This window comes from Streptomyces sp. NPDC030021 (assembly GCF_055574035.1).
Genome location: NZ_JBVIAH010000019.1, coordinates 157,629 through 200,605, shown reverse-complemented (window position 1 = coordinate 200,605; position 42,977 = coordinate 157,629). Strand labels below are relative to the sequence as shown.

The following is a 42,977-nucleotide window of genomic DNA, read 5'->3' as shown; positions in this document are numbered from 1 at the left end:
TCCGTGTTCTCGAGCGTCGCCTTCTCAAGGTCGAAGCTTTGAGGTTCCGGCCCGATGTCCTTGATGGTCATACTTCTCTCCCGGTCAACGAAGGCAGTACGCGGTACACGGTCGCGGTCTTGCGCCGGCCCACGTCAACGTTCTCAGAACCCTGGGCTGTTCCGGCCACAAGCACGCGAGCCGCCAGCGCACAAATGGCCGCGACCCGTTGCCGCATTCCGCTGTGCATCCGGTCGTGCAGTCGACCGGGTTCATGCAGTCGATGACAGTTTTTCCGGCCAGGCGCCGACGCGACACCTCCATGATCGAGTACCCCGTACGCGCACTCCAGCACAGCCCGCCGGAGATCGGTTACGGACAATGGCGGAATCCTCGGACCAGGACGACTCCTGCCGACCCAACGCCAAACCTCAGACTCAGGTCACTGGTGGGGCTCGGTTGGATTCCGCTGCAGTCGACGCGCTCGGGGCGGGCCGCGCCGAGCGTGCTGACCGCACGTCGCTCACTGCACGGACGGTTGCCGCGATACGGCAGGGGCAGAGTCCTCGGTCAGGAATCACCTCAGGTCAAGCCAACCTGACCAAGCCCTACCAGGTGCAGCACCGGGTACGCCGGCGGTCCATGCAGCAGGGTGCGCCGGTAGAGCCGGATCTCGCCGACGGTGCGGGCTTCCACCGCCGAACGCGACAGCTTCCACACCGACCGAGCCACCCTCCTCCTCAGCTGGGGTCGTTGGCAGCGTCCGAAGACCGCCCCAGAGAGGGACGTACGGGCGCGACGAGTAGGCCACGCCCGCCGGAAAGACACGACAGATTCGCACAGACGTGCGTCTAATTCCTGAGGTCACATCACTCACATAGGCCATTTTTTCTGATTTACGGCCTATTGCTGTGAAATATGCGTGACTACTTCCGCGTGACGGCGTATCACTACCTCGGGCAGGGAGTCGCTCTCGCCCCCCGCTCAGGTGGAGCCTTCGCGCGGGCGCCGGCAGGGGGCTCGCGACCCTGAGCCGCCATCGTCGCGGGCGCTCGGGATCCTCCTGCGGGAGGACTGAGAGCCGAAGCAACAAGAAAGGTCCTGCTATGGCATTGGATGTCATCCGGTCGGTTCCACCCGATAAAAGACCTCAACGCAATACGCTCAAACGGGTAACCTTCGCCATGCTCCCCGCAGCGCTGCTGGCGGCGTCCGTCACCCTGCCTGCGAGCCTCGCGCACGCCGCCGAAGCCCCCGTGGGGCTGGGTACCGCCACCAACTACGCGGTTCTGGCCGGTTCGACGGTCACCAACACGAACACCCCCACCGTCATCAACGGCGACCTGGGGCTCGCTCCGGGCACATCGGTGACCAACTTTCCGCCCGGCATCGTCAACGGAGTGCAGCGCATTGCCCCCAACCCCGCTGCTTTCCAGGCGAAGACCGACCTCGTCACCGCCTACAACGACGCGGCAGGCCGAGGCCCCGGGACCGTGCTCGCTTCGGCCGAGATCGGCGGACTCACACTGGCGCCCGGCGTCTACACGGCCCCGACGACCGTGGGAATCACCGGGACGGTCACTCTCGACGGCCAGAACGACCCCGCCTCCGTCTTCATCTTCCGGATCCCCTCGACCCTGATCACGGCTCCGGCGAGTGTCGTGGCCTTCATCAACGGAGCAAACGCCTGCAACGTGTTCTGGCAGGTGGGCAGCTCCGCCACCATCGACACGACCTCCCAGTTCAAGGGCAACATCCTGGCCCTGGAATCCATCACGGTGAACACCGGCGCCGTGATCGAAGGCCGCGCCCTGGCACGCAATGGCGCCGTCACGCTGGACAACAACACCATCACGAGGGCGGCCTGCGCCGTCGGCCCGCCCGGACCTCCCGGACCGACCGGGCCTCCCGGACCGACGGGTGAGCCCGGCCCGACCGGCGCCCCCGGCCCGACGGGTGAGCCCGGCCCCACCGGCTCCCCCGGCCCCACTGGCGCCCCCGGTGCTCCTGGCCCGACCGGCAGCCCCGGCGCCCCCGGCCCGACCGGCGCTCCTGGCCCCACCGGCTCCCCCGGCCCCACTGGCGCCCCCGGTGCTCCTGGCCCGAGCGGCAGCCCCGGCGCCCCCGGCCCGACCGGCGCTCCTGGCCCGAGCGGCGCCCCCGGCCCGAGCGGCAGCCCCGGCGCCCCCGGCCCGACCGGCGCCCCCGGTGCTCCCGGCCCGACGGGCGCCGCAGGACCTGCCGGACCCGCAGGACCCGCAGGACCCGCCGGACCTGCCGGACCCGCCGGACCCGCAGGGCCCAAGGGGCCTCGCGGCGACAAGGGTGAAAAGGGCGACTCGGGCGATCACGACCACGGACACGGCGGCGACGACGACGACCACGGTCACGACGACGAGGGCGAGCACGGTCGCGACGACGACCACGGCAAGCCCGGCCACGGCCACGACGGCCACGACGGCCACGGCAAGCCCCCGTGGGCCGACCTCCTGCCGGGCGGCCTCGACGATGCTCTGGGCCAGTTCGCTCCCGGCCACACGGCCAAGAGCGTCAACTTCGCCCACGTGAGCGCCGCCACCGGCCAGCAGCCGAAGCAGGCGTCGCCGGACCTCGCCACGACCGGCTCTAGCAGCGAGGCCGGCATCGGCATCACGGCCGCCACCGCAGCCGCGCTGGCATTCGTCGGAGGCTCGGCCTTCCTCGCCATGAAGCGGACCCGGCGAGGTACAGCAACCCGACAGGACTAGCCCATCGCAGGCGTGACCGTCTCCCGTCCCGTCACCGACAGCGACGTACGCATCGACGGAAGTGGTTGAAGCTCGATCAAGCACAGAGGGACCCGCCTGGTCCGCCGTTCGGCGGCTGAGCCCCTGGACGCGCCGTCCAGGGGCTCAGTGGGGCTTGCGAGTGATCAGCCCCGAGAACGCGGTCACACCCTCGGCAGGGACAGCGTGCGGGCGTCTGGCCGGAACTCCGTGCCTGCGTACACCCATACATGTCGCTGTAGCGCCGCACGTCGGATCGTTTCTCCAGATAGAGGTCGCCGGTGAACCTCTCCAGACGCGCCACAGAACCGATTCGTCCAGGACAGCCCACAGGCGGAGCGGGTTGCCCGGGGGCGCAGCCGGTCCTGGCGGCGGAGGCCCCGCTTCGGCCTTGCCCTTGTCACCATCGTCGTCACGGTCCTGTCAGTCGAGGCGCGCCAGACCACGCCGGCCTGCAGGCCCGTATCACCGTGGAAAGTCCCTTATCCCGGGGATGCGCCCCAGGCGTAGCATGATGTTTGGGTCAATGCACTCTCACGTGCGGCGGCCCGGAAGGGCGGCCCCGGCGTGTGAATGTGCCGGGGCCGTTGTGTCGGCACGGTCCCACCGCAGGGAGCGACACATGATCCATCAGCCGGTATCCGCGAGTGGCGCGACAGCGACGTTCTCGATGTGAAGGGCGTCAGGATCGGCGGACCCGTGCCGCGTGCATGCCCTTCGGAACGGTGAACAGCAGTCGACACCGGTACGGGAAGACCTTCGCGGCGTACCCTTCGGCAACCAGTTTTCGCAGGTCAGAGACCACACGAGCGTCCTGCGCGCCATAGGGATGACCGGCTGACCAGCGGTTCGAGGCACGCACACGCACCTCGGTGACCAGCCTGGCCGTCACCGCAGTCAGCCACGCGAGGCCGAGTCCGGCTCCCGTGGTGAAGGCGAGAACGGAGAGCCTGACTCACGTGCAGCCGGTGTCCCGTACGTCCGCGATGCCCCGCGCCCGCGCGTGCTCACGCTCCCCGACATAACCCTGCGGTTATCGAGCCATTCCAGATCCGGCGTTGATCACGTCCGCCGCCCGAGGGAGCCTTGAGGCCACCGGAGAACGACGCGTCGAACGACGCCTGGTCACAGGAGATTTCACCATGCGGGCACGTATGAACAACCCGGCTTTCGTGCTACCGGCCGGCATCAAGGGCAAAGGCAGCACCTGCAAGGCGACCAACGAGCATGCACGCGCACGTGGAGATCCTGCGGAAGGCCGGGGGTGACCGGCGGGACACGGGCGCGGGAAAGGAACGCGGACACGATGGACGGCCGGCGCGACATGATCGCGATGTACGCGATGCACGACGCGCTTCGGCGCGACCTCCAGCACGTCACCCGCATCACCTCGCGCGCCGATCGCGACCGGGCGAGGCCCTGCGTACCGCCGCGGGCTGGGACCTCCTCAAGACGGCTCTGCGCGTCCACCCCGGCGCCGAGGACGACGCCCTGTGGCCGGCCCCGCGCGACAACCTCACCGGGAGGCCCGACGACCTCGCCCCCTCGGAGGCGATGGAGGCCGAGCACGCGGCCCTCGATCCGCCGGTCGAAGCGCTCGACATGGCCCTGGCTGACCTGGGAACGACGCCGTACTTGGTCGGCGACCTCGCGGACTCCCTCGTCACCGGCCTGACCGGGCACCTCGCCCACGAAGAGGAGGCCGCGCTTCCGCTCGGCCAAGAGGCCGTCACGCCGGAGCGGTGAGCCCACTCCGGCACGGTCCACGCCCAGCGGATCGGCCCCGACGCGCCCCGGCTCCTGCCCTGGCTCCCGGACGGCGCCGGCGAAACGACGATCACGAAGATGCTGGCCCCCCTGCCCGGGCCGGCACGCCATGCCTACGAGCACCAGCGGCGGCCGGCCTGCACGGCGCTCGACCCGTGGGCCGGAGCCCCCGCGGCCTGACCCGGCCCTGGGGAACATCGGTACGGCCCAGGCGGCGGCGTTGCCGAGGGAGTCCCCTGCCATGAGTGCCGCGCAGGGACGGGTCTTGAAGATCAAACACCGTATGCAAGGAGATTCATCATGGGACAGAGCAACCGCGGCTTCTCCGAAGCAGGGCTGCGCCGAATGCGCGACGTGCTGGCACGGCACGTCGAGTCCGGGAAGATTCCCGGACTCGTCGCCCTGGTCGGCCGGGGCGAGGAGACGCACGTCGAAGCGCTCGGGACGATGCGGCACGATGGTGGCGAGCCGATGCGCCGGGACACGATCTTCCGGATGGCCTCGACATCCAAGCCGGTCGCAATGGCAGCGGCGATGGTCCTGCTCGACGAGTGCAGGCTGCGCCTGGACGACCTGGTGGAGCAGTGGCTGCCCGAACTCGCCGACCGGCAGGTGCTGAAGCGGATCGACGGCCCGCTGGACGACACCGCGCCGGCGCGGCGGCCGATCACCGTACGGGACCTGCTGACCTCCACGTTCGGGCTCGGCATGGATCTGACGTCGCTGGGCACTCCGATCATGGATGCGGTCTTCGAGCTGGAGCTCACAGGCCATGGCACGACGCCCGAGCCGGACGAGTGGATGCGCCGCCTCGGCACGCTCCCGCTGATGCACCAGCCCGGACAGCACTGGCAGTACCACATCAGCCACGACGTACTCGGCGTGCTTGTCGCCAGGGTCTCGGGCCAGCCGTTCGAGACGTTTCTGCGCGAACGCGTCCTCGATCCACTGGGGATGCAGGACACCGGTTTCCACGTCCCCGCCGACAAGATCGACCGGCTGCCGCCCAGCTACGCCCCCGACCCGCAGACCGGCGAGTTCACCGTGTGGGACGAGGCGGCAGGCGGACGGGTCAGCGAGCCTCCGGTGTTCCAGTCCGGCGGCGGTGGGCTGGTCTCCACCGTCGACGACTACCACGCCTATTTCCGGATGCTGCTGAATCACGGGATGCACGGGACCGAGCGGATCCTGTCCCGGGCCGCCGTCGAGCTGATGACCACCAACTGCCTCACGCCCGAACAGCAAGCCACCCGACACGCCCTGGCCACCAACAACGTCCATGTGTCGTTCGGCCAAGGGCAGCAGGGCGGCTGGGGTTTCGGGATGGCGGTGCGCACCTACCGCGGCGACTACGCGCCCATCGGCCAGTTCGGCTGGGACGGCGGAACCGGCACCACGGCCTACGCCGACCCGGACAACCAGCTCACCGGAATCCTGTTCACCCAGGTCGGGCTGTCAGTCCCGCATCCGGCGCAGCTCATCCACGACTTCTGGACCACGCTCTACCAGGCGATCGACGACTGACACCGAGCCCGCGCCCCGGTATGCCCCCGGGCGCCAACAGGACCGCAGTCACCGTCCGTCCGTTCGATCGAAGGAGTACACCACCATGTCCCTCACCCTTACCGCCCAGGACAAGCTCACCCTGCGGACCGCCGCGTACGGCGCCATTTCGCTGCTGGCCGCCGCTGACGCCACCGGCTCACCCCACAAGGTCGCCACCGAGGGCTCCATCGCCCTGTCCTCCGCGACCGGCCTGGTCGGCCACGTCCTCGCCGAGAAGTCGAAGGTCGAGAACCTGGACGGCAAGTCCGTAGCCGCGATTGCCGACCAGGTGCTGCCGGCCCTGACCGCAGCGATGGGCCTGCTCAAGAAGGCGGATCCGGCGGAGGCCGACAACTTCCGCAGCACCGTCCTGGTCGCCGTCGAAACGGCCACCCAGGCCCGCAAGGGCGAGCCCACGCCCACCCTGACCGACATCACCCGCAAGATCACCGGAGCCCTCGACGCCGCGTGACGGGATGGAGGCCCGGGACCATCCGGAACCTGGCGCGAGGAACCGGGCCCTCCGCCAGTACGCCGCCGGACCACGCCCGCGAAGCCTCTCTCGCCTGGTTCTCCTGAGCCACGGCCTGCCGACGCGCCGCTCCGAACGTGAAGCCCCCTGTGATCGCGCCCGCCGCCAGCGTGGCCCCTGCGGTGACTGGTGCGACAGCAGGAACATGGTCCATGTCACCCGTCTGCCCTTTGACGGCCCGAGCGGGATGGGCTGCACAACTGCCGGTCCGTTGAAGCAGGTTCTTCAGGGTGAGCGGTCATCGCTCCTTGCCCCGCCACTGTCGCGGGGCGCCGGGAAGTGCGGGTGGCCGATCGAGGGCGGAAAACGCTGTTCCGACCTGACGATGAAGGGCACATCCCGGTGCTGGCGGCACCAGGGCACGTGGACCGAACGCGGACGCCAGGAGGAAGGCGAGAAGGCCGGCGGGCGGAGGAGGAAGTGACTGGTTTGGTGACGGCGTGGCATCCGGCACGCACTGAGCGCCCTCCCGGGGCCGTGGTGGAGCCACACCCGGGAGGGCGTCATCCGTGTGCCTCGCTTCGCGGGCGACATGATGCAGACCGTCGCGGTGCGTGTCAGCGTGATCGGAGAGGAATCCGTACCCCACGCATCAAGAGGAGTCGCCGTCATGGACGGTAAGCAGAACAAGCACCAGGAGGAGCAGGGCAAGGGGCGCGAGGCGCAGGAACACCATCGCCCCGGAGACCCCGCGCGGCCCCAGCCCGGCAAGTCGTCCCGCGAGAAGGGACAGAAGGCCGGCCAGAAGGAGACCTCGCGCCGCCGCGAGGACGACCTGCTGCGCGAGGAGGACCTGCACGACGAGGGGCTCTGACCGGCGCACCACTCGCCCGCTTGAGGGTTCGGGGTCAGCCCGCCGCATCGGCGACGCCGTCGTCGGGTTCGGGTGTGGTGGCGATGAGGATCTGAGTGGCCTGCGTGATGTTGTCGGCGCGGACGGCGCGGGCCATCGCTTCGCGCGCAGCGTCGGCGTTCGTGTCCGGGGGAACCACCAACAGCGCGAAGTGGTCGTTGTGGCCGCGCGTGACGAGGATCGTGTCGTCGCCGACGGGGTCGGAATCGAGGTGCACGACCTGGCCTTCGATGACCAGACGGGCCGGGAGGCCGTTCCAGGCGGACGCGTCCACGCCCACCCGGGTGATCGGCCCGAGATGCCCCGTCAACACGCTGATCAGCGCGGGCAGCTCGGTCCCGATGTCGCGTGTGCGCGGCCACCACGCACCGTCCAGGATTCCCTCCCGGGACCGCCTGGTCTCCAGCCGCAGCAAGGCGGTACCCGGTTTCACCGCCTGGTGGATCTCATCCGGCAGGAGCAGCGGGGAAGGGCGGGGGATGTCGGAGTCAGCCATGGGGGTCGCCCGTCTGCAGGTGCGGGCATACGCCGCCGCAGGTCGGGCGGCGATAGCGACGCCCGTGCCCGGCCGCGACGCGCACCAGCCCGCCGTACATTCACGGTACTCCTGCCGCGCGCTCCGCCGCCCGCCGGAAAATACCTGGTCACGCCGGTGAGAGTCCCCCGAACAGGCGTACAGTCAAAGGACCGGGAGTACTTCGAACACCGGCTTCACGCGGGTGTCATTTCCGGCGATCGCCTAAAAACCGGGCTGCCGACGGGCAGTCCGGGGGCAGGTCCGCATCATGACCACCACCCTCGACCGGACCGCGCCCCGCGATCTCGCAGCAGAGCTCCCGGCACGTTTGTCCCTCACCCCGAAGACCACGCTCGCCGGCCGGCTGGACGGGGCCTGGTGGCCCTACTCCCGCGACCTCGAAGCCGAGCTCCCACCGCTCGCCGCCGCCCTGGAGGAACCGTGGGGGCGCGTCACCCGTGTCACGGTGAATCCCGCCCGCTGGCCGATCGTCCCGCGCACGGTTGCCGTGGCCGGGCGCATTCTGCACGTGGGCTGGTTCACCGAACAGGACCCCGACAAGCTGATCCTGCTCTCCTACACCGTCGGCCGCTGGGACCTCCTGGTGATCCCGCCCGAGACGGAGCCCGCGGCCGCGGCCCGGCTGATGGCCGCCGCCGCGATCCCGGGCAGCGCCCTCACCGCGGGCGTCCTGATGGCCAACGAGAGCGTCATCGGGCGCGGCATCCGCGACGCCCGCCGCCGGGAAGCCGCCTGGGAGGACGAGGGCGGGGCGTGCATGTCCCCCTTCGGGGAGCCGATGGGCCGAACCGCCCTGCCGCCGGCCGGGAACGGCTGGAGGTGAGCTCCGTGGAGACCGTCGTCCTCATCGCGGTGATCATCCTCATGATCGGCGTCGCAATGCGCTGGATCCACGTGCTGAACGCCCGGAACGACGCGCGGATCGAGGCCTACCGCTTCAGTGACCCCCTGCCGAGGCCGCCCGGCCTGCCGGACGACACCGGTCGTCGAGCCCACCACCCGGGTGCCGACCGGTAAGGAACGGACCTTCCTCCGACCGGGGGCAGTGGTCGGGGCGCCCCGGCGCCCCGACCCGCCGGCCTCCTCACCCAGCCTGAAGGGAACCACTCCCACGTGAAGTACATCGAGACCCAGGCCCTGCCGTCACTCGGGCACGCCGAGGTCCGGATCATCGCGCACACTCCGGAAGCCGCCCGAGCGGTCGCGGAGGCGCTCCGCCGCTGTTTCGCAGGCGCGGAACAGCGCAGCTACCCCGCCCTCGACGGCAACACCCGCCTCCACCTCACCGTGGACACGGCGACGCCCGCCGGGCCCGCCCGCTCGTGGCTGGCCGCCAGCAGGACCCCCGCCGGCACCGGCGCACACTCCGACGAGATCTGAGAAGCCCCGACCGGCCCCGGAGCCCGCTCCGTCCCCCACACGAAAGGACGCGGTCATGGCCACACTGCGCGAACGCAAGACCTACCGCGATCAGGTGCTCCAGGTCCTGTACGAAGCCGTCGAAGGCAACCGCCTCCTCGGCATCACCGGAGCACAGCTGCGGCGCGACCTCCACGTACCGGAACAGGACCTGGCCGCCGCCTGCACCTACCTGGCGGGCGAAGGGCTGATCACCGTCGACTGGGAACCCGGCAACACCCCCGCGATGGTCACCCTCACCCACGAGGGAATCCGGCGCATGGAGGCAGAGGAGGAAGGGACGGCAACGGGCGGGACGGCAACGGGCCCGGCGTGATCCGGAGGAGACGCCTAGATGCGGGCGAACGTCTCGGTCTGCCGGGCGAACTCCTGCGCCATGGCCGCGCTGACCGTGGGCCTGGTGTCGCCGATCGTGCGCAGGTAGTCCTCGGTGGTGGGGCGGGCCCGGGATCCGGTGTCGAAGGTGCGCTCGAACTGGACCTGGGAGACGGTACGCGCCACATGGGCGATGTCGGCAGGGGTGAACCCCTCACTGGCGGTCGCCAGCACCGCGCTGTCGGCCTCGGCGCCCGCTCGGGCCAGGTAGCTCTCCCACAGCGCGGTCCTCGCGCGGTCGTCGGGCGGGCCGATCGGCAGCACGTAGTCGAAACGGCCGTGCCGCAGGAACGCGGAGTCGAGCGTGGTCACGTCGTTCGTGGCGCATACGAGCAGCCGCCCGTCCTGGCCCCGGAACCGGACGATCGCCTTGAGCAGCTCGTTGACGACGCCGACCGCGGTCGCGTCGGCGCCGCTCCGGGTACCCGCGATCTCCTCGACCTCGTCGATGAAGACCAGGACGTGATCGAGCCGGGCGATCTCGTCGAAGCGCCGGTTCAGCCCGCTGGCCAGCCCGTATTCGGCTGCCAGCCGGGCGGGGAAGAGTTCGAGGAACGGCCATCCCAGGCGGCTGGCGATCGCGTGCGCGAACGTGCTCTTCCCCGTCCCGGGCGGCCCGAACAGCATCACGGCCCGCGGCAGCTCCACGCCGTGCTGGGCGGCCATTTCGGGATGGGCCAGCGGCAGGACCAGACGCCGCTCGATGAGCTCCTTCTCCCGCTGCATGCCCGCGACCTTCTGCCACAGTCCCCCGGGCGGCAGCTCCGCTCCCAGCGACGCGAGCATGCTGACCGCCTGGGGGGTCACACGCCCGCGCTTCTCGAAGAAGACCAGGCCCGGACGGGCGCCGAAGCCGCAGTTGTGCAGGGCGGTGGCACCGGTCTCACCGTCGGGCAGGACCGCGTGCACCGTTCGGACGCCACCGGTGAACAGCCGGTGCTCCAGGGCCGTGATCAGGTCGCTGCCCAGCCCTTGGTGCCGCCAGGCAGGCGCCATGCTGATGCGCAGGATCCACGCCCGGTCACCCTCCACCCTGCTCACCGCGGCGCCGACCACCTCCTCGTCCGCGGTGGCCACCACCGCCGGGTAGAGGGCCTGGAGGGCCGCCACGGCGTCCGAGAGCGGAAAGAGAGGTGATTCTCCGGCCGTGCCGCTCTCCGCGTCGACTCGGATCACCGCTTCGAGATCGTCCTGGGTGTAGTCCCTGACATGCCAACCCGTCATGGTCAGCTCCGTGTGTTCGCCCGTACTCCCATCATCGGCCGAGGTGCGCGGGACGCGCACGCCGGGCGAACGGTGCCGTACTCGCGCCGGTTGGCCACCGGCCGTGTCCGGCACCCTCCGGGCCCTTCGACGGCCTGCCGTCCCCACCGTGCCAGGGCCACGCCTGCTGTCGCGGACTCAGGACATCCCGCTTGTATCCACTCGAACGGTTGATCACTGTGTGCGCAGAGCCCGCCGGAATGGGGATCGCCGGGCAACTGCCGCTGGTCCGGGTGTTGTTCACGGCCGCGGGCAGTGGCGCAAGCGGGCCGTCCCGAAGCGCGGGGCGCACTCCGTACGGCCCGCGCCGCTCTCTCCCCCAGGTCCACCGCGGCAAGCCCATCGACCGAAGACACCCAGGACGGATCGCTTCTCCGCATCTCATCGAGGTCGAAGGGGGCGAGCACCGTGAACCCCCTCGGCGCGGCGGCGTCGAGGGCGAGACCGTAAGAGCGCCCTCCGGCGTAGTGGAGTGCGTCCTTGATGGGAAGCTCAAGATCTGCCCACAGGCGTTCGATCGCGGTCATCTGTTACCGCGAAGTGCGCGTTCCAGAGCGTCGAACGCAGCGTGCACGCGGGAGCGGTGATCGTCGGCGACATCGGCCGCGCGCTCGCCCGCGAGCAGGCGTCGGGCTGTGGCGACGTAGACGGCCCGGTACGCGGCGACGGTCAGTGCGGCCGCGAGGCGGGGGCCGGGGCCGTCGCCCCCGGGGGCGGTCTCGGCCATCGCGTCCCCCAGTGCCTGCTCCACCTCCTCCACGCCTTCACGCGCCCGCGCCCGCAGGGCGGGCGAGTCCAGCACGATGCGCCAGAAGTACGGGAAGTCGTCACTCACCGCCGCCAGCGGGTGGCGCTGGTCGAGGAGTTGGAGCAGCAGAGCGCGCAGAGCGGCCGACGGAGACTCGCCGGCCGGGCGGTTGCGTACCGCGGCCGTGAAGAGCTCGACGGCTTCGGGGATCCGGTCCAGGAAGAGGTCTTCCTTGCGGGGGAAGTGGTTGAAGACCGTCATCGTGGAGACATGGGCGGCCTTGGCGATCTCCGCCACGGTCACCTGGTCGAAGCCGCGCGCCGCGAACAGCATCGTCGCCTCGTCGGAGATCCGCTGCCGGGTCTCGCGCTTCTTGCGCTCGCGCAAGGTCAGCGCTTGGTCGCCCACGCGCTCCGCGGAGCCACGCCTCTCAGTTTCCTCGATCACGGATAACACTATAGCGACTCCAAAGTTTTAGTGACTAAAGTGAGCGCCATGAACTCGGACTTTGACGTAGTGGTGGCCGGAGGCGGCCCGGTCGGACTGATGCTGGCCTGCGAGCTCCGGCTCGGTGGCGCGAGCGTGGTGGTCGTCGAGCGCCGCACCGAAGTGGACCGGACCATCAAGGCAGGGTCGATCAACACATCGACCGCCGAGGCCTTCTACCGGCGCGGCATGCTGCCCGCGCTGGCCGAGGTCCAGCAGCGCTCCGTCGAACGGTTCCAGGCGTTCGTGCGCGAACAGCAAGGGACCCGGGGGAACGGACGGCCTCCCCGTACGCCGCCCGGGTTCGCCGGGCACTTCGCCGGGATCATGCTGAGCGGGGAGCTGCTGGACGCGACCGACCCGGACTTCGCGGACGCCGGTCCCGCTCGGGACGTCAGCCTCGTACCGCAGCAGGAGATCGAGCGGCTGCTCGCCGAGCGCGCCCGTGAACTCGGCGTCGAGGTGCGCAGCGGCACCGAGCTGACGGGGTTCGACGCGGACGACGGCGGAATCGAGGTCCGTGCGGCCCGGGTGCCCGACGGGTCGGGGGACGGGTCGGGTGACGGGTCGGGGGAGGTCATACGCGCGGACTGGCTCGTGGGCTGCGACGGCGGCCGCAGTACGGTCCGCAAGCTCGCCGGGTTCGCCTTCCCCGGTACGGATCCGCAGATCACCGGTCACCAAGCCCTCGTCGAGATGACCGGATCCCAAGCCCTGCGGCCCGGCTGGAACCACACGGACACCGGAATGTACGTGCACGGGCCGATGCCCGGCCGCATCCTCACGGTCGAGTTCGACGGCCCGCCTGCCGACCGGGAAGCGGCAGTCACCGCAGAGGACTTGCAGGCGAGTCTGCGACACGTCTCCGGGACCGAGGTCACGATCACCGGGGTGCGCACCGCCACCCGCTTCACCGACCACGCGCGCCAGGCGGCCGACTACCGCGCGGGCCGGGTGCTGCTGGCGGGCGACGCCGCGCACGTCCACTCGCCGTTCGGCGGCCAGGGCCTCAACCTGGGCATCGGGGATGCGATGAACCTCGGCTGGAAGCTCGCCGCGGTCGTACGCGGCCGGGCACCGGAAGGGCTGCTGGACTCGTACACGGCCGAACGGCACCCGGTCGGGGCATGGGTGCTCGACTGGACCCGGGCACAGATCGCGTTGATGCGGCCGGAACCACAGGCCCGCGCTCTGCGCGACGTCGTCACCGAGCTGGCCGGGTCCGTCGCGGGCACCACGTATTTCGCCAAGAAGATCTCCGGCGTCTCGCACCGGTACGACCTTCCCGGCAGCCATCCGCTGGTCGGCCGCAGCGCCCCGGACCTCGAATTCACCGACGGGACCCACCTCGCGGACCTGCTGCACGACGGGCGGGCACTGCTGCTCGACCTCGCCGACGACGCGGGGCTCAGGGCGCACGCACAGGGGTACGGCGAGCGCGTACGCGTCACCACCGCGGCCTGCTCCAGCAGGCCGGAGCCGGCCGGGCTGCTCGTACGCCCCGACGGAATCGTCGCCTGGGCGGGGGACGCGGCGGATACCGGGGACGGGCTCGCCGGCGCACTGGCGCGGTGGTTCGGCCGGGACGGGGGATGAGAACCCGGCGCGGGCCCGGCCGCACCTTCCTGTGAGAAAGGTGTTATCGCCGCGCTGCTCACGGGTCTCCTTCAGTGTCAGGCCAAGTGGGCCGTCACCTTCGAGGAGATGCGATGCGGTATCACGACGATGAGTTCACGTACGGCGCGGACGCGGGCGTGGGCGCGAACGTGGGCGCGGACGCGGGCGTGGTCGGTGCCGGTTCCGGGTCGGACCGGCGCGGCCGGGCGCGCGCTGCGCGCAGAGCGGCCGGCGGCCACCGCAGGAGCCGTCGCCGGACTCCCCTGATGGCGGCGGCCGCCGTGGTCCTGCTGGCCGGGGTCGGGAGTGCCTACGCCCTCATATCCGGCGGGGCTCCGGAACGTACCGCCGCGACCGGTTCCCCCTCGGCGCTCGCCGGCCGGCCGGACGCCGTGGACGGCCTGCCGACCGCCACCGCATCTCCGACCGCCGGCGCCGGCCCGGCGGCGACTGAGGGGACGGCGAGCCCGAGCGCCGGCGCGTCCGCCCCCGCATCGGCATCGGCATCCGCGCCCGCGCCCGCGCCGCAGGCGAAGGACGGGGAGCAGCGCTCCGGAGCGCCGGCCACGGAACGCGCTGCCAGGCCCGCCGCGCCCCCGACCCGCGGTACCTCGGGGAGCGGTCCGACGGGGCCGGACCCCAAGGTGCCCGGCCCTCGCACCTCAACGCAGGACGTCGCAACGGCCCAGTCGCTCTCCCTGCAACTGCTCAACAACGAACGAGCCGCCGTCGGCCGGCCTCCGCTGGCGCTCAAGCAGGACCTCGGCGACTTCGCCCGCAAGTGGGCCGAGCACATGAAGAACAACGGGTTCGCCCACTCCTCGTCGGCGGACCGCGCCTACCTGAAGACGGGCTCGCGCACCTGGACCGGCGAGAACATCGTCTGGTACAGCGATGCCTCGATGACCGCCCAGGAAGCCGCCGAGAAGTTCCAGTCGATGTGGCGCCACAGCTCCGGGCACTACAAGGCGCAGGTCAACCCGGACTTCACCGAGGTCGGCGTGGGCCTCTACCACGACTCCTCGGGCTGGTGGGGCGTGCACAACTTCTCCGACGGCAAGTGACGCGGGTCCTCAGTGGCCCTACCGGATCACCCCGGCCGCGCGGGCGGCCTTGAGCCAGTCCGGGAATTCCTTCATGAGGTGGTCGCAGAGGTCCGCGTCCGAGCGCGCGGCCGGCTGTCGGCCGGCCGCGAAAAAGCCGGCGTCGGCAGCTCCGGGCCGATGCCCGCCACGATCGCGATCCGGTCCACCGTGGCAGGTACCGCCGACCGGTCCGCGACGATGGTCCGGCCGCTGAGGACCACGCCGTCCTGCGCCGGATGGTTGTAGAAGACCAGGTCGTCGTCGGGCACTTGCCGAAGCGGAACCGGTCCCGTGGCCGAACCCCTGAAGCGGTTCCGGGGGGGGCGCCCCTGATAACCGATCCTTCTCGTCGCGAGAAGGACTTTCTCTTGGACTTGGCGCGAAGCAGCCCGGACCCTTGTGCACAGGCGTGCAGGCGCCGGCGCCTGCACGCAGTCGTCGGCGGAAATCCCCCCGCCCGCCCGCGCACCCACCCCCCGCAAGCAGCGACGCACAGGAGCCGACGAACATGCGCACACGCCTTCTGCTGGGCCTGGCCCTCCTCTCCACCGGACTCCTCGCCGGCGCGTTCGGCTACGGGGCGGCCAACCTCGTACCCACCTTCAACGCGGTACCGCTCGACATACGGCTGTCGTTCCACACCGAACTGATGAAGATGAACGGCATCACCATGCAGGCGGCGATGGGCGTGTCGATCGTCAGCTCGCTGACCCTCGCCGCCGTGACGCGCGGCCGTACGCGGCTGCTCGCGGGCGGGGCCGGCCTGCTGGCCCTCACGTCCCTCCTGGTCACCCGGTTCGGCAACGTCCCGATCAACGGCCGGATCAAGGACTGGGCGCACACCTCGGCCCCGGCCGATCACACGGAGATCCTGCGGGACTGGGAGATGTTCAACGACATCCGCACCGCCGCCGCCGTGGTCGCGTTCGGGCTCCTGATCTTCTCCGCCCTGCGGACGCCCGCCCGCGACTGACGACGCCGCACCCGGTCCCGCGCGCCCCGGCCCTGCCCTACGCGCCGGCCGGCGCCGCCGCGTCATCGGACTGCGCCGCGCGGACGATGGCCGCCGCGGCCCGGGACGCGGCCAGTACCGGACCGGTGCTCCGCGCGGCACGGCCGAGCATGAACGCGCCCTCCAGCAGGGCGATCACCGAGCTCGCGGTCTCGTGCGCGGCGGGCTCGGCGATACCGCCGGCGAGGTAGAAGGCGGCGAGGCCGTCCGTCCAGCTCGCGAAGACCTCGGCGGTGGCCAGGCGCAGCGGTTCATGGGTGCCGGCCACCTCCAGCGCGACGGTGGCGATGGGGCACGGGTCGGTGAAGTCGAGCTCGTGCAAGGTCTGCGCCGCGGCCGTGAACGCGTCGCGGGTGACGGTGGCCATGTCCGCGGCGGCCTCCGCCGGGGGGAAGAGGCCGGCGATCAGTTCCAGGTAGGCCGCGCCCGACGTACGGATCACCTCCTCGCCGAGCTGTGTCTTGCCCCCGGGGAAGAAGTGGTAGGCCGAGCCGTACGGGGCGTCGGCCGCCGCGACGATCTGCTTCATACCGCTGGCAGCGTAGCCCTGGCGCCGGAACAGCTCGGTCGCGGCGGTGACGATGCGTGCTCTGGTGTCGCCCGTGGTTCTCACCCTCGATAGTCTCTCACTAGATCGGTCTATCTAGTCGGAGGTAGCACCTTGTCCGAGATCGAACTGAGCGCAGGCGTCATCGACTTCACGGACACGGGCGGGGACGGAGAGGTCGTGGTGCTCGTCCACGGGCTCGGGTTCGACGGGTCGGTCTGGGACGAGGTGGTACGGGAACTGCGGGCCGATTTCCGGGTGGTGGTGCCCGTACTGCCGATCGGCAGCCATCGCAGGCCCATGCGGCCGGACGCGGACCTTTCGGCGCACGGGGTCGCCGCGCTCCTGGCCGAGTTCCTGGAGCGCCTCGGCCTGCGCGACGTCACCCTGGTCCAGAACGACGCGGGCACGGCCCAGCTCCTGGTGGGCGTGCGCGACGAACGCATCGGCCGCCTGGTGCTCACCTCGTGCGAGGCGCTGGAGAACTACCCACCGGGCATCCAGGGCAGGACCCTGTACGCGGCCTCCCGGATCCCGGGCGGCCTGTTCCTGCTGCTGCAGTCCTTCCGCGTCCCCTTCCTCGTACGGATGGGGAGCTCGCTGGGCGGGATGGCGCAGCGGCCGATCCCGTACGCGCTGGTCCGGCGCTGGTACGGGCCCCTGCTCGGCCGGCGCGCGATCCGCCGCGATCTCGCCAGGTTCTGCCGCAGCACCCGCAAGGACACCTACCTCATGGCCGCGGAGAAGCTCGCGGAATTCGACCGGCCCGCGCTGGTCGCCTGGGGAGCCCAGGACCGCATGATGCCCCCCGCCACGGGTCGACGGCTCGCCGAACTGCTGCCGCACGGGCGGTATGTGGAGATCCCCGGGGCGGGCACACTCGTCCAGCTGGACAATCCCGGGGCCCTCTGCGCGGAGCTGCGCCGTTTCATCGAGGAGACCGGCTGAGGCCCGGTCCGCGGCCGGCTGGTGATCGCGGCGTACGCGGCCGGCGTCGTATCACCCTCCGGCGGCGAACCCGGCACACAGGGCTGACGTATCCGAAAGAGACAACCTGGCTAGTGCTGTGACCGGCAAGGTTCACCGGGTTGCGACGCCCGGCACGGCACCTCGCTGCGTTGTCGGACCGCGCAAGTACGTCCAGTACGAGCCGCGGCCCTCCGCCTTGCGATGCACCGCACCTGACGCCGCAACCCGGCAAACCTTTCCGGCCACAGCACTAGTCGGGCCCGGTCCAGTCGAAGGTGATGTGCTTGCTGGACCGCCCTTCGCGGCTCCAAAGGAAGCCGTGGGCGTCGGCACGGTCCACCGTCGAGTGGCCCCAGGTCGCGACCTGGCCCGGTCCGGTCTCCGCACCCGGCAGGTTGGTCGACTGGACGCGCGCCCCCTCCGGGGTCGTGGGTCCCGTGAGCGCGACCGCGCTCGCCTCGACCCGGCCCGGTACCACGGCCCGCCAGCCCGCGAGGTCGTCGGCGACCTCGATCTCGATGGGGGCGAACTCCATGCCGCGCATTTCGGCGCCCATCATGCTCACCATCTCGGCGGGCCAACTGCCCGCCTGCCCACCGAAGATCATCTGAAGCGCCTCGCGCTGGAGGTCGTCGGCGCGCTCGTCGACGAAGACCGCGGCGTACGCGTCCGTGTGCTCGGCCCAGATGTTGCCGACGAACGAGGCCAGCATCAGCACGTTCAGGCCGTCCAGCCGTACGTCACCGTAACGGCCCTCGCGGATGTGCCAGGCCAGGATGCCGTCGCAGTCGCCGTGGGTGGGCAGCTGTGCGAACGAGCAGGGGCAGGGCACGTTGCACTTGCAGGTGTCGAACCAGTCGCCCGCCGCGTGCCACCGGGGAACGGCCGCCGTCGTCTCGGACATCTCCCTGCCTCCTCGTGACCGTGCCGGGACGTCGGTCTCGGGAGGACGGCGCAGCCCCCGGGAACCCTCGCCGTCCCACGCCCGGGTCGTACGGGTATCCACCCCGATTGTCCCACCGCAGAGGTCACCCGGAGGAGGTGTTTTCCGTGTACACGGGTGCACGCGTACACATGTTCCCGCGCGCACGCGCAGGTCCGCCGTGATGTGCTGGAGGCGTGCGCCTCGACCGGAAGGCCCTGTCACCCCCTCTGCGTCCGGCAAATCTGCTGTCGGCCCGGCAGCTTGCGTTCGCCTGGTCCGTGATGGCGTCGATCGCCCTCCTCGCCTGGGTGCTGGTGGTCGACCAGGCCCGTGGCATGGGGGTCGAGCCGGGAACCATGGGGATGGGCGTCCCGCTGTTCCTGCTGCTGTGGCTGGTCATGATGATCGCCATGATGTTCCCGTCGGTGGCCCCGGTGGCCCTCACCTGGGCGCGGGCCATCGGGCGCCGGTCGCCCACGGGAGTCGTGCGGGTGGCTCGTACCGCCCAGTTCGTCGGCGGGTACCTGCTGGCCTGGACGGCCTTCGGCCTGATCGCCTACGGGCTCCTCGCCGGGACCGGGGCCCTGGTGGACGAGCACCCGGGGGCCGGGCGCTGGATCGGCGCCGGGGCCTTCCTGGTCGCCGGGCTGTACCAGTTCGGCCCGTGGAAGGACCTCTGCCTGCGGCACTGCCGGAGCCCGATGGGCCAGCTCGTGCGCTACTCGGGCTTCCGGCCCCGGGCCCGCGATCTGCGGGTCGGGGCGCACCACGGGGCGTACTGCGTGGGCTGCTGCTGGGGGCTGATGGTCGTGCTCGTCCCGCTGGGCGTCATGAACGTCCTGGCGATGGCCGCGGTGGCCGTGGTGATCTTCGTGGAGAAGCTCTGGCGGCTGGGCCCCGTCTTCTCCCAGGTCGTCGGGGCCGCCTTCCTCGTACTCGCGGTACTGAGCCTCTTCCAGCCCTGGCTGCTGCCGGGCCTGATCCCGCCGCAGTCGCCCATGACGGAGATGCTCCGCCCCTAGGGGATGTCTGTCGATCAGGCCGGATCAGGGAGCCGGGCGGCCGGGCGGCCGGGCGGATCAGCCGACGGCCTTCTTGATGAGCTCGGCGATCAGCGTCTCATCGGCCGGGGTCAGCTTCGTCAGGGCGTACGCGGTCGGCCACATCGTGCCCTCGTCCAGGTTGGCCGGGTCGCTGAAACCGAGGGTGGCGTAGCGGGTCTTGAACTTCTGCGCGCTCTGGAAGAAGCAGAGCACCTTGCCGGCCTTGGCGTACGCGGGCATCCCGTACCAGAGCTTCGGGGCGAGGTCCGGGGCGGCGGCCCTGATGATGGCGTGGAGCCGTTCGGCGAGGACGCGGTCCGCGTCCTCCATCTCGGCGATCTTCGCCAGGACCTCGGCCTCCGGATCCGGCTTGGCGGAGCGCGCACCGCGGCGCCCGGCGGCCCTCAGCTCGTGGGCACGCTCCTTGATCGCGTCCCGTTCCGCATCCGTGAACCCGTCGGCCTTCTCCTCGGCCGCGCCGGTGTTCCTCGTCGACGTCTGCGTGCCCTTCATGTGCGGGTTCCTCTCTCGCGGAGCTCGATCGGGTGGTGCGGGTCAGGGACAGGGTCAGGAATCAGGCCGTGGGTGCCGGGGCCGCCACCGCGGCCTCCCACGCGAAGCCGTCGGGGTCGGTGAAGGGCCCGCCCGCGCCGCCGATCACGAGCCGGTGGGAGCCGGAGCCGTCGATCGGGACACCGACGTCCTTGGCCAGGGCGCGGCGCCCGTACAGCGCCACCTTGAAGGGGCTCGACGGGGTGGCGAACTCGACGTACTTGCTGCCGAAGCTCTTGGCCACGGCGAGGCCGCGGTCGACGTAGAACCGCTTGCTCGCGGACACGTCGGCGGCCCCCAGCAGGAGCACGATGTCGTCGATCCGCCCGGTGGCCGGGCCCGTGTCCCGCTTCGCCGACGTCGCGAGCTTCCAGATCGTCCCGTCCGGCGCCTGTACGACCGCGCCGTAGCCCCAGAACGACTTCGAGGCGGGCTTCAGCACGGTGGCACCGGCTTCGAGGGCGGCGGCGGCCAGGGCGTCCACGTCGGCCGGCCGGGGGACGGTGAGCGAGAGCACGAATCCGCGGAAGCCGGTCGCCGGCGCTTGCGAGGCGCGCAGGCGGACCTGCGCGCCCGGAGCGAAGGCGGTGTAGAAGTGGTGGGCGGCCGTGGTGTCGGCCACCTCAAGGGTGAGGGTTTCGATGGAGGCCATGAACATCACGCTAGTTGTGGGGCCGGGGCGGAGGCTTCTCGAATCCTGACCGGTTCGGCCGGTTCGGCCGGCCCTCGGGCGGCGCGCGGATACGCGTCAGGCGCCATGCCGACGAGCTCGGTGAAGCGGGTGCTGAAGATGCCCGGCGTCGGGCAGCCGACGGCCCGGCGGACCTCGGTGACGCCGAGGTCGCCACCCCGCAGCAGGACCGTCGCGCGCTGGATGCGGCGCGCCGTCAGGTAGGCGTACGGGGACGCGCCGTACGCGAGCCGGAACTGGCGGCCGAGGTGCCCGGCCGCCATGTCCGCGGCGCGGGCGAGCTCCTCGACGTCGAGCGGACGCGCGTACTCCCGGTCGATCCGGTCCCGGACGCGGCGCAGCCGCGCCAGGTCCTTCAGGTGCGAAGCCTCGATCAGTGCCTGTCTCCACGCGGGACGACACATGGAGGACCCCCCTTTCGTCGGTGTGCGGGCTCAGCGGAGTTCTTGGATGCGGATCAGGTTGCCCGCGGGGTCGCGGAAGGCGCAGTCGCGGACGCCGTACGGCTGCTCGGTCGGCTCCTGGACGACCTCGGCGTCGCCGGCCTGGATCTTCTCGAAGGTGCTGTCGAGGTTCTTGGTGGCGAGGAGGATCCAGCCGTAGGTGCCCTTCGCCATCATCTCGGCGATGGTGCGGCGCTCCGCCTCGGTGACACCGGGGTCGACGGCCGGCGGCGCGAGGAGGATCGACGTGCCGGGCTGGTCGGCGGGGCCGACCGTGATCCAGCGCATCTTGCCCTGGCCCACATCGCTGCGGACCTCGAAGCCGAGGACGTCGCGGTAGAAGGCCACGGCGGCGTCCGGGTCGTCCTGCGGCAGGGTGCTCATGTGAATGCTGATGTCCATGCCCGTCACGGTAACTGCGCCTGGACCAAGGGCGCTTCTCGAATCCTGACCGATTCGGGCCCCTCGTCCGAGCCCTCGCCGGACCCTCCTCCGGGCCCTCGACGGCCCCTCGTCCGGCCCCTCCTCCGGGCCCCTGTCCTGCCTCCTGCCGGGCGGGAATCGTCCGGGCCGGGGCCGCGGGGAACCCCGCCCGAGCAGGGGCGGCGGCGACCCGGTCCGCCGGGGGCCGATCCGGTGTCCGTGATCACCACGGGTTGCGGCCGGGCGGGGGACCGGGGGCGGGCCCTCGGGACGCCGTCGGCGCAGCTCAGGGCGGTGCCTTCACCCGGGCGGCCCGAAGCCCGGGCGATCTTCCCGGTGTGCGGTGCCCGACGCGTCGGCATAGGTCTGTGTTCGTAGGCGTCGTAGGCGCCCTGTGCCCCGGCACGGGCACCCGCCGCTCCAGCACCCCTGGTGAGGAGTCACATGTCACGTAGCAAGCGTCGATCCACCCCCCGAGCCGCCCGCCGAGCTGCCCGCAGGGCCGCGATCTCCGTCCTCGCGGCCACCGCCGCCCTGGTCACCGCCGTCCCGGCAGCCGCGCACGACGGTTCGGCCCGCCCCGAGGAGAAAGCGGCCCTCGGCGCCGAACACGCCCAGGAGCATACGGAGGTCCGCGAGCAGATCCTCAAGCTGGGCGGGTACTCCCAGCTCGCCCGGATCGACAGCCTGAACTCACTGACCCGGTCGCAGGCGGACGTGAACGCGGGCTTCCACCCCAAGGCGTTCGGGCAGTTCGCCGAGTACTTCCAGTCCCCGGACTTCGCCGCCCACATCGCCATGCTCCCGACCGGCAAGGTGCTGCTCTTCTCCTTCGAGCGCATGGAGACCGACCCGACCGAGGAGCCCGCACCGACCAACACCCTCGGCAAGGCCAACGCCGGCCGCGCCTTCCTGTGGGACCCGCGCCGCGGCACCGGAGCGGACGCCTTCAAGAAGGTCACCCCGCCCGAGCTGGTCGTGCCGGACGGCACGAACGAGAAGCGACCGGCGCCCTTCTTCTGCGCAGGACACGCCTTCCTGCCCAACGGCATGGTCGGCGTCTTCGGCGGCAACCTCGGCTACGGCGGCGGCGCCGGCGCCAAGCTGTCGCTGGTCTTCGACCCGTGGACCGAGAGCTGGTCCGTGAACAAGGACATGGAGGTCGGCCGCTGGTACCCCTCGGTGGCCACCGCCCCCGACGGCCGCCTGCTGATCATGTCCGGCCACACCGACCAGGGCTGGGGTACCTCCACCTCCGTCATCGAGCGCTTCCCCGCCAAGAGCCACCCCGTCCCCTTCGAGAAGACCGTGATCCCGAAGGACGTCCCGACGGACACCCTGCGCGTGGACGCGCCCTTCGGTACCGACAGCGACTACCCGCACCTGTTCACCCTGCGCGACGGCAAGGTGTACGGCCTGGGCCGGCACGCCACCAAGCAGTGGGCCTTCGACCCGGTCGCGGAGACCCGTACGGACCTGCCCGCGCGCCCCGACGGCGTGCACCGCGGCTACGGCTCCGCCGTGGCGCTGCCCGCCGGACTGCGCGGCCCGGACTCCGTACTGGTCCTCGGCGGCGACCGGGACGACCCCAACACCTACCGGCTCACGAGCGGCGGTGCCTGGGAGAAGCAGCAGCCCCGCGCCTTCGGCCGGACGCAGGACGACACGCTGCTGCTCCCGGACGCGAGCATGCTGACCGTCAACGGCGCCTACGGCATCCGGGACTACGGCAACGGCGAGTACAACCCCAAGTCCGATCTGAAGTACCGGCAGATCGAGACCCGCAACGCGCTGGGCGAGTGGAAGCTGGGACCGGCGCAGCGGCTGCCGCGCGGTTACCACTCCAACGCCGTCGTCCTCCCGGACGGCCGGGTCATGGTCACCGGTGACGAGCTGCAGCAGCTCGCCAACGACCCGAAGATCGACGACGACATGAACGGCAGCATCGAGATCTTCGAGCCGGCCTACCTCCACCAGGGCAGCCGCCCGTCCCTCGACCGCGCCCCCGACGGGCCGCTGCGGTACAACACCGCCTTCAACGTGGGGACCTCCACGCCCGACCAGGTCAAGAAGGCCGTCCTGCTGGCCCCGACCACGGCGACGCACTCGCTCAACACCAGCCAGCGCCACGTCGAACTGGGCATCGTCAAGCGCCAGGGGAACAGCCTGCGCCTGCAGGCGCCGCCCTCGGCCAATGACGTCCCGCCCGGCTACTACATGCTCTTCCTGCTGGACGAGAACGGGGTGCCGAGCGCGGCCAAGTGGGTCTCCTTCAGGTAACCCGTCAGGTAACCCGTAGGGCCTCCCGTCCCACGACACAGCCCCCAGGCGATGCGCCTGGGGGCTGTGGTGTCGCCGCCCGCGGGCGGCCGGCCGGTCGTCAGCGGTGGCGCAGCGCGTTCTGGGAGTCGACGTACTTCAGCATGAGGCGGGCGAAGTCGAGGCGGTCGCGCTCGCTCCAGCCGGCCGTCACGTACTCGAAGGCCGCGCGCTGGTGCCGCCGGAAGCGGTCCATCATGTCCCGGCCCTCGGGGCTGAGGTGCAGGATCGTACGGCGGCCGTCCTGCTGGGAGGCGGCGCGCACGAGGTAGCCGGCGGAGATGCTGTCGGACACCATGCGGCTGGCCACCGAGGGGTCGACGGCCAGGTACTCGGCGACGGCGCCGACGGTGATCTCGCGGCCGTCGCCCTGTTCGGCCTCCAGGACGATGTTGAGCACCAGAGTGCGGCTGAGGTCCTTCTGCGAGATCGGGTTCTCGACCTCCAGGAGCGAGGAGCGCCGCAGTTTCCCGAACGCCGGGCCCACGGCGTCCAGCAGTTCCTCGTCGGTCGCCGGCTCGTGCTTCGTCATGCCCCTCATCGTACATACGTGAGCTCACGCAGACATGTGTTGACGTGAAAACGTGTGCATGCGAGCATGCATATGTCATCACGAACGAATGGAGCTCTCGTGACCATCCTCATCACCGGCGCGCGCGGCAAGGTCGGCCGGGCCGTCGTCGACCGCCTGCACTCCGCCGGCCTCCCCGTCCGGGCCGCCAGCGCCCGCCCCGCCGAACTGAACGTCCCGGCCGGCGTCGAGACCGCCGAGCTCGTCCTGGACCGGCCCGAGACCTTCGCCGCCGCGCTCCGCGGGGTCCGCCAGGTCTTCCTCTACCCGCAGCCCGCCGGCATCCACGACCTGATCAAGGCCGCCGAGGCCGCCGGGGTCGAGCACGTCGTCCTGCTGTCCTCGTCTTCGGTGCTCGCCCCGGACGCCGGGACCGACCCGCTCGCGAGCCACAGCCTGAGGGTCGAGCGCGCCCTCGCCGACTCCGGTCTGACCTGCACGTTCCTGCGCCCCGACGCCTTCGCCAGCAACTCGCTGGGCTGGGCCTGGCCCGTCGGCCGGTCCCTGCCGGTCCAGCTCGCCTACCCGGACGCCCAGATCGCGCCCATCCACCCCGAGGACATCGCCGACATCGCCGCCCTGGCCCTGACCGGGGACTCCCTCACCGGCCGCGCGCTCACCCTGACCGGCTCCGAGTCGCTCTCCTTCCGCGAGCAGCTCGCCGTCCTCTCGGAGACCCTCGGCCGCGCGATCCCGGTCGAGCACATCACCCGCGCCGAGGCGGAGGAGCAGATGGGCCGGCACATGCCCGCCCCGATGGTGTCCTCGCTGCTCGACCTGTGGGAGGCCACCGACCACGGTCCCGCCGCCATCGGTGAGACCACCGAGTCCCTGCTCGGCGTACCCGCCCGCACCTACCGGCAGTGGGCCCGCGAGAACGCGGACGCCTTCACCGGCCGCTGACCCACAGGCCCGCAGGCCCACGGTCCCACCGGCCCACCGGCCTGCCGACCTCCCGAAGGAGCAGGACATGAAGCCCATCGGCTACTGGCTCAACCGCACGGACCAGGCCCTCACCGCGTCCATGGACGCCCTGCTGGCCGGCTTCGGCCTCACCCGGCTCGGCTGGCAGGTCCTGCGCGTCGTCGAGGACGACCCGCAGGCCACCGACACCGCCGTCCTGACCGCCCTGGCCGCGAACGCCGACGCCGCGGCGCTGACCTCGGCGCTCACCTCGGTGCTGGGCGGCGGCTGGGTGACCCGCCCGCAGCCGGACCGCCTCGCCCTGACCGACGGCGGCCGCGCCCGCCTCGCCGAGGTCGCCCGTCACGTGGACGCCTTCCGCGAGCTGGCGGCGACGGGGATCACCCGCGAGGAGTACGTCACCGCCGTCACCGTCCTGGAGCGCATGACCCGCAACCTCACCGAGCCGCGAGGCGGGTCTCCGGCCCGGCCGTGACCGGCCGCGGGGAGCCCTTCGGGCCGCGCAGAACGGTGAAGGCGACGCCCAGGGCGGCCAGGATCAGGGCGGCGCCGGCCGCGAAGGCCAGGTGGTAGCCGCCGGTCAGCGCCTCGGGGGCGGGAGCACCCGCCGCGGTGAGGGACTCGGTACGGGAGGCGGCCAGGGTGGAGAGGACCGCGATGCCCAGCGCCATGCCGATCTGCTGGGTGGTGTTGAAGAGCCCGGAGGCCAGACCCGCGTCGGCATCCTTCGCACCGGACATGCCCAGCGAGGTCAGCGCGGGGAGGGCGAGGCCGAAGCCGGCGGCCAGGAGCATCACCGGGAGCAGGTCGGTGAGGTAGTCCGCCCGGTCGGCCTGACCGGGTACGCGCGTCAGCAGGCCGAGTACGCCGACCAGGAGGACCAGACCGGCCAGCAGGACCTTGCGCTCGCCGAAGCGGGAGTTCAGGCGGGCCGAGACGGTGAGCGAGACCAGCCCGATCACGGCGGCGGCCGGCAGCATCGCGAGACCGGTCTCGGACGCGGAGTACCCGAGCACGTTCTGCATGTAGAGCGCGACGAGGATCTGGAAGGAGAACAGCGCGGCGACCATCAGCATCTGGACCAGGTTGGCGCCGAGGACGCTGCGCGAGCGGAAGATGCGCAGCGGCATGAGCGGGTTGCGCGCCGTGGCCTGGCGGACGAGGAAGCCGGCGAGCAGGGCGAGCGCGAGGGCACCGAACCCGAGGGTGTGGGCCGAAGCCGCCCCGTACGTCTCGATCTTGACGACCGTGTAGATCCCGAGCATCAGACCCGAGGTGACGAGCAGCGCGCCGAGGGTGTCCGCGCCCGCCTTCAGGCCCAGGCCCCGGTCGCCCGGCAGGGCCGGGAGGGCGACGAGGAGCACCGCGATGCCGATGGGCAGGTTGATGAAGAAGATCCAGTTCCAGGTCAGCGCGTCGGTGAGGACACCGCCGAGGACCTGCCCGATCGAGGCACCGGCCGCGCCGGTGAAGCTGAACACCCCGATGGCTCCGGCCCGTTCGCGCGGCTCCGTGAAGAGCGTGACGAGGATGCCGAGGCTCACGGCGGAGGCCATCGCACTGCCTGCGCCCTGCAGGAACCGGGCGGCGATCAGGACCCCGGGCGAGGTGGCGAGCCCGGCCAGCAGCGAGGCGGCGGTGAACACCCCGGTGCCCGCCAGGAACATCCGCTTGCGGCCGATCAGGTCACCGAGGCGGCCGGCGAGCAGGAGCAGCGAACCGAAGGCGATGAGATAGGCGTTGACGACCCAGCTCAGCCCGACCGGGGTGAAGCCGAGGTCACCCTGGATGGCCGGCATCGCGACCGTGACGATGCTGCCGTCGAGGATCGTCATCAGCATTCCGGTGGCCAGGACGCCCAGGGCGAGCCGGCGGGAGCGCGAGAGGGAAGCGGAGGGGGAAGTGGAGGGGGCGGTAGCGGTGGCGGGCACGGCGGTCTCTCCTGTTCGTTGGAGGCAACAGGAAAGACCGTAACAGATAGTTTTGTTGCAGACTATCTTTTACGGATTTATCGTTCGGCGGGCACTCGGCTACCGCTCCCGGCTACCCCTTCTGCCGCGCCCGCCGGGCCGGCCGCGGCCCCTCGACGGGGGTCTCCAGATGCCCCGTGACCAGCCGGTTCAACGCCCGGAGCAGCACCTCGCGCTCCTCCTCGGGCAGAGCGCCGAGCGCGCCCCCGTGGACCTGGTCGACGATCTTCCGGCTCTCCTTCGCGACCTTCGCCCCCTCCTCGGTCACCGCGATGACCCGGGCCCGCCGGTCGGTGCTGGAGGGCCTGCGCTCGGCGAGACCGGCCTTCTCCAGCGCGTCGACGGTCACCACCATCGTGGTCTTGTCCATGTCGCCGATCTCGGCGAGCTGCGCCTGGGTGCGCTCCTCCTCCAGGGCGTGGACGAGCACGCAGTGCATCCGCGGGGTGAGTCCGATCTCGCCGAGCCGCGCGCTCATCTGCGTACGCAGCACGTGACTGGTGTGGTCCAGAAGGAAGGACAGGTCCGGTTCGGTGCGCGTGGGTGCCATGGCTGTCATGTCTGCCAGGGTAACGAGAATCGATCCGTCGCGGATTATCGGCAACCGGACTACCGCTCAGGCCAGGATCTTGGCCTTCGCCCGGTCGAATTCCTCCTGGGTGATGTCGCCCTTGTCCTTGAGGGCGGAGAGCTTGTGCAGCTCGTCCGCCGAACCCGACCCGGCCCCGGCCGTCGTCTGCACGTACGCGCGGAAGGCCGCCTGCTGCTCCTCGGCCTGCTTCTGGTCCCGCTCGCGCATGCTGTGCCCGCGGGCGATCAGGTACACGAGGATGCCGAGGAACGGCACCACCAGCACGAAGATGAGCCAGCCCGCCTTCCCCCAGCCGCCCAGGGTGTGGTCACGGAAGATGTCCGTGATGACCTTGAAGAGGAGGAAGAACCACATGACCCACAGGAAGAACCACATCATCGTCCAGAAGACGTTGAGCAGCGGGTAATCGTCCATGCCCGACTCCGATCATGCGCGTGGTCCTTCATTCATACAGGCGACCCCGGCGGTCCGCATGCGGAGGACCGGCTCCGGTCGCGCGACGGGCTCCGGGCCGCTCTCCTGAAGGCATGGAACGCAACGCAGCCGACCAGCGCCGGCGCGTCCTGCTGGGTCACCTCCTGCGCTCGGTGCTCTCGGCCGCCCTCCTCACGTGGCTCTACTACGTGGCGCCCCTGGAGGGCGGGTTCGGTATCACCACCGTCCTGACGCTGGTGCTCGGCCTGGTGGTCTTCGGGCTGCTGACGACCTGGCAGATCACCGCCGTCTCCCACGCGCAGTTCCCCCGGATGCGCGCCCTGGAGGCGCTGGCCACCGGCGTGCCGCTGTTCCTGCTGCTGTTCTCCGCGACGTACTACCTGCTCGCCACGCAGGACCCCACGACATTCTCGGAGCCGCTGACCCGCACGGACGCCCTCTACTTCACCATCACCGTGTTCGCCACCGTGGGGTTCGGGGACATCGTCCCCACCACCGAGGGCAGCCGGGTGCTGGTCACCTTCCAGATGGTCGCCGACCTGATCCTCATCGGAGTGATCGCCAAAGCACTCGTCGGCGCGGTCAGAATCGGCATGCACAGGCGCAGTTCGCAGGCCCCCGGCCTGGAGGACGAGCCCTGAGCGGCGGAGTACGCCCCCCGGGTGGACCATCGAGGAAGCTGAAAGGAAGTGAGCCATGCCGCAGTCGCGTCCTCGATCCGGACCGCCCCCCGGCGGAACGCAGCCGCAGGAGGCCGACGTCCTCAGGCAGACCCTCCGCAGCCCCGGATACCTCAAGCTGCTGGTCTTCTGCGCCCTCATCAGCATCCCGGTGTCCCTCGCGTCGTTCTGGTTCCTCGCCGCGCTGCACAAGATGGAACACACGATGTGGACGGACCTCCCCGAGGCCCTGGGCTGGGACATCCCGCCCTGGTGGTGGCCGCTGCCCCTGCTGCTCGTCGCCGGTGTCGTGGTCGGTCTGGTCGTCCCGCACATGCGCGGCAACGGCGGTCACCTCCCCGCGGGCGGCCTGCACACCGGTGGGGCCTCGGCCGGCGTCCTGCCCGGCGTCGTGATCGCGGCGGTGGCGAGTCTGCCGCTCGGCGCGGTCCTGGGTCCGGAGGCCCCGCTGATCGCCCTCGGCGGCGGGCTGGCCCTGCTCTTCCGCAACCTCGCGCAGGTACCGGTGACCCCGCAGGGCACCGCGCTCGTGGGCGCGGCGGGCGCCGCGGCGGCCATCGCCACGATCTTCGGGAATCCGCTGATCGCCGCGGTGCTGCTGATCGAGGTGGCGGGCGTGGGCGGACCGCAGCTGTTCGCGGTCATGCTGCCGGCCCTGCTGTCCGCCGGGGTCGGGGACCTGGTCTTCACGGGCCTCGGGCGCTGGACGGGACTGCCGATCGGGAGCCTGAAGCTCGAACTGGGCGTACCCGTGCCCCACCTGGACGTGCCCGACGTGTTCTGGACGGTGCTCATCGCCGCGGCCCTGGCCCTCGCCCTGCACCCGGTGCTGACCGGCGCCCGGGTGATCGCCGCGTACGTCCTCGCACGGCCCCTTCTGCGGACCGTCCAGTGCGCGCTGGCCGCCGCGGCCTGCGCCAGCCTCTACGCGCTCATCACCGGCCTCTCACCCGCCGATGTCACCGGGTCGGGCCAGGCGCTGACCGGCAGGCTGGCCGCCGACCCGCACGCCTGGGGCGTGGGTGCGCTGATCGGCATTCTCCTCTTCAAGGGCGCCGGCTACGCCATCTGCCTCGGCAGCCTGCGCGGCGGCCCCGTCTTCCCGGCGCTCTGCCTCGGCGCCGTGGCGGGCGTCCTGCTCGGACCGCTGCCCGGTCTCGGCATCGTGCCCGCGATGGGAGCGGGCATGGCGGCGACCGCCGCCAGCGCGCTGCGGCTGCCGGTGAGCAGCGTGGTGATGGTGGTCCTGATGCTCGGCGGCACCGCGATGATCCCGGTCGTGATCATCGCGGCCGTGGTCGCCTTCGTGGTCACCGAGCTGCTGCCCGTGGGGCCCCCGATCCCCGATCTGCCCGCCGTGCCCGCGGCGCCTGCCGCACCCGCCGAGCCTGCCGCGCCCGCCGCGAAGTAGCGCGGAGCAGACGGAGAGGACCCCGCCCGGGAAGCCGGGCGGGGTCCTCGTACGCGTGCGGGGCGGTCGGCCGAACGGTCAGCAGCGCAGGCCGGTGGCGGCGGCCGTGGCGGCCTGGTCCAGACTCTCGATCTGCGGCTGCAACTGGGTGCGCGCTTCCTTGCCGGTCGTGTCGCCGGGCAGGTCCTGGTAGCTCTTCTTGAGGTCCTCGGCGGCCGACTGGACCGCGGCGCGCTCGGCGTCCTTCAGCTGGGACGCGTTCTCCTTGACCCCCGCCCAGTCCTTCTGGACGGCCTCGTAGGCGTCCTTGACCTGGTCCTTGGTCGCGTTGGCGGGATTCAGGGCCTTCAGCTTGGCGTTGTCGGCCTTGAGGGCATTCAGGTCGGTGCACAGGTCCGCGGCGGCCTGGCTGGCCTCCTCCGCGGGCGAGCTGTCGTCGGAGCACGCGGAGAGACCGAGAATCGCGCCGACGCAGAGCACACCGATCACCGGGAAACGCTTCATGGAGACCTTCCTCGATCTGACAAATCGGGTGTACCGGATCTTCCGGTACACCCGACAAAAATATGCAGATGAAGGAACACTCCGCATCCGCACCGCTGCGCTCTGCCAGGGGACGCCCACCCCCTAGGGGCGGATGTTCTGGTTCAGGTGGAACAGGTTCCCCGGGTCGTAGGCGCGCTTGACCGCGACCAGCCGGTCGTAGTTGCCCTTGTAGTTGGTCCGGATCCGGTCCTGGTCGTCGTCGGCCATGAAGTTGATGTAGCCGCCCTCCTCCGAGTGCGGGGCGGTCGCCTCGTAGTAGTCGCGCACCCAGGCGGTCGCGGACTCGTTGATGGCGGGGTCGGGCCACATGCCGGCGATCACCGTGGCGAACGACGCGTCCCGGTAGGCGAAGGCCGTCGCGTCCGGTGCGACGCGGTGGCAGGCGCCGTTGATCGGGTAGATGTGGACCGTCGAGTTCACGGCGGGCAGGCCCGGCGCGTGCCGCAGGTGCGCGTCGATCACGTCGTCACTGAGCTCGGTCACGAAATTGGCCTTCCAGTAGTGCTGGAGGCCGGGCGGTACGAGCGCGTCGAAGGCGCTGTTGAGCGCCGGGTAGGGCATCGGGCCCACGTGCTCGGCGACCACCGGCGCGAAGTCGTGGAAGGCCTGGAGGGCGCGCTCCCCCTCGTCGAGCGGCCCGGACCAGCACGCCACGATCAGCGCGAAGGTGTCACCGTGCCGGTCCTCCGGGATGAACGGGAGCGGCGGGGCTATCTGGAAGGCCGGGAAGCCGCCCAGTGCCTCCGGCGCGTCGGCGATGTAATCGGCGAAGGAGCGCAGCACGGTGGGAGCGTCCGCCAGCTCGAAGAGCATCGGTCCGCCGTAGATGTCCTTGACGGGGCTCAGCCGGAACTCGAACGAGGTCACCGCGCCGAAGTTGCCGCCACCTCCGCGCAGCGCCCAGAAGAGGTCGGCGTTCTCCTCCTCGCTCGCCACGACGAGCCGGCCGTCCGCGGTCACCACGTCGGCCGAGACCAGGTTGTCGCAGCTCAGGCCCAGTCCACGGGCCAGGTAGCCGATGCCGCCGCCGAGGGTCAGGCCGCCGACGCCGGTGGTGGAGATGATCCCGCCGGTCGCGGCCAGCCCGAAGGCGTACGTGGCCGCGTTGAAGTCGCCCCAGGTCGCCCCGCCCTCCGCGCGGGCCGTGCGCCCCGCGGCGTCGACGCGGACGCCGCGCATCCCGGACAGATCGGCGACCACGCCGCCGTCGCAGGTGCCGAAGCCGGGCACGCTGTGTCCGCCGCCCCGCACCGCCAGGTCGAGCCCGTTCTCGCGGGCGAAGTCGACCGCGGCCATGACGTCCCCCGCGTTGGCGCAGTGCACGACGGCCGCCGGCCTCCGGTCGATCATGGCGTTGTGGACCTTGCGCGCCTCGTCGTAGGACTCGTCGTCCGGGGTGACGACCGCCCCGCGTACCCGTTCTCGCAACTGGTCGATCGAGAGCTTGCCCATGGCTGTCGCTCCTCGTACCTCACGTCGTTCCACGCTGCGTCGTACTACGGCTGCAGGTGGCTGAAGCCCACCTCGAAGCGTTCGACCGAGACGATCCGCTGGCCCTCCCGCTGCGCGGTCTGCTCGCGGATCCGGGCGGCCTGCTCCTCGCTGTCCATCATGGTCCGTTCGTCGTCCCACAAGGTCAGCGACTTGGCCACGCCCGTGGCCCGGTCGACGAGGTAGTAGACGCCCCGGAATCCGGGAACGTCCTGGACCTGCCTGACAATCGCCTCCGAATTCCCGCTCACGTCTCCCTCCGCGGGGACCGGTGAACCCTGGTAGGTGCTCAGCCTCGCGAACATCTGCGGCAGTCCTTCCTCGCAGGGCCGCCGGTCGGGGAACAGGCGGCTCCACGACCAGGGTGCTCCGGCGCGCCGGAGCCCGCATGCCGGAGCGGCGCGACAATGGTGAGGACGGACGCGTGTGCCGTTGCGCTGCCGTCGCCCCAGCCGTTGCCGAGAGGCGGGACGCCGAGGTGCCGTACATAGCTGTGACCGCCCTGAGTCATGTCGGGCTGGTGCGCGAGCACAACGAGGACAGCCTCGTCATCGGACCGTGGACCCTGTGCGGGACCGTGACCCAGAATCCGCAGACCCTGGTCTTCCCCTTCGGCAGACCGCTCGTCGTCGCGGTCGCCGACGGCCTCGGCGGCCAGCCGGCCGGCGAGGTCGCCAGCGAGCTGGTGGTCCGCCAGCTCTCCTCGCTCGGGCCCACGCTGAACGGCCCGGAAGCCGTCGGTGACGCGCTGAGCCTCTGCAACCGCGCCGTGTACTCGGCGACCGAGGGACGGCCGGAGCTGGCCACCATGGGGACCACGGTCGCGGGCGCCCTCGTCCTGGCGGATTCGCTGCTGATGTTCAACGTCGGCGACAGCAAGGTGTTCCACGCGGCGCAGGACGGGCTGCGCCAGGTCAGCGTGGACGACAGCCCGCCGCCGGCCCCCGGGCACCGCACCACCTCGGCGGTCACCCAGGTCCTCGGCGGCACCCGCGGGTACAACGAGATCACCCCCCACATCGAGGCCTTCCCGGTGACCGAGGGCGATCGCTACCTGGTGTGCAGCGACGGGCTGACCGACCCGGTGCCGCCCGAGGAGATCGAGGGGCTGCTGCGGGTGCACGACGACGGCCGGGCCGCGTTCGAGCTGTGGCGGGCCGCCATCGACGCCGGCGGCCCCGACAACATCACGCTCGCACTGCTGCGCATCGGCGCGTAGGCGCACGGACACGCAGGCGGCATCAGGGCACGTCGGGGCGCGTCAGGGGGTCGCCACGCTCTTGGTGTAGGCCTCGCCCAGGTCCCGTACGTCCACGGAGGCGTGGACCTCCAGGCCCGCGGCCTTCGCCGTGTGGCGCTCGACCAGCTCCAGCACCGCACGGGTCAGGCGCGACTTGGTCTGTGCCGTGCGGCCCCGGGCGATGGCCAGCTCGACGTGCACGACCACCGCCCGGCCGTCGGTGCCTTCCCCGACGACGGACTCCTCCAGCCGGTGGAAGCGCGTCTTGCAGTTGCCGATCGCGGTGTCGAGGATCTCGACCACCAGCGCGTGCAGTTCGAGCGCGAACGCCCGCCGGTCGAAGGCACCGGTCAGCGAGTCCGAGTAGTCGACGACTGCGTGGGGCACGGGGTCACTCCCTGCTCTACGGATTCGGGGCGACGGGCCCCGGTACCCGCCGGCCGACGGGTACCCGAGCGACGGTAATCGAGCGCGCCCCGCCAGGGGTGGTGTCCTGGCCATCGCCGTCCGGGCCGCTCCGGCCGGTCGGCACCGCGGCGTCCCGGCGCCGGTGCGGGACCGGCTCCACGAAAAACATTCCGCCGTTCATACGATTTTTCGGCTCGGATATCTGCTACGCGGGCGCGGAATTAAGAGTGGGGCACGCCGGAATTTCCATGGCCGCCCACACCTGCTGTGCTACGGTGACGTTCGTTGCAGTTGTGGTTCCCAAAAAACTTACAAGTGCTCTCACCGGATTTTCGGTGGGTGCACTTTTTATTTCCGGTGCATGCAGTGAAATTTACTCGTTCCGGTCGGGGCAATCATCACGGCGACACCGGGCCCGCACAGTGCGGATCCGGGCACTGCCCCAAAGGAGAATTCATATGGCATCTGGCACCGTGAAGTGGTTCAACGCGGAAAAGGGCTTCGGCTTCATCGAGCAGGAGGGTGGCGGCGCCGACGTCTTCGCCCACTACTCGAACATCGCCTCTTCCGGCTTCCGTGAGCTTCAGGAAGGCCAGAAGGTTACCTTCGACGTCACGCAGGGCCAGAAGGGCCCGCAGGCCGAGAACATCGTTCCCGCCTGACGCCTGACCTCCTGGGTCCACGCCGGCGCCCGCGTCGGCGCGCAGACGCGGCCGAGGCCCGCACCCTGGGGTGCGGGCCTCGGCCGTCCGCATGTCCGGGAGCACGCCGAACAGGCCACTCCCCGGAAGCCCGGCCGGTACGCGAGCACGCTTGCTAGAGTCCGTGCCCATGTCGATCCCTGACGACCTGCTCCTCGATCTCGCCGCCATGGTCGAGTCGGAGCAGACCAATCAGATGTCCCTGACCGTCGTGGTCCACGGCGCCGTCATCACAGGCCGCCTCGCCCCCGAGAGCGTCTGGCGTCAGCGGGTGGCCGAGGTCCTGCGGGACTCCGACCAGCTGGCCCCGTTCGCCGAGATCTTCAGCTCTCCCGGACGCGGCGACAGACAGCAGGCCGGGGCACCCTCACACCTTCATTTCCACGTGGCACGCATCCTCCAGGGCACCCTGGGCATCCCCGAGACCGGCGGAATGTACCGGATCGCAGTCAAGGACGTCAGTGCCTGGACCGTCGGGGACTTCAGCTACTCCGACAAATAACCCACCGTCCCGGCACCACGGAGGACGGCCGCCCGCAATTCACCCGCGGGGGCCGTCCTCGACGAACCCGTGCCGGACAATGCCATGGCAGTACCGCCGAACGCCGCCGCACAATGACGCCCTGCGGATCTCGTTGCCGGGGGCCGGCGACGCGCGGGCGGCCGTACGGCCGGTGGCGGCGGCCGGGTGGTACTGGCGGCTCGGCGGACACCAGGCGGACGGCGCCGAACTGCTCGCGCGGGTCACGCCGGCCGGCTGAGCCCCTCCAGGAAGTGCTGCTGGTCGGCGAGCAGGCCGGGCGGGAAGAGCGAGCGCGGGGCGAACACGGCCGTCAGGGTCAGCCGCCAGGAGGAACGCTCGACCTCGGTGCGCAGCAGGGCGTGGGTCGCTCCCGGATAGCGGCGGACCGTGAGGGTGCCGGACGCCAGCACGCTCCGATGGAGCGCCTCGGTCTCGGCGCCGTCCACGTTCAGGTCGTCGGCGCCGGAGATCAGCAGCACCGGGACGGGCGGCATCGCCCGCAGGTCCGCCGTCACGTCCGCGGTGTGGTTGCGGCTGATGAACGTCCAGCGCTCCGGCGTGAGTTCCCGGTCGGCGCCCGGACTCGCGCGGTACTCCTCGTACGTCGCCCCGCGCCGCAGCAGCGCCAGGGTGGCCTCCCGGGTGCGCAGGGCGGCCGCCGTGCGCTCGGCGCCGGCTCCGGCCGCGCGCAGCTCGGCCCGGGTGTTGTACTCCCCCTGGCGCTCCCAGTTGACCGCGGTGCCGACCGCGATGACGAAGCGCACCCCGGGGGCGGGGGCCCGCGCCACCACCTTGGGCATGACCCAGCCGGCCTGGCTGGCGCCCCACAGGCCGATGCGGGCGGGGTCGACCTCGGGCCGGGTACGGGCTGCCCAGGTGAGGGCGTCGACGGTCTCGCGGGCCCGGTCGTCCATGGTCTGGCCGAGCCAGCCGGCGGGCTTGTCGAGGGAGAGCGAGGCGTATCCGGCCCGGGCGAAGGCCTCCCAGTAGGGGCGGTAGAAGCCGTCGTGGGTGGCGTCGACCTCGCCGTCGCCGTGCACGAACACGACGAGCGGGAAGGGGCCGGGGCCCTTGCCGGTGGGGGTGGCGAGCACGCCGGGGAGTTCGTGACCGGCGGCGGGCACGGTGACGCGCTCCTCGTGGAGGCCGTAGTCGTGCTGCCATACGACGACTCCGGTGAGGAACAGGGCGGCGGTGAGGGCCAGGAGGAAGGCGGTCAGAAGTGCCCGGCGGACTCTGCGGGCCCTGCCGGGTGCGCGGGGCGGACGGGGTGGACCGGGTGTGCGGGGCGGACCGGGTGTGCGGGGCGTGCGGGTCTCGGTCATCTGCGGCTCCGGATTCCTTCGCTCGATCACTCGCTCATACATTCGCTCACATCTAGAACGATCGTAGCGTCGATGAACGTATTACGCTTGTGCGTATGACGACGGAGAGCGTGGAGGTACGGCGCGGGCTGCCCGAAGGGGCCGCCGCACGCGTCGCCGAGCTGTACTGGGATGCCTTCGGGGGAAAGCTGGGCCGCGCGCTCGGCCCCGCGGAGGCCGGGCGGCGGTTCATCGCCGGGCACCTGCACCCGGACCGGGCGGTGACCGCACTGTCCGGCGGCGAGGACGGCGAGCGCGGCCGGGTGGTCGGCGTGGCGGGCTACCAGCTGGCCGGGCGCGGCCTGGTCGGCGGCGACGCGGCCGCGGTCAGGGCCGAGTACGGGCAGGTCCGGGGCCTGTACCGGGTGCTCCTGCTGGCCCTGCTGGAACGCACCCCGGCCCGCGGCGAGCTGGTCATGGACGGCATCGCCGTGGACCCCGCCGAGCGAAGCCGGGGCATCGGCGGGCTGCTGCTGCGGGAGATCGAGGCGATCGCCGTGGAGCAGCGGTGCCGGCGGATCCGGCTGGACGTGGTCGCGGAGAACCCGCGGGCGCGGGAGCTCTACGAGAAGCACGGGTTCCGGGCGGTACGGGTGCAGCGCACGCCCTGGCTGCGGGACGTGCTGGGATTCGGGGGCGTGACGACGATGCACAAGGAGGTGGCGGCGCGATGAGCGCGATCCCCACGCGGATGGTGGTGCACGCACTGGTCCGGGAGGACGGGACGGTCGCGGGCGAGGAGCTGTACGAGGTCGCCGCCCTGCTCGGGATGACCGACCAGCAGGTGCGGCTGTGCGTGAAGCGGCTGGTGACCGAGGGCCGGTTCACCGTGGAGGGACGCGGCCGGCGGGCCGTGCTGCGCCTGGCGGGGGCGGAGCCGGGGGCCGGGCTGCCGCTCGTACCGGAGGTGGAGTTCGTCCGGCACGCCTACCGGCAGGACCGGGGGCTGGAGCCGTGGGACGGGCTCTGGCACGCCTTCGCCTTCGCCGTTCCGGAATCCGCGCGGGCCGCCCGGGACTCGCTGCGGGACGCGCTGACCGGGCTGGGGGCGGCGCCGGTCCAGGGCGGTCTGTACGTCACGCCGAACGCGATCGGCCCGTACGTGCGGGCGCACGCGGCGGAGCTGGACCTGGCGGAGGCGCTGACCTGCCTGAGCACCCGGGACCTGGCGGTGGGCGGCACCGACGCCCCGCGGGCCCTGGCGGAGCGGCTGTGGCCGCTGCCGGAGATCGCGGCGCGGTACGGGGAGCTCCGCGCGCTCGCGGAGCAGCCCGCCGGGCCCGGCCGGGCCGACGGGCTGGCGCACGCGGTGACCCTGGCCGCCGCCTTCTCCGCCGCGATGCTCCCCGATCCGCTGCTCCCGCCGGAGCTGCTGCCGCAGCCGTGGCCGGGCGCGACGGCCCGGGCGGCGGCGTCCGACGCCTGGGCCCGGCTGGGGGCCGCCGCTCCGGCCCCGGGGCCCCGGCTGTTCCGCCTGTACGGCGAGGCCCTGGCCTGACCCGGCGGGCGGGGGCCGACGGACCGGTCCCCGCCCGGTCCACATCCTGGACAACTACGCTCGTTTCATGAACGCAGAAGCCGACGCCCTCGCCGCCGTGAAAGACGCCGACCGGAAGCATGTCTTCCACTCCTGGTCGGCGCAGGAGCTCATCGATCCGCTCGCCGTGGCCGGCGCGGAGGGCTCGCACTTCTGGGACTACCAGGGCAACCGCTTCCTCGACTTCTCCAGCGCCCTCGTCTACACGAACATCGGCTACCAGCACCCGAAGGTCACCGCGGCCATCCAGGAGCAGGCGGCCAAGCTGTGCACCGTCGCGCCCGGCTTCGCCGTCGACGTGCGCTCCGAGGCGGCCCGGCTGATCGCCGAGCGCACCCCCGGCGACCTCGACAAGATCTTCTTCACCAATGCCGGTGCCGAGGCCGTGGAGAACGCCGTCCGCATGGCCCGGCTGCACACCGGCCGGCCCAAGGTGCTGTCCGCGTACCGCTCGTACCACGGCGCCACCTCCACCGCGATCAACCTGACGGGCGACGCCCGCCGCTTCGGCAACGACTCCGCGACCGCCGGTGTCGTGCACTTCTGGGGGCCGTTCGCCTACCGCTCGCCCTTCTACGCGGCCACCGGGGCCGAGGAGTGCGAGCGGGCCCTGCGCCACCTGGAGGACACCATCGTCTTCGAGGGACCGCAGTCCATCGCCGCGATCATCCTGGAGACCGTCGGCGGCGCCCCGGGCGTGCTCGTGCACCCGGACGGCTACCTGGCCGGCGTACGCGCGCTGTGCGACCGCTTCGGCATCGTCTTCGTCCTGGACGAGATCATGGTCGGCTTCGGGCGCACCGGTAAGTGGTTCGCCTCCGAGCACTGGGATGTGACCCCCGACCTGATCTGCTTCGCCAAGGGCGTGACCAGCGGATACCTCCCGCTCGGCGGGGTCGCCATCTCGGCCGCCATCGCCGAGACCTTCGCCCGCCGGCCCTACCCGGGCGGGCTGACGTACTCCGGGCACGTGCTGGCCTGCGCGGCCGCCGTCGCGACGATCAACGTCATGGAGGAGGAGTACGTCGTCGAGCAGTCCGCGCGCACCGGCGCCGAGCTCCTCGGTCCCGGCCTGCGCGCGCTCGCCGAGCGGCACCCCTCGGTCGGGGAGGTCCGCGGACTCGGCACCTTCTGGGCCCTGGAGCTCGTCCGGAGCAAGGAGACCCGCGAGCCGCTGGTCCCGTACAACGCGGCGGGGGCGGAGAACGCCCCGATGGCCGAGTTCGGGGCCGCGTGCAAGAAGGGCGGGCTCTGGCCGCTCGTCGCCGGCAACCGCATCCACATCGCGCCGCCGTGCAACATCTCACCGCAGGACGTGGCCAAGGGGCTGGAGATCCTCGACGAGGCCCTCTCAGTGGCGGATGCGCACACCGTCTGACCTGCGGATCTGTGGGGTCGCCCAAGGCGTGGGTGCTGGTGTTCGGAGGATTCGTACGGGGATCAACCCCCCGTACACATGCTGCAATCCGTGCAGGCCGTAAGACACACAACAGGCCAAGCACCTACGAACCGGGATGCACGTCAGGCCCGGGGCGGTCCCTCGGTGAGGGGCCGAACGGCGGGGAGCGGGACGTCCTTGATCCGGGCGGGCGCTGGACGCCGGGCGTACGGGATCCAGACGACCGGACTCCGTGTTCCCGAGTACCCGAAGGAAGACAGCATGAGCAAGCACGTCCTGGCCCAGAACCAGTACGGCAAGGCCGAGAACCGCATCGTGAAGGTCACCCGCAAGGGCGGCGACGGTTCCTGGCACGAGATCCGCGACCTCAACGTCTCGGTCGCGCTCCGCGGTGAATTCCGCGATGTCCACCTCACCGGCGACAACGCCAACTGCCTGCCGACCGACACCACCAAGAACACGGTGTACGCCTTCGGCAAGGAGCACGGCATCGACTCCCCCGAGGCCTTCGGCATCCTGCTCGCCAAGCACTTCGTCTCCTCGCAGCGGCCGATCCGCGAGGCCCAGATCCGCATCGAGGAGTACGTGTGGGACCGCATCCCGGTCCCCACGCGCAAGGAGCAGCACTCCTTCGTCCGCAAGGGCCAGGAGGTGCGCACCGCGCAGATCACCTACAGCGAGACGACCGGCCTGCAGGTCATCTCGGGTCTGAAGGACCTGACGGTGATGAACTCGACGAACTCCGAGTTCCACGGCTACATCAAGGACAAGTACACGACCCTGCAGGAGGCGTACGACCGCATCCTGGCGACCAAGGTCACCGCGCGCTGGGCGCACTCGGCGCTGGCCGCCGACGACGCCGGGTACGACTGGGACCAGGCGTACAAGAAGGTCCGCAAGCACCTGCTGGAAGCCTTCGCGGAGACGTACTCGTACTCGCTGCAGCAGACCCTGAACCAGATGGCCGAGCGGGTGCTCGACAACTGCGCCAAGGTCAACGAGGTGCGCCTCAACCTCCCCAACAAGCACCACTTCCTCGTCGACCTGGAGCCCTTCGGCCTCAAGAACGACAACGAGGTCTACTTCGCGGCGGACCGGATGTACGGCCTGATCGAGGGCACCATCCACCGCGACGGCGTGCAGCCGGTGATCGCGACGTCCGACTGGATCGTCGCGTGACGCGCAGGTGAGTGACGGTTCGGCCCGGACCGCGTCGCGCGGTCCGGGCCGAACCGTTTCACCCGCTGCGGGCTACGGCTCGTCCTGCGGCTGTCCCACCAGGAGGTTCCAGCGCCCCGCCCGCCCGGTGAGGGTGGTCACCGACTCCGGCCGTACGTCGAGCCGCCAGAAGGCCGCCGCGGGCAGCTCCAGGGCGTGCACCACGGCCGCCCGGACGACCGCCTGCTCGACCACCACCCGGTGCGTACCCTCGGCCAGGCCCGCCAGCTCCGCCCCGACGCGGGCGATCAGCGCGTCCACGGACTCCCCGCCCGGTGGCGCGTACGCGGGATCCGACAGCCAGGCCTGCACGGCCGCCGGGTCCCGGCCCGCCACCTCGTCCAGGGCGCGCCCGGCCCACTCACCCGTGGCCAGACCGCGCAGCCCCTCGTGGCCCGGGCACGGCCGGGCGTGACCGAAGCGGCCCTGACGGGCGGCTGCGTCCAGAGGGAAACTGACCAGTCGAACTCGTACCAACGGGGTCTTCATAAGGGGAGCGTAAGCGCGGTACGGTCGCAAATGGTTCAATTGACTTACGACGGAACGACGGAAGCACCGGTGAGAATCCGGCACGGTCGCGCCACTGTGAAACCTCCCGGAGGGGGAGGAAAGTCAGACCCGCCACCGTCGTAGCGAGCACCACTGACCGGGACGCGTGTTCCCTCTGGAGGTTCTGCCATGGCCCACTCCGCCGTGCCCACGACGAACTCACCCGTGATCGCCCCCATCTCGCTCTCCGCGCTGGCCCCCTGGGCCGTGTTCGTCGGCATCCTCATGCTCGTCCTGCTGTACTTCGTCGGCGCCGAGCAGGGCGCCACCTCGGTCTTCGAAGGGGAGACCATCCACGAGTGGCTGCACGACGGCCGCCACCTGCTCGGGTTCCCCTGCCACTGATTCCCCTGCCACCGACCGACGTCTCAGCAAGGGAACAGAACGATGACTTCCACTTCTCCGGGTGGGGTCTCCCCCCGCACCCTGCTCGTCCGCGGCATGCTCGCCGGCCTGCTGGCCGGCGTGGCCGCCTTCCTCGTCGCCTACCTCCTCGGTGAGTCCAAGGTGGACGCGGCGATCGCCATCGAAGAAGCCGCCGCGGCCGGTCACGACCACGGCGAGGACGCGCCGGTCAGCCGGGCCCTCCAGGCCACGGCCGGGCTCGGCACCGGCGTCCTGCTCTACGCGGTGGCGCTCGGCGGCATCGCCGCGCTCGTCTACTGCTTCGCCCTGGGCCGCATCGGCCGCTTCGGCCCGCGGGCCACGGCCGCACTGGTCACCGGGGGTCTGTACGTCACCGTGACGCTGGTGCCGTTCTTCAAGTACCCCGCCAATCCCCCCGCCGTGGGCGATCCCGAGACCGCCGCCCGGCGGACCGCCCTCTACCTCCTGATGATCGCCCTGAGCGTGCTGCTGGCGGCCGGCGCGCTGATCCTCGGGCGACGGCTCGCGCCGAAGCTCGGCAACTGGAACGCGTCGATCGTCGCCGGCGCGGCCTTCGTCCTGGTCATCGGCCTCTCGTACGCCCTGCTGCCCGGCATCGACGAGGTCCCGGCGGGCTTCCCCGCCGCGCTGATCTGGGAGTTCCGCCTCGCGTCCCTGGCCATCCAGACGGCACTGTGGACGACTTTCGGCCTGGCTTTCGGTTTTCTAGCCGACCGAGCCCTTGTGCCCGCCTCCGCACCCAAGGAGGCTGTGCAGCCGACGAGTTGAGTACGAGGGGGCCGGCAGTACATGGCGACGGCGATCAGGCAATGGCGGGGCTGGACGGGCGCGGCCCCGTTCTGGCTGAACTCGTTCCTGCTGCTCCTGGCCCCCTGCTGCGCCGTCACGCTCTTCGGGCAGATCGGGATCATCGCCGCGCTGGCCGCGCTGGGCGGCCTGGCCCGCCACCTCTGGTACGGCGACTACGGCCACCCGGCCATGCACCTGGCCGGCGCGCTGATGGGGGCGGGCGCGGCCGCCTTCGTCATGTGGGGCTAGGGGGTGTCTTGCCGATCAGGCCGCGAGCCCGGCCTGATCGGCGAAGAGAGCCTCCCGAGAGGCAACTCCAACCGGTTGGGGGTGGGGGTGGCGCACC

The 42,977-nt window shown here is 71.3% G+C and carries 51 protein-coding genes; 30 read left to right on the top strand and 21 right to left on the bottom strand.

Going from position 1 to position 42,977, the window contains the following annotated elements; genetic code table 11:
* Positions 1–561: 561 nt before the first annotated feature.
* Positions 562–699, bottom strand: a complete 138-nt coding sequence (locus ACZ4YL_RS31670) for a hypothetical protein (protein ID WP_468121239.1) — start codon at positions 697–699, stop codon at positions 562–564.
* A 464-nt stretch (positions 700–1,163) separates the two neighbouring features.
* Between ACZ4YL_RS31670 and ACZ4YL_RS31665 the strand changes: the two genes are divergently transcribed.
* The 5 genes from ACZ4YL_RS31665 (at position 1,164) to ACZ4YL_RS31645 (ending at position 7,402) form a co-directional block, all read left to right on the top strand.
* Entirely contained in the window at positions 1,164–2,726 is a 1,563-nt protein-coding gene (locus tag ACZ4YL_RS31665; protein ID WP_468121238.1) for an ice-binding family protein, read from the top strand.
* 1,245 nt (positions 2,727–3,971) lie between these two features.
* Positions 3,972–4,490, top strand: a complete 519-nt coding sequence (locus ACZ4YL_RS31660) for a hemerythrin domain-containing protein (RefSeq protein ID WP_468121237.1) — start codon at positions 3,972–3,974, stop codon at positions 4,488–4,490.
* Between the two features lie 321 nt (positions 4,491–4,811).
* Positions 4,812–6,035, top strand: a complete 1,224-nt coding sequence (locus ACZ4YL_RS31655) for a serine hydrolase domain-containing protein (protein ID WP_468121236.1) — start codon at positions 4,812–4,814, stop codon at positions 6,033–6,035.
* Positions 6,036–6,120: 85 nt separating this feature from the next.
* The gene (locus ACZ4YL_RS31650; RefSeq protein WP_468121235.1) at positions 6,121–6,528 is read left to right on the top strand and encodes a hypothetical protein; all 408 of its coding nucleotides are present in this window, start codon (positions 6,121–6,123) and stop codon (positions 6,526–6,528) included.
* A gap of 670 nt (positions 6,529–7,198) precedes the next feature.
* Positions 7,199–7,402 carry a hypothetical protein gene (locus ACZ4YL_RS31645; protein ID WP_468121234.1) on the top strand — a complete coding sequence of 68 codons (204 nt, stop codon included), beginning with the start codon at positions 7,199–7,201 and terminating at the stop codon, positions 7,400–7,402.
* 34 nt (positions 7,403–7,436) lie between these two features.
* Here ACZ4YL_RS31645 and ACZ4YL_RS31640 read toward each other — a convergent pair whose 3' ends face one another.
* Positions 7,437–7,937 carry a DUF5994 family protein gene (locus ACZ4YL_RS31640; protein ID WP_468121233.1) on the bottom strand — a complete coding sequence of 167 codons (501 nt, stop codon included), beginning with the start codon at positions 7,935–7,937 and terminating at the stop codon, positions 7,437–7,439.
* 289 nt (positions 7,938–8,226) lie between these two features.
* Here ACZ4YL_RS31640 and ACZ4YL_RS31635 point away from each other — a divergent pair, with 289 nt between their 5' ends.
* The 4 genes from ACZ4YL_RS31635 to ACZ4YL_RS31620 all read left to right on the top strand — a co-directional run bounded on the left by ACZ4YL_RS31635 (position 8,227) and on the right by ACZ4YL_RS31620 (position 9,714).
* Positions 8,227–8,802, top strand: a complete 576-nt coding sequence (locus ACZ4YL_RS31635) for a DUF5994 family protein (RefSeq protein WP_468121232.1) — start codon at positions 8,227–8,229, stop codon at positions 8,800–8,802.
* 5 nt (positions 8,803–8,807) lie between these two features.
* Positions 8,808–8,996, top strand: a complete 189-nt coding sequence (locus tag ACZ4YL_RS31630; protein ID WP_468121231.1) for a hypothetical protein — start codon at positions 8,808–8,810, stop codon at positions 8,994–8,996.
* A 96-nt stretch (positions 8,997–9,092) separates the two neighbouring features.
* The gene (locus tag ACZ4YL_RS31625; protein ID WP_468121230.1) at positions 9,093–9,359 is read left to right on the top strand and encodes a hypothetical protein; all 267 of its coding nucleotides are present in this window, start codon (positions 9,093–9,095) and stop codon (positions 9,357–9,359) included.
* A 55-nt stretch (positions 9,360–9,414) separates the two neighbouring features.
* Positions 9,415–9,714 carry a hypothetical protein gene (locus tag ACZ4YL_RS31620; protein ID WP_468121229.1) on the top strand — a complete coding sequence of 100 codons (300 nt, stop codon included), beginning with the start codon at positions 9,415–9,417 and terminating at the stop codon, positions 9,712–9,714.
* A 14-nt stretch (positions 9,715–9,728) separates the two neighbouring features.
* Here ACZ4YL_RS31620 and ACZ4YL_RS31615 read toward each other — a convergent pair whose 3' ends face one another.
* Positions 9,729–10,997: an ATP-binding protein gene (locus ACZ4YL_RS31615; protein WP_468121228.1), complete on the bottom strand. Its 1,269-nt coding sequence runs from the start codon at positions 10,995–10,997 to the stop codon at positions 9,729–9,731.
* Between the two features lie 562 nt (positions 10,998–11,559).
* On the bottom strand, positions 11,560–12,228 hold the full coding sequence (locus tag ACZ4YL_RS31610; protein ID WP_468121246.1) for a TetR/AcrR family transcriptional regulator: 669 nt from the start codon (positions 12,226–12,228) through the stop codon (positions 11,560–11,562).
* 51 nt (positions 12,229–12,279) lie between these two features.
* Between ACZ4YL_RS31610 and ACZ4YL_RS31605 the strand changes: the two genes are divergently transcribed.
* Positions 12,280–13,866 carry an FAD-dependent oxidoreductase gene (locus ACZ4YL_RS31605; RefSeq protein ID WP_468121227.1) on the top strand — a complete coding sequence of 529 codons (1,587 nt, stop codon included), beginning with the start codon at positions 12,280–12,282 and terminating at the stop codon, positions 13,864–13,866.
* 113 nt (positions 13,867–13,979) lie between these two features.
* Positions 13,980–14,951: a CAP domain-containing protein gene (locus tag ACZ4YL_RS31600; RefSeq protein WP_468121226.1), complete on the top strand. Its 972-nt coding sequence runs from the start codon at positions 13,980–13,982 to the stop codon at positions 14,949–14,951.
* A gap of 18 nt (positions 14,952–14,969) precedes the next feature.
* Here ACZ4YL_RS31600 and ACZ4YL_RS31595 read toward each other — a convergent pair whose 3' ends face one another.
* On the bottom strand, positions 14,970–15,482 hold the full coding sequence (locus tag ACZ4YL_RS31595) for a VWA domain-containing protein (RefSeq protein ID WP_468121225.1): 513 nt from the start codon (positions 15,480–15,482) through the stop codon (positions 14,970–14,972).
* Between ACZ4YL_RS31595 and ACZ4YL_RS31590 the strand changes: the two genes are divergently transcribed.
* Positions 15,481–15,945 carry an anthrone oxygenase family protein gene (locus ACZ4YL_RS31590; protein ID WP_468121224.1) on the top strand — a complete coding sequence of 155 codons (465 nt, stop codon included), beginning with the start codon at positions 15,481–15,483 and terminating at the stop codon, positions 15,943–15,945. The genes ACZ4YL_RS31595 and ACZ4YL_RS31590 overlap by 2 nt on opposite strands.
* Positions 15,946–15,982: 37 nt before the next feature.
* Here ACZ4YL_RS31590 and ACZ4YL_RS31585 read toward each other — a convergent pair whose 3' ends face one another.
* A complete protein-coding gene (locus tag ACZ4YL_RS31585) occupies positions 15,983–16,597 on the bottom strand; it encodes a TetR/AcrR family transcriptional regulator (RefSeq protein ID WP_468121223.1) in 615 nt (204 codons plus the stop codon).
* A 48-nt stretch (positions 16,598–16,645) separates the two neighbouring features.
* Here ACZ4YL_RS31585 and ACZ4YL_RS31580 point away from each other — a divergent pair, with 48 nt between their 5' ends.
* Positions 16,646–17,479: an alpha/beta fold hydrolase gene (locus tag ACZ4YL_RS31580; RefSeq protein WP_468121222.1), complete on the top strand. Its 834-nt coding sequence runs from the start codon at positions 16,646–16,648 to the stop codon at positions 17,477–17,479.
* 271 nt (positions 17,480–17,750) lie between these two features.
* Here the strand turns inward: ACZ4YL_RS31580 and ACZ4YL_RS31575 are convergent, their stop codons facing one another.
* The gene (locus ACZ4YL_RS31575) at positions 17,751–18,404 is read right to left on the bottom strand and encodes a DUF1326 domain-containing protein (protein WP_468121221.1); all 654 of its coding nucleotides are present in this window, start codon (positions 18,402–18,404) and stop codon (positions 17,751–17,753) included.
* 215 nt (positions 18,405–18,619) lie between these two features.
* Between ACZ4YL_RS31575 and ACZ4YL_RS31570 the strand changes: the two genes are divergently transcribed.
* Positions 18,620–19,447 (top strand): DUF2182 domain-containing protein, encoded by an 828-nt coding sequence (locus tag ACZ4YL_RS31570; protein WP_468121220.1) that lies wholly within the window; start codon positions 18,620–18,622, stop codon positions 19,445–19,447.
* A 57-nt stretch (positions 19,448–19,504) separates the two neighbouring features.
* Here ACZ4YL_RS31570 and ACZ4YL_RS31565 read toward each other — a convergent pair whose 3' ends face one another.
* From ACZ4YL_RS31565 to ACZ4YL_RS31550, 4 genes are all read right to left on the bottom strand, one after another.
* On the bottom strand, positions 19,505–19,981 hold the full coding sequence (locus ACZ4YL_RS31565; RefSeq protein ID WP_468121219.1) for an iron chaperone: 477 nt from the start codon (positions 19,979–19,981) through the stop codon (positions 19,505–19,507).
* Positions 19,982–20,042: 61 nt separating this feature from the next.
* Positions 20,043–20,672 (bottom strand): VOC family protein, encoded by a 630-nt coding sequence (locus tag ACZ4YL_RS31560; RefSeq protein ID WP_468121218.1) that lies wholly within the window; start codon positions 20,670–20,672, stop codon positions 20,043–20,045.
* 5 nt (positions 20,673–20,677) lie between these two features.
* Positions 20,678–21,115, bottom strand: a complete 438-nt coding sequence (locus tag ACZ4YL_RS31555) for a helix-turn-helix transcriptional regulator (protein WP_468121217.1) — start codon at positions 21,113–21,115, stop codon at positions 20,678–20,680.
* A gap of 30 nt (positions 21,116–21,145) precedes the next feature.
* Entirely contained in the window at positions 21,146–21,556 is a 411-nt protein-coding gene (locus tag ACZ4YL_RS31550) for a VOC family protein (protein WP_030011646.1), read from the bottom strand.
* A gap of 465 nt (positions 21,557–22,021) precedes the next feature.
* Here ACZ4YL_RS31550 and ACZ4YL_RS31545 point away from each other — a divergent pair, with 465 nt between their 5' ends.
* Positions 22,022–23,857, top strand: a complete 1,836-nt coding sequence (locus ACZ4YL_RS31545) for a galactose oxidase-like domain-containing protein (protein WP_468121216.1) — start codon at positions 22,022–22,024, stop codon at positions 23,855–23,857.
* A 100-nt stretch (positions 23,858–23,957) separates the two neighbouring features.
* Here ACZ4YL_RS31545 and ACZ4YL_RS31540 read toward each other — a convergent pair whose 3' ends face one another.
* Entirely contained in the window at positions 23,958–24,428 is a 471-nt protein-coding gene (locus ACZ4YL_RS31540; RefSeq protein WP_468121215.1) for a MarR family winged helix-turn-helix transcriptional regulator, read from the bottom strand.
* A gap of 99 nt (positions 24,429–24,527) precedes the next feature.
* Between ACZ4YL_RS31540 and ACZ4YL_RS31535 the strand changes: the two genes are divergently transcribed.
* Positions 24,528–25,370, top strand: coding sequence for an NAD(P)H-binding protein (locus tag ACZ4YL_RS31535; RefSeq protein WP_468121214.1), 843 nt, complete (start codon positions 24,528–24,530; stop codon positions 25,368–25,370).
* A 67-nt stretch (positions 25,371–25,437) separates the two neighbouring features.
* A complete protein-coding gene (locus ACZ4YL_RS31530) occupies positions 25,438–25,866 on the top strand; it encodes a MarR family winged helix-turn-helix transcriptional regulator (RefSeq protein WP_468121213.1) in 429 nt (142 codons plus the stop codon).
* On the opposite strand, the gene ACZ4YL_RS31525 is transcribed toward ACZ4YL_RS31530, so the two are convergent.
* The 3 genes from ACZ4YL_RS31525 to ACZ4YL_RS31515 form a co-directional block, all read right to left on the bottom strand.
* On the bottom strand, positions 25,829–27,232 hold the full coding sequence (locus ACZ4YL_RS31525) for an MFS transporter (RefSeq protein WP_468121245.1): 1,404 nt from the start codon (positions 27,230–27,232) through the stop codon (positions 25,829–25,831). The genes ACZ4YL_RS31530 and ACZ4YL_RS31525 overlap by 38 nt on opposite strands.
* Positions 27,233–27,434: 202 nt before the next feature.
* On the bottom strand, positions 27,435–27,920 hold the full coding sequence (locus tag ACZ4YL_RS31520; protein WP_468121212.1) for a MarR family winged helix-turn-helix transcriptional regulator: 486 nt from the start codon (positions 27,918–27,920) through the stop codon (positions 27,435–27,437).
* A gap of 57 nt (positions 27,921–27,977) precedes the next feature.
* Positions 27,978–28,367: an SHOCT domain-containing protein gene (locus ACZ4YL_RS31515; protein WP_373037935.1), complete on the bottom strand. Its 390-nt coding sequence runs from the start codon at positions 28,365–28,367 to the stop codon at positions 27,978–27,980.
* 113 nt (positions 28,368–28,480) lie between these two features.
* On the opposite strand from ACZ4YL_RS31515, the gene ACZ4YL_RS31510 reads away from it, so the two are divergent.
* Both ACZ4YL_RS31510 and ACZ4YL_RS31505 read left to right on the top strand, forming a co-directional pair.
* Positions 28,481–29,029 (top strand): potassium channel family protein, encoded by a 549-nt coding sequence (locus ACZ4YL_RS31510; RefSeq protein WP_468121211.1) that lies wholly within the window; start codon positions 28,481–28,483, stop codon positions 29,027–29,029.
* A 55-nt stretch (positions 29,030–29,084) separates the two neighbouring features.
* Complete coding sequence (locus ACZ4YL_RS31505; protein WP_468121210.1) at positions 29,085–30,479, top strand: chloride channel protein; 1,395 nt, start codon at positions 29,085–29,087, stop codon at positions 30,477–30,479.
* Between the two features lie 78 nt (positions 30,480–30,557).
* On the opposite strand, the gene ACZ4YL_RS31500 is transcribed toward ACZ4YL_RS31505, so the two are convergent.
* From ACZ4YL_RS31500 to ACZ4YL_RS31490, 3 genes are all read right to left on the bottom strand, one after another.
* Positions 30,558–30,983 carry a hypothetical protein gene (locus tag ACZ4YL_RS31500; RefSeq protein ID WP_468121209.1) on the bottom strand — a complete coding sequence of 142 codons (426 nt, stop codon included), beginning with the start codon at positions 30,981–30,983 and terminating at the stop codon, positions 30,558–30,560.
* A gap of 123 nt (positions 30,984–31,106) precedes the next feature.
* A complete protein-coding gene (locus ACZ4YL_RS31495) occupies positions 31,107–32,477 on the bottom strand; it encodes an FAD-binding oxidoreductase (protein ID WP_468121208.1) in 1,371 nt (456 codons plus the stop codon).
* A gap of 44 nt (positions 32,478–32,521) precedes the next feature.
* Positions 32,522–32,767 carry a hypothetical protein gene (locus ACZ4YL_RS31490; protein ID WP_301368693.1) on the bottom strand — a complete coding sequence of 82 codons (246 nt, stop codon included), beginning with the start codon at positions 32,765–32,767 and terminating at the stop codon, positions 32,522–32,524.
* Positions 32,768–32,994: 227 nt separating this feature from the next.
* Between ACZ4YL_RS31490 and ACZ4YL_RS31485 the strand changes: the two genes are divergently transcribed.
* On the top strand, positions 32,995–33,735 hold the full coding sequence (locus tag ACZ4YL_RS31485) for a PP2C family protein-serine/threonine phosphatase (RefSeq protein ID WP_468121207.1): 741 nt from the start codon (positions 32,995–32,997) through the stop codon (positions 33,733–33,735).
* Between the two features lie 42 nt (positions 33,736–33,777).
* Here ACZ4YL_RS31485 and ACZ4YL_RS31480 read toward each other — a convergent pair whose 3' ends face one another.
* Positions 33,778–34,143 (bottom strand): 5-carboxymethyl-2-hydroxymuconate Delta-isomerase, encoded by a 366-nt coding sequence (locus ACZ4YL_RS31480; protein WP_390796306.1) that lies wholly within the window; start codon positions 34,141–34,143, stop codon positions 33,778–33,780.
* 479 nt (positions 34,144–34,622) lie between these two features.
* Here ACZ4YL_RS31480 and ACZ4YL_RS31475 point away from each other — a divergent pair, with 479 nt between their 5' ends.
* The 3 genes from ACZ4YL_RS31475 (at position 34,623) to ACZ4YL_RS31465 (ending at position 35,626) form a co-directional block, all read left to right on the top strand.
* Positions 34,623–34,826: a cold-shock protein gene (locus ACZ4YL_RS31475; protein WP_030011983.1), complete on the top strand. Its 204-nt coding sequence runs from the start codon at positions 34,623–34,625 to the stop codon at positions 34,824–34,826.
* 169 nt (positions 34,827–34,995) lie between these two features.
* Positions 34,996–35,367, top strand: a complete 372-nt coding sequence (locus tag ACZ4YL_RS31470; RefSeq protein ID WP_468121206.1) for a hypothetical protein — start codon at positions 34,996–34,998, stop codon at positions 35,365–35,367.
* Between the two features lie 79 nt (positions 35,368–35,446).
* Positions 35,447–35,626, top strand: coding sequence for a hypothetical protein (locus ACZ4YL_RS31465; protein ID WP_468121205.1), 180 nt, complete (start codon positions 35,447–35,449; stop codon positions 35,624–35,626).
* Here ACZ4YL_RS31465 and ACZ4YL_RS31460 read toward each other — a convergent pair.
* Positions 35,610–36,713, bottom strand: a complete 1,104-nt coding sequence (locus ACZ4YL_RS31460; RefSeq protein WP_468121204.1) for an alpha/beta hydrolase family protein — start codon at positions 36,711–36,713, stop codon at positions 35,610–35,612. The two genes, ACZ4YL_RS31465 and ACZ4YL_RS31460, sit on opposite strands and share 17 nt — an antisense overlap.
* A 95-nt stretch (positions 36,714–36,808) precedes the next feature.
* Here ACZ4YL_RS31460 and ACZ4YL_RS31455 point away from each other — a divergent pair, with 95 nt between their 5' ends.
* The 4 genes from ACZ4YL_RS31455 to pucL all read left to right on the top strand — a co-directional run bounded on the left by ACZ4YL_RS31455 (position 36,809) and on the right by pucL (position 40,867).
* Complete coding sequence (locus ACZ4YL_RS31455; protein WP_468121203.1) at positions 36,809–37,426, top strand: GNAT family N-acetyltransferase; 618 nt, start codon at positions 36,809–36,811, stop codon at positions 37,424–37,426.
* Complete coding sequence (locus tag ACZ4YL_RS31450) at positions 37,423–38,250, top strand: PaaX family transcriptional regulator C-terminal domain-containing protein (RefSeq protein ID WP_468121202.1); 828 nt, start codon at positions 37,423–37,425, stop codon at positions 38,248–38,250. The genes ACZ4YL_RS31455 and ACZ4YL_RS31450 overlap by 4 nt, the downstream gene beginning before the upstream one ends.
* Before the next feature lie 67 nt (positions 38,251–38,317).
* On the top strand, positions 38,318–39,667 hold the full coding sequence (locus ACZ4YL_RS31445) for an aminotransferase class III-fold pyridoxal phosphate-dependent enzyme (RefSeq protein WP_468121201.1): 1,350 nt from the start codon (positions 38,318–38,320) through the stop codon (positions 39,665–39,667).
* Between the two features lie 282 nt (positions 39,668–39,949).
* Positions 39,950–40,867 carry a factor-independent urate hydroxylase gene (gene pucL, locus ACZ4YL_RS31440; RefSeq protein ID WP_468121200.1) on the top strand — a complete coding sequence of 306 codons (918 nt, stop codon included), beginning with the start codon at positions 39,950–39,952 and terminating at the stop codon, positions 40,865–40,867.
* Positions 40,868–40,939: 72 nt separating this feature from the next.
* Here pucL and ACZ4YL_RS31435 read toward each other — a convergent pair whose 3' ends face one another.
* The gene (locus ACZ4YL_RS31435; RefSeq protein WP_468121199.1) at positions 40,940–41,395 is read right to left on the bottom strand and encodes a histidine phosphatase family protein; all 456 of its coding nucleotides are present in this window, start codon (positions 41,393–41,395) and stop codon (positions 40,940–40,942) included.
* Between the two features lie 189 nt (positions 41,396–41,584).
* Between ACZ4YL_RS31435 and ACZ4YL_RS31430 the strand changes: the two genes are divergently transcribed.
* The 3 genes from ACZ4YL_RS31430 to ACZ4YL_RS31420 are packed head-to-tail and all read left to right on the top strand — an operon-like array spanning position 41,585 to position 42,880.
* Entirely contained in the window at positions 41,585–41,800 is a 216-nt protein-coding gene (locus ACZ4YL_RS31430; protein ID WP_030016542.1) for a CbtB domain-containing protein, read from the top strand.
* Positions 41,801–41,842: 42 nt separating this feature from the next.
* Positions 41,843–42,610, top strand: a complete 768-nt coding sequence (locus ACZ4YL_RS31425; RefSeq protein ID WP_468121198.1) for a CbtA family protein — start codon at positions 41,843–41,845, stop codon at positions 42,608–42,610.
* A gap of 21 nt (positions 42,611–42,631) precedes the next feature.
* Positions 42,632–42,880: a hypothetical protein gene (locus ACZ4YL_RS31420; RefSeq protein WP_314242927.1), complete on the top strand. Its 249-nt coding sequence runs from the start codon at positions 42,632–42,634 to the stop codon at positions 42,878–42,880.
* The last annotated feature ends 97 nt before the right edge of the window (positions 42,881–42,977 follow it).

Bases quoted from the DNA above. Each gene is read 5' to 3' on its own strand.
- ACZ4YL_RS31540 (WP_468121215.1), bottom strand. From the start codon at position 24,428: ATGACGAAGCACGAGCCGGCGACCGACGAGGAACTGCTGGACGCCGTG.
- ACZ4YL_RS31655 (WP_468121236.1), top strand. From the start codon at position 4,812: ATGGGACAGAGCAACCGCGGCTTCTCCGAAGCAGGGCTGCGCCGAATG.
- ACZ4YL_RS31575 (WP_468121221.1), bottom strand. From the start codon at position 18,404: ATGTCCGAGACGACGGCGGCCGTTCCCCGGTGGCACGCGGCGGGCGAC.
- ACZ4YL_RS31500 (WP_468121209.1), bottom strand. From the start codon at position 30,983: ATGAAGCGTTTCCCGGTGATCGGTGTGCTCTGCGTCGGCGCGATTCTC.
- ACZ4YL_RS31460 (WP_468121204.1), bottom strand. From the start codon at position 36,713: ATGACCGAGACCCGCACGCCCCGCACACCCGGTCCGCCCCGCACACCC.
- ACZ4YL_RS31595 (WP_468121225.1), bottom strand. From the start codon at position 15,482: ATGTTCGTCGGCTCCTGTGCGTCGCTGCTTGCGGGGGGTGGGTGCGCG.
- ACZ4YL_RS31550 (WP_030011646.1), bottom strand. From the start codon at position 21,556: ATGGACATCAGCATTCACATGAGCACCCTGCCGCAGGACGACCCGGAC.
- ACZ4YL_RS31450 (WP_468121202.1), top strand. From the start codon at position 37,423: ATGAGCGCGATCCCCACGCGGATGGTGGTGCACGCACTGGTCCGGGAG.
- ACZ4YL_RS31525 (WP_468121245.1), bottom strand. From the start codon at position 27,232: ATGCTGATGACGATCCTCGACGGCAGCATCGTCACGGTCGCGATGCCG.
- ACZ4YL_RS31555 (WP_468121217.1), bottom strand. From the start codon at position 21,115: ATGTGTCGTCCCGCGTGGAGACAGGCACTGATCGAGGCTTCGCACCTG.
- ACZ4YL_RS31605 (WP_468121227.1), top strand. From the start codon at position 12,280: ATGAACTCGGACTTTGACGTAGTGGTGGCCGGAGGCGGCCCGGTCGGA.
- ACZ4YL_RS31530 (WP_468121213.1), top strand. From the start codon at position 25,438: ATGAAGCCCATCGGCTACTGGCTCAACCGCACGGACCAGGCCCTCACC.
- ACZ4YL_RS31560 (WP_468121218.1), bottom strand. From the start codon at position 20,672: ATGGCCTCCATCGAAACCCTCACCCTTGAGGTGGCCGACACCACGGCC.
- ACZ4YL_RS31645 (WP_468121234.1), top strand. From the start codon at position 7,199: ATGGACGGTAAGCAGAACAAGCACCAGGAGGAGCAGGGCAAGGGGCGC.
- ACZ4YL_RS31430 (WP_030016542.1), top strand. From the start codon at position 41,585: ATGGCCCACTCCGCCGTGCCCACGACGAACTCACCCGTGATCGCCCCC.
- ACZ4YL_RS31470 (WP_468121206.1), top strand. From the start codon at position 34,996: ATGTCGATCCCTGACGACCTGCTCCTCGATCTCGCCGCCATGGTCGAG.
- ACZ4YL_RS31420 (WP_314242927.1), top strand. From the start codon at position 42,632: ATGGCGACGGCGATCAGGCAATGGCGGGGCTGGACGGGCGCGGCCCCG.
- ACZ4YL_RS31650 (WP_468121235.1), top strand. From the start codon at position 6,121: ATGTCCCTCACCCTTACCGCCCAGGACAAGCTCACCCTGCGGACCGCC.
- ACZ4YL_RS31600 (WP_468121226.1), top strand. From the start codon at position 13,980: ATGCGGTATCACGACGATGAGTTCACGTACGGCGCGGACGCGGGCGTG.
- ACZ4YL_RS31505 (WP_468121210.1), top strand. From the start codon at position 29,085: ATGCCGCAGTCGCGTCCTCGATCCGGACCGCCCCCCGGCGGAACGCAG.
- ACZ4YL_RS31565 (WP_468121219.1), bottom strand. From the start codon at position 19,981: ATGAAGGGCACGCAGACGTCGACGAGGAACACCGGCGCGGCCGAGGAG.
- ACZ4YL_RS31520 (WP_468121212.1), bottom strand. From the start codon at position 27,920: ATGACAGCCATGGCACCCACGCGCACCGAACCGGACCTGTCCTTCCTT.
- ACZ4YL_RS31615 (WP_468121228.1), bottom strand. From the start codon at position 10,997: ATGACGGGTTGGCATGTCAGGGACTACACCCAGGACGATCTCGAAGCG.
- ACZ4YL_RS31640 (WP_468121233.1), bottom strand. From the start codon at position 7,937: ATGGCTGACTCCGACATCCCCCGCCCTTCCCCGCTGCTCCTGCCGGAT.
- ACZ4YL_RS31475 (WP_030011983.1), top strand. From the start codon at position 34,623: ATGGCATCTGGCACCGTGAAGTGGTTCAACGCGGAAAAGGGCTTCGGC.
- ACZ4YL_RS31515 (WP_373037935.1), bottom strand. From the start codon at position 28,367: ATGGACGATTACCCGCTGCTCAACGTCTTCTGGACGATGATGTGGTTC.
- ACZ4YL_RS31455 (WP_468121203.1), top strand. From the start codon at position 36,809: ATGACGACGGAGAGCGTGGAGGTACGGCGCGGGCTGCCCGAAGGGGCC.
- ACZ4YL_RS31425 (WP_468121198.1), top strand. From the start codon at position 41,843: ATGACTTCCACTTCTCCGGGTGGGGTCTCCCCCCGCACCCTGCTCGTC.
- ACZ4YL_RS31660 (WP_468121237.1), top strand. From the start codon at position 3,972: ATGCACGCGCACGTGGAGATCCTGCGGAAGGCCGGGGGTGACCGGCGG.
- ACZ4YL_RS31465 (WP_468121205.1), top strand. From the start codon at position 35,447: ATGCCATGGCAGTACCGCCGAACGCCGCCGCACAATGACGCCCTGCGG.
- ACZ4YL_RS31495 (WP_468121208.1), bottom strand. From the start codon at position 32,477: ATGGGCAAGCTCTCGATCGACCAGTTGCGAGAACGGGTACGCGGGGCG.
- ACZ4YL_RS31590 (WP_468121224.1), top strand. From the start codon at position 15,481: ATGCGCACACGCCTTCTGCTGGGCCTGGCCCTCCTCTCCACCGGACTC.
- ACZ4YL_RS31635 (WP_468121232.1), top strand. From the start codon at position 8,227: ATGACCACCACCCTCGACCGGACCGCGCCCCGCGATCTCGCAGCAGAG.
- ACZ4YL_RS31510 (WP_468121211.1), top strand. From the start codon at position 28,481: ATGGAACGCAACGCAGCCGACCAGCGCCGGCGCGTCCTGCTGGGTCAC.
- pucL (WP_468121200.1), top strand. From the start codon at position 39,950: ATGAGCAAGCACGTCCTGGCCCAGAACCAGTACGGCAAGGCCGAGAAC.
- ACZ4YL_RS31620 (WP_468121229.1), top strand. From the start codon at position 9,415: ATGGCCACACTGCGCGAACGCAAGACCTACCGCGATCAGGTGCTCCAG.
- ACZ4YL_RS31435 (WP_468121199.1), bottom strand. From the start codon at position 41,395: ATGAAGACCCCGTTGGTACGAGTTCGACTGGTCAGTTTCCCTCTGGAC.
- ACZ4YL_RS31545 (WP_468121216.1), top strand. From the start codon at position 22,022: ATGTCACGTAGCAAGCGTCGATCCACCCCCCGAGCCGCCCGCCGAGCT.
- ACZ4YL_RS31445 (WP_468121201.1), top strand. From the start codon at position 38,318: ATGAACGCAGAAGCCGACGCCCTCGCCGCCGTGAAAGACGCCGACCGG.
- ACZ4YL_RS31665 (WP_468121238.1), top strand. From the start codon at position 1,164: ATGCTCCCCGCAGCGCTGCTGGCGGCGTCCGTCACCCTGCCTGCGAGC.